Annotated in this window: 52 protein-coding genes (2 of these 52 cut by a window edge); 18 read left to right on the top strand and 34 right to left on the bottom strand. The window is 52.1% G+C overall.

The genetic code is table 11. The features are described 5' to 3' along the window. Positions 1-1,273: the 5' portion of a glutamine-hydrolyzing GMP synthase gene (guaA, locus tag CWI71_RS10220; protein ID WP_126755165.1), read on the bottom strand. The gene continues 302 nt to the left of window position 1, outside the view; only the first 1,273 of its 1,575 coding nucleotides appear in the window; the start codon lies at positions 1,271-1,273; its stop codon lies beyond the left edge, outside the window. A gap of 6 nt (positions 1,274-1,279) precedes the next feature. Next, positions 1,280-2,749, bottom strand: a complete 1,470-nt coding sequence (guaB, locus tag CWI71_RS10215) for an IMP dehydrogenase (RefSeq protein WP_126755164.1) — start codon at positions 2,747-2,749, stop codon at positions 1,280-1,282. Positions 2,750-2,847: 98 nt separating this feature from the next. Here guaB and xseA point away from each other — a divergent pair, with 98 nt between their 5' ends. Beyond that, on the top strand, positions 2,848-4,188 hold the full coding sequence (xseA, locus tag CWI71_RS10210) for an exodeoxyribonuclease VII large subunit (RefSeq protein WP_126755163.1): 1,341 nt from the start codon (positions 2,848-2,850) through the stop codon (positions 4,186-4,188). Here xseA and CWI71_RS10205 read toward each other — a convergent pair. The 11 genes from CWI71_RS10205 to CWI71_RS10155 form a co-directional block, all read right to left on the bottom strand. Next, a complete protein-coding gene (locus tag CWI71_RS10205; RefSeq protein ID WP_126755162.1) occupies positions 4,160-5,089 on the bottom strand; it encodes an AEC family transporter in 930 nt (309 codons plus the stop codon). The genes xseA and CWI71_RS10205 overlap by 29 nt on opposite strands. A gap of 66 nt (positions 5,090-5,155) precedes the next feature. Further along, positions 5,156-6,094, bottom strand: coding sequence for a porin (locus CWI71_RS10200; RefSeq protein WP_157981091.1), 939 nt, complete (start codon positions 6,092-6,094; stop codon positions 5,156-5,158). A gap of 141 nt (positions 6,095-6,235) precedes the next feature. Continuing rightward, positions 6,236-7,498, bottom strand: coding sequence for a tetratricopeptide repeat protein (locus tag CWI71_RS10195; RefSeq protein ID WP_126755160.1), 1,263 nt, complete (start codon positions 7,496-7,498; stop codon positions 6,236-6,238). 10 nt (positions 7,499-7,508) lie between these two features. Beyond that, entirely contained in the window at positions 7,509-8,114 is a 606-nt protein-coding gene (locus CWI71_RS10190; RefSeq protein WP_126755159.1) for an energy transducer TonB, read from the bottom strand. Between the two features lie 3 nt (positions 8,115-8,117). Then, positions 8,118-8,525 (bottom strand): ExbD/TolR family protein, encoded by a 408-nt coding sequence (locus CWI71_RS10185; protein ID WP_126755158.1) that lies wholly within the window; start codon positions 8,523-8,525, stop codon positions 8,118-8,120. Positions 8,526-8,536: 11 nt separating this feature from the next. Beyond that, the gene (locus tag CWI71_RS10180) at positions 8,537-9,067 is read right to left on the bottom strand and encodes a MotA/TolQ/ExbB proton channel family protein (protein WP_126755157.1); all 531 of its coding nucleotides are present in this window, start codon (positions 9,065-9,067) and stop codon (positions 8,537-8,539) included. Between the two features lie 2 nt (positions 9,068-9,069). Further along, positions 9,070-10,425 (bottom strand): MotA/TolQ/ExbB proton channel family protein, encoded by a 1,356-nt coding sequence (locus CWI71_RS10175; protein WP_126755156.1) that lies wholly within the window; start codon positions 10,423-10,425, stop codon positions 9,070-9,072. 3 nt (positions 10,426-10,428) lie between these two features. Next, the gene (locus CWI71_RS10170) at positions 10,429-11,145 is read right to left on the bottom strand and encodes a DUF3450 domain-containing protein (RefSeq protein WP_420849299.1); all 717 of its coding nucleotides are present in this window, start codon (positions 11,143-11,145) and stop codon (positions 10,429-10,431) included. Positions 11,146-11,308: 163 nt separating this feature from the next. After that, complete coding sequence (locus tag CWI71_RS10165; protein WP_126755154.1) at positions 11,309-12,583, bottom strand: mechanosensitive ion channel family protein; 1,275 nt, start codon at positions 12,581-12,583, stop codon at positions 11,309-11,311. Positions 12,584-12,807: 224 nt separating this feature from the next. Beyond that, positions 12,808-15,438, bottom strand: coding sequence for a TonB-dependent receptor domain-containing protein (locus CWI71_RS10160; RefSeq protein WP_126755153.1), 2,631 nt, complete (start codon positions 15,436-15,438; stop codon positions 12,808-12,810). A gap of 70 nt (positions 15,439-15,508) precedes the next feature. Continuing rightward, the gene (locus tag CWI71_RS10155) at positions 15,509-16,978 is read right to left on the bottom strand and encodes a hypothetical protein (protein ID WP_126755152.1); all 1,470 of its coding nucleotides are present in this window, start codon (positions 16,976-16,978) and stop codon (positions 15,509-15,511) included. Between the two features lie 164 nt (positions 16,979-17,142). Between CWI71_RS10155 and CWI71_RS10150 the strand changes: the two genes are divergently transcribed. From CWI71_RS10150 to CWI71_RS10140, 3 genes are read left to right on the top strand one after another with little or no spacing between them, the layout of a single operon-like run. Beyond that, positions 17,143-18,885 (top strand): sensor histidine kinase, encoded by a 1,743-nt coding sequence (locus CWI71_RS10150; protein WP_126755151.1) that lies wholly within the window; start codon positions 17,143-17,145, stop codon positions 18,883-18,885. 33 nt (positions 18,886-18,918) lie between these two features. Beyond that, positions 18,919-19,827, top strand: coding sequence for a recombination-associated protein RdgC (gene rdgC / locus CWI71_RS10145; RefSeq protein ID WP_126755150.1), 909 nt, complete (start codon positions 18,919-18,921; stop codon positions 19,825-19,827). A gap of 36 nt (positions 19,828-19,863) precedes the next feature. Continuing rightward, on the top strand, positions 19,864-21,543 hold the full coding sequence (locus CWI71_RS10140; RefSeq protein ID WP_126755149.1) for a dipeptidyl-peptidase 3 family protein: 1,680 nt from the start codon (positions 19,864-19,866) through the stop codon (positions 21,541-21,543). Here CWI71_RS10140 and CWI71_RS10135 read toward each other — a convergent pair. Beyond that, positions 21,529-22,251 (bottom strand): tRNA1(Val) (adenine(37)-N6)-methyltransferase, encoded by a 723-nt coding sequence (locus CWI71_RS10135; RefSeq protein WP_126755148.1) that lies wholly within the window; start codon positions 22,249-22,251, stop codon positions 21,529-21,531. The genes CWI71_RS10140 and CWI71_RS10135 overlap by 15 nt on opposite strands. A 47-nt stretch (positions 22,252-22,298) precedes the next feature. Between CWI71_RS10135 and srmB the strand changes: the two genes are divergently transcribed. Further along, a complete protein-coding gene (gene srmB / locus CWI71_RS10130) occupies positions 22,299-23,519 on the top strand; it encodes an ATP-dependent RNA helicase SrmB (protein ID WP_126755147.1) in 1,221 nt (406 codons plus the stop codon). Here the strand turns inward: srmB and CWI71_RS10125 are convergent. Together CWI71_RS10125 and thiI are read right to left on the bottom strand one after the other, a co-directional pair. Beyond that, the gene (locus tag CWI71_RS10125) at positions 23,497-23,871 is read right to left on the bottom strand and encodes a VanZ family protein (RefSeq protein WP_126755146.1); all 375 of its coding nucleotides are present in this window, start codon (positions 23,869-23,871) and stop codon (positions 23,497-23,499) included. The genes srmB and CWI71_RS10125 overlap by 23 nt on opposite strands. Positions 23,872-23,900: 29 nt before the next feature. Next, a complete protein-coding gene (thiI, locus tag CWI71_RS10120) occupies positions 23,901-25,391 on the bottom strand; it encodes a tRNA uracil 4-sulfurtransferase ThiI (protein WP_126755145.1) in 1,491 nt (496 codons plus the stop codon). A gap of 131 nt (positions 25,392-25,522) precedes the next feature. Between thiI and xseB the strand changes: the two genes are divergently transcribed. Genes xseB through dxs form a run of 3 tightly spaced genes read left to right on the top strand, consistent with a single transcriptional unit; the run spans position 25,523 to position 28,546 of the window. Next, positions 25,523-25,771, top strand: a complete 249-nt coding sequence (xseB, locus tag CWI71_RS10115; protein WP_126755144.1) for an exodeoxyribonuclease VII small subunit — start codon at positions 25,523-25,525, stop codon at positions 25,769-25,771. Continuing rightward, the gene (locus CWI71_RS10110; protein WP_241967710.1) at positions 25,768-26,655 is read left to right on the top strand and encodes a polyprenyl synthetase family protein; all 888 of its coding nucleotides are present in this window, start codon (positions 25,768-25,770) and stop codon (positions 26,653-26,655) included. Before xseB ends, CWI71_RS10110 begins: the two co-directional genes overlap by 4 nt. A gap of 4 nt (positions 26,656-26,659) precedes the next feature. Continuing rightward, a complete protein-coding gene (dxs, locus tag CWI71_RS10105) occupies positions 26,660-28,546 on the top strand; it encodes a 1-deoxy-D-xylulose-5-phosphate synthase (protein ID WP_126755143.1) in 1,887 nt (628 codons plus the stop codon). On the opposite strand, the gene CWI71_RS10100 is transcribed toward dxs, so the two are convergent. The 10 genes from CWI71_RS10100 to yajC are packed head-to-tail and all read right to left on the bottom strand — an operon-like array spanning position 28,508 to position 36,386. Further along, a complete protein-coding gene (locus tag CWI71_RS10100; RefSeq protein ID WP_126755142.1) occupies positions 28,508-29,014 on the bottom strand; it encodes a phosphatidylglycerophosphatase A family protein in 507 nt (168 codons plus the stop codon). The two genes, dxs and CWI71_RS10100, sit on opposite strands and share 39 nt — an antisense overlap. Continuing rightward, positions 28,998-29,966 (bottom strand): thiamine-phosphate kinase, encoded by a 969-nt coding sequence (gene thiL / locus CWI71_RS10095; RefSeq protein WP_126755177.1) that lies wholly within the window; start codon positions 29,964-29,966, stop codon positions 28,998-29,000. The genes CWI71_RS10100 and thiL overlap by 17 nt, the downstream gene beginning before the upstream one ends. 21 nt (positions 29,967-29,987) lie before the next feature. Further along, positions 29,988-30,407, bottom strand: coding sequence for a transcription antitermination factor NusB (gene nusB, locus CWI71_RS10090; RefSeq protein ID WP_126755141.1), 420 nt, complete (start codon positions 30,405-30,407; stop codon positions 29,988-29,990). Positions 30,408-30,418: 11 nt separating this feature from the next. After that, a complete protein-coding gene (ribH, locus tag CWI71_RS10085; protein ID WP_126755140.1) occupies positions 30,419-30,883 on the bottom strand; it encodes a 6,7-dimethyl-8-ribityllumazine synthase in 465 nt (154 codons plus the stop codon). A 44-nt stretch (positions 30,884-30,927) separates the two neighbouring features. Then, positions 30,928-31,527 (bottom strand): lysophospholipid acyltransferase family protein, encoded by a 600-nt coding sequence (locus CWI71_RS10080; protein ID WP_241967708.1) that lies wholly within the window; start codon positions 31,525-31,527, stop codon positions 30,928-30,930. A gap of 18 nt (positions 31,528-31,545) precedes the next feature. After that, the gene (locus CWI71_RS10075) at positions 31,546-32,412 is read right to left on the bottom strand and encodes a DUF3014 domain-containing protein (protein WP_126755139.1); all 867 of its coding nucleotides are present in this window, start codon (positions 32,410-32,412) and stop codon (positions 31,546-31,548) included. A gap of 15 nt (positions 32,413-32,427) precedes the next feature. Then, on the bottom strand, positions 32,428-33,210 hold the full coding sequence (yaaA, locus tag CWI71_RS10070; protein ID WP_420849298.1) for a peroxide stress protein YaaA: 783 nt from the start codon (positions 33,208-33,210) through the stop codon (positions 32,428-32,430). 18 nt (positions 33,211-33,228) lie between these two features. Beyond that, positions 33,229-34,176, bottom strand: coding sequence for a protein translocase subunit SecF (gene secF, locus CWI71_RS10065; protein WP_126755138.1), 948 nt, complete (start codon positions 34,174-34,176; stop codon positions 33,229-33,231). An 8-nt stretch (positions 34,177-34,184) separates the two neighbouring features. Next, a complete protein-coding gene (secD, locus tag CWI71_RS10060; protein WP_126755137.1) occupies positions 34,185-36,032 on the bottom strand; it encodes a protein translocase subunit SecD in 1,848 nt (615 codons plus the stop codon). An 18-nt stretch (positions 36,033-36,050) separates the two neighbouring features. After that, on the bottom strand, positions 36,051-36,386 hold the full coding sequence (gene yajC / locus CWI71_RS10055; protein WP_126755136.1) for a preprotein translocase subunit YajC: 336 nt from the start codon (positions 36,384-36,386) through the stop codon (positions 36,051-36,053). A gap of 214 nt (positions 36,387-36,600) precedes the next feature. Here yajC and CWI71_RS10050 point away from each other — a divergent pair, with 214 nt between their 5' ends. Further along, on the top strand, positions 36,601-37,218 hold the full coding sequence (locus CWI71_RS10050; protein WP_126755135.1) for a trimeric intracellular cation channel family protein: 618 nt from the start codon (positions 36,601-36,603) through the stop codon (positions 37,216-37,218). A gap of 2 nt (positions 37,219-37,220) precedes the next feature. Then, entirely contained in the window at positions 37,221-40,595 is a 3,375-nt protein-coding gene (locus tag CWI71_RS10045) for a hybrid sensor histidine kinase/response regulator (RefSeq protein WP_126755134.1), read from the top strand. Here CWI71_RS10045 and CWI71_RS10040 read toward each other — a convergent pair. Together CWI71_RS10040 and CWI71_RS10035 are read right to left on the bottom strand one after the other, a co-directional pair. Further along, a complete protein-coding gene (locus tag CWI71_RS10040; protein ID WP_126755133.1) occupies positions 40,584-41,249 on the bottom strand; it encodes a response regulator in 666 nt (221 codons plus the stop codon). The genes CWI71_RS10045 and CWI71_RS10040 overlap by 12 nt on opposite strands. Before the next feature lie 102 nt (positions 41,250-41,351). Next, positions 41,352-43,613: a TonB-dependent receptor gene (locus CWI71_RS10035; protein WP_126755132.1), complete on the bottom strand. Its 2,262-nt coding sequence runs from the start codon at positions 43,611-43,613 to the stop codon at positions 41,352-41,354. Between the two features lie 196 nt (positions 43,614-43,809). Here CWI71_RS10035 and CWI71_RS10030 point away from each other — a divergent pair, with 196 nt between their 5' ends. Genes CWI71_RS10030 through CWI71_RS10020 form a run of 3 tightly spaced genes read left to right on the top strand, consistent with a single transcriptional unit; the run spans position 43,810 to position 47,999 of the window. Continuing rightward, positions 43,810-45,105 carry a GntP family permease gene (locus CWI71_RS10030; RefSeq protein ID WP_126755131.1) on the top strand — a complete coding sequence of 432 codons (1,296 nt, stop codon included), beginning with the start codon at positions 43,810-43,812 and terminating at the stop codon, positions 45,103-45,105. A gap of 14 nt (positions 45,106-45,119) precedes the next feature. After that, entirely contained in the window at positions 45,120-46,793 is a 1,674-nt protein-coding gene (locus tag CWI71_RS10025; protein WP_241967706.1) for a long-chain fatty acid--CoA ligase, read from the top strand. A 12-nt stretch (positions 46,794-46,805) separates the two neighbouring features. Then, complete coding sequence (locus tag CWI71_RS10020; protein WP_126755130.1) at positions 46,806-47,999, top strand: E22 family MetX-like putative esterase; 1,194 nt, start codon at positions 46,806-46,808, stop codon at positions 47,997-47,999. Between the two features lie 40 nt (positions 48,000-48,039). On the opposite strand, the gene CWI71_RS10015 is transcribed toward CWI71_RS10020, so the two are convergent. Both CWI71_RS10015 and CWI71_RS10010 read right to left on the bottom strand, forming a co-directional pair. Further along, positions 48,040-49,809 carry a TIGR03545 family protein gene (locus tag CWI71_RS10015; protein WP_126755129.1) on the bottom strand — a complete coding sequence of 590 codons (1,770 nt, stop codon included), beginning with the start codon at positions 49,807-49,809 and terminating at the stop codon, positions 48,040-48,042. 4 nt (positions 49,810-49,813) lie between these two features. Further along, positions 49,814-50,320 (bottom strand): TIGR03546 family protein, encoded by a 507-nt coding sequence (locus CWI71_RS10010; protein WP_126755128.1) that lies wholly within the window; start codon positions 50,318-50,320, stop codon positions 49,814-49,816. A 151-nt stretch (positions 50,321-50,471) separates the two neighbouring features. Between CWI71_RS10010 and CWI71_RS10005 the strand changes: the two genes are divergently transcribed. Both CWI71_RS10005 and CWI71_RS10000 read left to right on the top strand, forming a co-directional pair. Then, positions 50,472-51,938, top strand: coding sequence for a RimK family protein (locus CWI71_RS10005; protein WP_126755127.1), 1,467 nt, complete (start codon positions 50,472-50,474; stop codon positions 51,936-51,938). Then, positions 51,938-52,408: a GNAT family N-acetyltransferase gene (locus CWI71_RS10000; RefSeq protein ID WP_126755126.1), complete on the top strand. Its 471-nt coding sequence runs from the start codon at positions 51,938-51,940 to the stop codon at positions 52,406-52,408. The genes CWI71_RS10005 and CWI71_RS10000 overlap by 1 nt, the downstream gene beginning before the upstream one ends. Here the strand turns inward: CWI71_RS10000 and CWI71_RS09995 are convergent. Together CWI71_RS09995 and rcsF are read right to left on the bottom strand one after the other, a co-directional pair. After that, positions 52,405-53,448, bottom strand: a complete 1,044-nt coding sequence (locus CWI71_RS09995; protein WP_126755125.1) for a cysteine synthase A — start codon at positions 53,446-53,448, stop codon at positions 52,405-52,407. The genes CWI71_RS10000 and CWI71_RS09995 overlap by 4 nt on opposite strands. Positions 53,449-53,478: 30 nt before the next feature. Continuing rightward, positions 53,479-53,844 carry an Rcs stress response system protein RcsF gene (gene rcsF / locus CWI71_RS09990; protein WP_126755124.1) on the bottom strand — a complete coding sequence of 122 codons (366 nt, stop codon included), beginning with the start codon at positions 53,842-53,844 and terminating at the stop codon, positions 53,479-53,481. Positions 53,845-53,992: 148 nt separating this feature from the next. On the opposite strand from rcsF, the gene cfa reads away from it, so the two are divergent. Next, positions 53,993-55,105 carry a cyclopropane fatty acyl phospholipid synthase gene (gene cfa / locus CWI71_RS09985; RefSeq protein WP_126755123.1) on the top strand — a complete coding sequence of 371 codons (1,113 nt, stop codon included), beginning with the start codon at positions 53,993-53,995 and terminating at the stop codon, positions 55,103-55,105. A 14-nt stretch (positions 55,106-55,119) separates the two neighbouring features. Here cfa and CWI71_RS09980 read toward each other — a convergent pair whose 3' ends face one another. Further along, the gene (locus CWI71_RS09980) at positions 55,120-56,166 is read right to left on the bottom strand and encodes an AI-2E family transporter (RefSeq protein ID WP_126755122.1); all 1,047 of its coding nucleotides are present in this window, start codon (positions 56,164-56,166) and stop codon (positions 55,120-55,122) included. An 82-nt stretch (positions 56,167-56,248) separates the two neighbouring features. On the opposite strand from CWI71_RS09980, the gene CWI71_RS09975 reads away from it, so the two are divergent. Beyond that, positions 56,249-56,749, top strand: coding sequence for an Mpo1 family 2-hydroxy fatty acid dioxygenase (locus CWI71_RS09975; RefSeq protein ID WP_126755121.1), 501 nt, complete (start codon positions 56,249-56,251; stop codon positions 56,747-56,749). Positions 56,750-56,785: 36 nt separating this feature from the next. On the opposite strand, the gene CWI71_RS09970 is transcribed toward CWI71_RS09975, so the two are convergent. After that, positions 56,786-57,118, bottom strand: a complete 333-nt coding sequence (locus CWI71_RS09970; RefSeq protein WP_241967704.1) for a hypothetical protein — start codon at positions 57,116-57,118, stop codon at positions 56,786-56,788. Between the two features lie 29 nt (positions 57,119-57,147). Between CWI71_RS09970 and CWI71_RS09965 the strand changes: the two genes are divergently transcribed. Further along, positions 57,148-57,671, top strand: partial view of an alpha/beta hydrolase family protein gene (locus tag CWI71_RS09965; RefSeq protein WP_126755120.1) — the 5' portion only. It continues 367 nt past the right edge of the window; 524 of the gene's 891 nt are visible here — the first part of the coding sequence; its start codon is at positions 57,148-57,150; its stop codon lies beyond the right edge, outside the window.

Genomic DNA, 57,671 nt, shown 5'->3' with positions numbered 1-57,671 from the left:
GACGTAGCAAATCACAGTACTCTTTTTTCACTTCCGCCAGTACCCGCACCCCAAGACCAGGGCCCGGGAACGGATGACGATACAACATGTCGTAAGGCAGACCTAATTCAAGGCCAATTTTACGCACTTCGTCTTTAAATAATTCGCGTAGCGGCTCGACCAGCTGCAATTTCATGTCCTCTGGTAAACCGCCAACATTATGGTGCGACTTAATGACATGCGCTTTCCCGGTTTTTGAGCCCGCAGACTCAATCACATCCGGGTAAATCGTACCCTGCGCCAGGAACGACACATCGGTAATTTTGCTCGCCTGTTCGTCGAAAATGTCAATAAATACACGACCGATGATTTTACGCTTGGCTTCCGGATCATTCTCACCCGCCAGGGCGTCAAGAAAGCGGTTTTCAGCGTCAACATGAACAATGTTCAGGCCGTAATGATCGCCAAACATTTCCATGACCTGTTCCGCTTCTTTCCAGCGCAATAAGCCGTTATCGACAAAGACACAGGTCAACTGATCGCCGATAGCGCGGTGTAATAGCATTGCGGTCACTGAGCTATCGACACCGCCTGACAAACCTAAAACGACTTTATTCTGACCGACCTGCTCACGAATACGCGCCACTGCGTCATCAATAATATGAGCCGCCGTCCAGTTGGTTTCACACTCACAAATCTCTACTACAAAGTGCTCAAGCATGCGCATACCCTGGCGGGTGTGCGTGACTTCGGGATGGAACTGAACGCCATAAAAATCGCGCTGATCATCAGCCATGGAGGCAATCGGACAAGTCGGGGTCTGGGCGACAATCGAAAAGCCTTCCGGCGCCTCGATGACCTTGTCACCGTGACTCATCCAGACATCCAGTAGAGGATTGCCATTTTCGTGTACGGCATCTTCAATATGATGGAACAGCGGACATGGCGCGATGCGCTCAACCTGCGCGTAACCAAACTCACGCTCCAGTGAACCCTGTACTTTACCACCCAGCTGTGCCGCCATGGTCTGCATGCCGTAGCAGACACCCAGCACCGGCACGCCAGCGTCAAATACGTATTGCGGCGCGCGTGGCGAGTTCGCTTCCGTTACCGACTCAGGTCCGCCAGACAAGATAATGCCGTTCGGATTGAAGTTCTTGATGTCTTCAGCGTCGACGTCCCACGCCCACAGTTCACAGTAAACACCGATTTCACGGATACGGCGTGCAATCAGTTGCGTATACTGAGAACCAAAATCTAAAATTAATATGCGATGCGCATGAATATCTTGCATGTCGACTTAACCCATTCGGTAGTTTGGAGCTTCTTTGGTGATTTGCACATCGTGCACGTGTGATTCGCCCATTCCGGCAGCAGTTACGCGAACAAACTGCGGCTTGGTACGCATTTCTTTAATGGTGGCCGAGCCAGTCAGCCCCATGGCCGAGCGCAGGCCACCCATTTGCTGATGAATAATGGCAGAAATTGGACCTTTATAAGCGATACGACCTTCAATGCCTTCAGGTACCAGCTTCTCAGCTTCATTCGAAGCCTGGAAGTAACGATCAGACGAGCCGTGACGCTGATTCATAGCGCCTAAGCTGCCCATACCGCGGTAAGATTTATAGTAGCGACCCTGATACAACTCAACTTCGCCCGGTGACTCTTCGGTACCCGCCAGCATACTGCCGACCATCACGCAGTCTGCACCAGCGGCAATCGCCTTGGCGATGTCACCGGAGAAGCGGATACCGCCGTCAGCGATGACCGGAATTCCGGTGCCTTTTAGGGCATCCACAGCATCACTAATGGCGGTTATTTGCGGTACACCACAACCCGTCACGATACGGGTAGTACAAATAGAACCTGGGCCAATACCTACTTTCACGGCATCAACGCCCGCATCGGCCAATGCTTTTGCACCTGCGCCGGTCGCTACGTTACCTGCGATCAGCTGCAACTGCGGATATTCTTTACGCACATAGGCAACCCGATCAATAACCCCTTGCGAGTGACCGTGAGAAGTATCAATCAATAAAACGTCGACGCCCGCCTCAACCAGTGCTGCAATGCGCTCTTCAGTACCCGGACCGACACCTACCGCGGCGCCCACGCGTAGACGACCCAGCTCATCTTTACAGGCGTTGGGTTTATTTTCGGCTTTGGTAAAATCTTTTAGGGTGATCATGCCGCGCAGATGAAAGGCATCATCGACCACCAGGATTTTCTCGATGCGATGTTTATGCATCAGACCCAGAATCTCATCGCTATCGGCGCTTTCTTTTACCGTGATAAGGTTCGGTTTCGGCGTCATGATGGTTTCGACGCGCTTACTATTGTCACTTTCAGCACGGGCATCACGACCGGTGATAATACCTACCAGTTCACCACTTTCTTCAACCACCGGAAATCCGTGAAAGCCATGCTCAACACTTAACGCGCGGATTTCGCCTAAGGTCGTGTCCGGTGTTACCGTGACTGGATCGGAGACCATGCCACTTTCGTACTTTTTCACTTTACGTACATGGGCAGCTTGCTCAGCAATAGTCATATTTTTATGGATGAAGCCGATACCGCCTTCCTGCGCCAGCGCAATCGCCAGTGCTGCTTCAGTAACCGTGTCCATAGCCGCTGAGACCATCGGGATATTCATTTCAATACCGCGCGTCAGACGCGTGCGCAGGTCGGCAGTATGAGGTAAAACAGTCGAGTGACCGGGGACGAGTAAAACGTCGTCAAAGGTAAGAGCTTCTTGAGCGATTCGTAGCATGGCAACATTCCACTAGCTGAGTTAATGTTGCGGGCAGATTTTACTCGTAATCGGCTTTTCAGTAAACTTATTTTTTCACTTTGTATAGGTTCAAGGACATGACCCAGGCCGCTATTTTTACCGTCGCCCAATTAAATGCCGAAGTACGGCAGGTACTTGAACGTGGCTTTGGCTCCATCTGGCTGATTGGTGAAATTTCGAACTTCGCCTCACCTGGCTCCGGCCACTGGTATTTCACCCTGAAAGATCAACACGCGCAGATTCGCGCGGCCATGTTCCGTAATGCCAATCAACGGGCCAAAGTGCGGCCGCAACATGGTATGCAAGTGCTGGTATGGGCAAAGCTAACGGTTTATGAACCGCGCGGTGATTATCAGTTGATTGTCGAGCATATGGAAGATGCCGGTGCTGGTCTGCTACAACAACGCTACGAGCAACTGAAGCACAAATTGCAAAGCGAAGGCCTTTTCGCCGAAGAACATAAGCAACCTTTACCCGCAGAAATTCGTCGGGTGGGCGTTATTACCTCGCCGACTGGCGCCGCTGTTCGCGATATTCTGGCCGTATTAAAGCGGCGCGACCCACGCGTTGAAGTCATTATTTATCCAAGTGCGGTGCAGGGGCAGGCGGCAGTAAATGACCTGCTGTTTGCGTTGCAACGCGCCATCGCCCGCAATGAAGTGGACGTTCTGATTATGGCCCGCGGCGGCGGTTCATTAGAAGATCTCTGGTGCTTTAACGATGAGCAGCTGGCCTACGCTATGCATAGCTGTCCGCTGCCACTTATTAGCGCTGTGGGGCACGAGGTCGACTTCACCATTGCCGATTATGTCGCCGACGTGCGCGCGCCCACGCCATCAGCTGCGGCGGAACTGGTCAGCCGCGATCAGCGTGAAACACTGCAACGTTTGCAACAGCTTGATCACCGCCTGCAACAGTACTGGCGCCGGCAGCGTAACTTTATCCAGCAAAGCCTGCAGCACTGGCAACACCGGCTGGAGCAGCAGCACCCACAGCGGCGCCTACAGCAGCATAGTCAGCGTATTGATGAGCTGATGGGCCGTGCCAACGGCGCCATTGTCCGCAATCACAAGCAAGCACAACAACGCCTGGCTTACCAGAGACAACGGCTACAGGTGCTGCATCCGCAACGTCAGCTTAAACCGCGGCAACAACAATTGAGTGAATTACAACGCCGCGCGGGGCTGGCAATACAGCAAACCCTGAAAGCCTGGCGGCAACGGCAACAAAACGCAGCGCAGAATCTGCACCTGGTGAGTCCATTACAGACCATCGCCCGTGGCTACGCGGTGGTGCGATCTGAACGTGGTGAGCTGATTCGCAGCCCCGAGCAACTGGCAACGGACGAACGCTTTTCCATACGTGTCGCGGAGGGTGAGTTCAGCGCCATTAAAGCCCCTGCAAAAACTGCAGAGTAAAGTACCAGAAAGGCAATGTCAGAAAGCATAAGATTACGCCATAGCCAACCACCGCCGCAGCGAGGGTCGGTGCCAACCCCGCCATAATCGCCAGCGCGCCGGCGGATATCATCGCCGGCATCGCTGCTTCCATGATGGTGACTTGTACCGCCAGCTCACTTAAATCGAATCCAGCCAGCATGACCAGCGCCAGCAGTGGCGTCAGGCCCAGCTTAAGCGCCAATGCCCATATCAGTGGCCCGCGATCTTCCTGGGGCAAGCGAAAACGTAACTGAAAGCCCACCGCCACCATGATCACCGGCACCAGCGTAACCGCCAGTGAGTCGACAAAATGTTGCATCACCTGTGGATATTCAATACCCCGTAACAGCAGTGCGGCGATCAGCGCGACAAAAGGCGGAAAGCGAATGATTTTCCAGGCAATGGTTCGCGCGTCCGGACGCTGCGCCTGCTCACCTTCGCTACGGCTGTATATCGCAGCGATGATAGTGGCATAAATAGACAATATGAAAAATGAGCCCAGCTGATCGTAAAGCAAGGCATAGGGGATACCCTCAGCGCCAAAAAAGGCTTCGATCATCGGAAAGCCCACGAACGACGTATTTCCCAAAGGAATGACAATAAGCATCGCGCCTGTTGTGGTCCGCGACCAGTTGCGCCAGCGCGCAATCCAAAGTACCAGCGGGACGGTAAGCAGAAGCAGTATCCAGGGCATTAATGCCGGGAATAGCAGCTCTTTACCGAATGTCAGTAGCGGGATTTTTTGAATAACCAGTGCAGGTAATGCCACGTAAATCACGTAAGCATTCAGAATCTGCCCGGTATTTTGCGGAAATTGCCGGCTACGACGCAGCAATAAGCCAATAATCAGATAGCCAGCAATATAAAGAAAGTTCGCCATCGTTCACGTTGTCAGAGAATGATGGCGATAGTTTACAAGTCTTTAGCGACAGAGAGAAATCAGACTTTAGAACTTATGCTCTAAGCCCACTGCAAAATAAGTTTGCTCTTCTGCCAAAGTGTCGAGATCGCGACCTGTGTACCAGGCGAAAACTTTCGTGCTTTTCGCCAGTTTGTAGTCCACGCCTAAGGCAATGGAGTCGTCTTCGCCATCAACAAAGTCCATCATCTGATACTGCGCTTTTACGCTGAAGCGGCCAAAAGGCTGCTGCACACTCGCCACAAAACCGTCTGCTTCGTTGCTGCCGTCAACTTCCTGCTGTTGTTGCCACATTAAGCCGAACATAGTATCTGCCACCTTGGTGTAACCAATCAGACGTTCAACATCATAACCATCGACATCTCGATCGATTGCAGCACCAAAGTAATACGGCGTACTGTCCAGCTCATCGTCACCATAGGTCAGCGCCAGTGAGTAGCCGTCGTCCTGAGTCTCTTCTTCGCTCAGTACGATCGAACCCGCAACACGGACGTCGGCAAAAGCAGGCGAGTAGTAAGAAAGCGTATTGCTGGTCCGGTTTTCGCCCTCAAACAAAGACTTGATATCAGCTTCGTAGTCGTTGAACTGATCAAGGTCGCCCTGCAACGTTTTCAGCACGGTATCACGTCGACCAACGGTGAACTCACCAAAGTTGCCGCGTAATCCCACATACTGGTTACGCGATTTTAAGTTATTGTCACCACCGAGGTCAGCCAGGTCAACTTCCCATTCCAATTGGTAAATAACTTCCAGTCCGTCATTCAGTTCGCTGCCGCCTTTTACACCAATGCGCGAAGCATTACTTTCCAATACGGTTTCGCTACCGCTTCCCTCATCATTGCTTTGTACAGAGAGGTTTGCTTTACCGTAAAAGTCAAAGCTTACCGACTGCTCATCCTGAGCAACAGCTGTACTCGTCGCTAAAGCCAACGGAAGCATCATTAAAATAGAAGTTTTTGCTGTCATAAACACCACCATTATTTACAGAATTCGTGCGGATGCCGGAACGCCCCGGCCACAAGTCGCACACAGGATATGGCACTTTTATGACAGTTTAATGACTATGTGTCAGTTTTTCTTCATTTCGATAAAACTTTTATGTCCTTTCTATGACGCACGCAGTTGCGCAAGCCTCTCTGCCTGCTCTTTTTCTGACGTCGCGTAGCGCTCCCACTGCACCGCAGCCTTACGAACATCGGCAAATGCCTTAGCCTGAGCAAAAGCCTGCAAAGCCGCATTAAAGTTTTCTTGCTCAAGCTCAGCCATGCCAATAACCAGATGCATATTCCCCGGCTGCTCAAGGTTACCTTTTTGCAAAGCAGTTTGTGCCGCGGCGATAGCCCCTGAGTAGCGTTGTGCGTTTAACAATACCTGAGCCCGCTGGGCATCCAGATCGCCATCGCTGCTAAGCTCGGCCGCCTGCTCTAAGGCCGCCACGGCACGATCGGTTTCACGTGCGGCAATCCAGCTTTGCGCAAGTAGTTTTAAATTACGTAAGTCCGCCTCCAGTTTGCCTTCAGCTAATGCCTGCTCCATCACCTTGCCAGCCTTATAAGGTACACCGGCAAAGAAATAGCTTTGCACCAGCATTTGCACGTCCTGACCTTTATCGAGAAAACCTTGCTGGTAGGCTGCTTCCAGCATCGCCAGTTGTTGTTCGTCCTGGCCTAACTGACCCAGTACGCCGGCCAACTGCACCCAGTATTCGGGCTTATTAAAATACTTAATCATCTTCTCCAGCACCGCCGCAACCGCTTCGGTCTGGCCTAGCTCATAATGGATCGCGCGCTGTAAAATGTACCAATTTTCCTCGCCCGCCTTACCCTCATGTTCAGCTGCTGCAATAGCACGTTGAATGGGTGCCAACGCAGCAGCAAAGTCGCCTTTTTGGTAGAGCGCCTGGGCCCGCAATACATCCGCCTTCACCGCGCTTTTTTCTCCAGCTACCTCCTGCCAGCGCGCCAGATAGTCCAGCGTTTGTTGATAATTGCCCTGCCCCAGAGACAGTTGCGCCAGGCTAAACAATGTCGTTTGCTTCAGCGCATCGGGGATGGGGTCTTCAGCCACTACTTTGGCGAAGTAGTCAATGGCCTGATCAATCCGGTCCTTCCCGTAATGCATGTAGCCGTAGAAATTCCAGAGCATCGCGCGCTCATAGCTGTTCATACTGCTTAGCTTTGACTCTACGTCGCGCAAGGCCTGCAACCCCGCATCAACATCGCCACTATCGGCAAGTTCCTGCGCCCTTGCCAGCTGCGAATAAACCTGCTCGCGCAAAGCTGGTACGCGTTTTGTTTCCTGCGCGACTGCAAGGTCTGCGACTAACTGCAGCATAATTGCAATGGCGGTTAACATGAAAAACTTACGCATGGCTGGTCTCCTAACCATCTATCTCAAAGGTAATACGGTTTTGCACCCCGTGTACTTCAACCGCTTCACCATTAACGACCCGTGGTTTGTATTTGAATTTGACCACCGCATCCAGCGCAGCTTGGTCGAAGATTTGTTCCGGCTCTGCTGCCACTACGCGCGGTTCCCGCACGGTACCTTGTTTAGTCACGGTAAACTCGACCACTACATAGCCTTCAATGCCGCGCTGTAGGGCACGACGCGGGTAGGCTGCCTGAACTTTAACAATAGGCAGATACTCGCCATCGCTGGCATCAAGATTCATGCCACCTGTGAGTCCGGTATCACTTTGCGCTACCGCAGAGAAATCGTAACTGCCCTCGCCCGGCTGCAAGTCGCTGCTGTCCATTTGCGGTTGCGGCAAGTCCTCAGGTGGCTGCTCCGGCTCCGGCGGTCGTTGCGGTTTGCGTTCCTTTTCCTGCACGACCTCTTCTGGCTTGACCCGCACAAAGTCGAGCACGCTGCCTCGCGGTGGTTCACTCATTGCCCCTTCGCCACCGGTGATAAACGACTGCATCAGGTAAAACAGCCCCAAAGTCACCACAGCGGCGGCGGCAAGTGCTGCTAAAAATCGCATGGGTTATTCATCCTGTGCCGCAATGGAAACATCAAAGACCCCGGCCGAACGCGCGGCGTCCATCACCTTAATAAGGGTTTCGGTAGTTGCTTGCTTGTCTGCCTGAATGACCACTGATCCTTGGGGGTTTTCGGCGTAAAGACGTTCAATGTTGGCTTGCACCGCACGAACATCAACCTGGCGTTTATTGATCCATATCTCGCTGGTGTCACTAATGGCCACCAGAATATTGGCGCGATCTTTTTGTACCGCTGTGGCCGCTTCAGGACGGTTCACGTCAATGCCCGCTTCTTTAACAAAGGTGGCGGTAACAATGAAGAAAATCAGCATAATGAACACCACATCCAGCATCGGCGTCATGTCGATTTGCGCTTCGTCTTCATCCAATAAATTGGCAAAATGTTGTTTCATAAATCAGTCCTCTAGTGATGTTCCATCAGCATGCGGTCTTCGAGTTTCATGCGCTCGCGTTTTGCTGTGCGTTGTAACCAGGTGGTGGCGAATACGCCCGACAGGGCTCCCACCATGCCTGCCATCGTGGGAATGGTTGCTTTTGAGACACCGGCGGCCATCGAACGGGCGTTACCGGTGCCAGAAATCGCCATAACATCGAATACTTCGATCATGCCGGTCACTGTCCCCATCAGCCCCAGCAGCGGACATAAGGCAACCAGAGCCTGTAATACCGGCAACTTGCCGCCTAATGCCAGCGATACCCGTGAAATCATTGCCTGACGAATCTGCTCGGCATGCCAGGATGACTTGTCACTACGCTGCTGCCATTTTTGCAGAACTCTGCGCTTTTCTTGCTGATGGCCGCGGGTGTAATAAAAAATGCGCTCCAGAATCATCAGCCACATCACGAAGATGAGGATGCCGATGACCAGCAAAACCTGGCCACCGGTTTCCACAAAGTCCTGAATCGCGCTGTAAAAGTCGATGAAGAACACCATAATTAATGGCTCCGCTCAGAGCGCTCCGCGATAATGCCAGAGGCCTGCTCTTGCAATACATGTACGATGTTTTTGCTGCGCGTATTTAAGGTGGCAAATAGCAAGGTCATTGGGATGGCCACGACCAGCCCCAGCACGGTGGTTACCAGCGCTTGTGAGATGCCACCCGCCATCAGTTTGGGATCACCGGTGCCGAATAAGGTAATGGCCTGGAAGGTATTGATCATACCCGTTACGGTACCTAGCAGACCCAGCAGCGGTGCCACCACAGAGATAATTTTGATGAAGGTCAGATTACGGGTAATCTTCGGAACCTCACGCAATATCGCTTCGCTTAGTTTCAGCTCAAGGGTTTCGGTATCTGCCTGCGGATACTTTTGCTGCACCGCCATCACTCGGCCCAGCGGGTTGTCCTGACTCGGCTGCTGTTGTTTCAATTGCCGCTTTACCTTACGTCCCATAAAAGTCAGCGTCATAAAGCGCTCCAGCCCAATGAGCAGGCCAATAGCACCTAACGCGAGAATGATATAACCAACCGTCGAACCCTGCTCGATACGCTCCATCGTGCCTGGCGCCTGCACCAGAAGGCCAAGGATAGAGCCGCCGGTCGGGTCGAGTCCGAAGCGCACCGGGTTTTCTTCGCCGCGCTCTAAGGCCTCAATCGTCGCGAGATAGCGACCGGCTGGCTGACGCACCAGCTCAGCCACGGCGTCAGTTCCTGGCACCAACTCCAGATACTTACCATCGGCGACCATATTGAATGTACCGACGCGAATCACGGGCTTCTCAACCTTTTCACCCTCAGCTAGGGTGACCGTGGTGGTAAACTCACTCACCTTGCCTGATTCAGTCATCTCTTGCTGCAAGGCAAACCAGACCGACTCAATTTCGTCAATGGTGGCCAGCTTTGCGCTTGAGCCCATTTTTTGTGCGAGATTACTGAGTGCTTCGCTACGGCCTGGAAATTCCACCGACACATATGAGTTTTGCAAGGTGCTGGCAGTATCACCCGCGACCTGTTGCAGTACGCCGAAAAGCTCCTTTAGCGAGCCCATACGCTGTGTTAGAGCATCTTCCAAAGCTGCCAAATCACGTTCGTTTTCTTCAAACTCGCTTTCGAGCCGGGCGCTCAGAGCCTCAAGCCGATCCCGCTCGGCAATGGCGTCGCGCAGCATCTGCTGTTGTTGTTCCGCCTGAGCGCGAAACCGTGCTTCACGCTCCTGGTTCGCTTGCGATTGCGCAAACTGGCCCTGCTTAAGTTGCTGCAGCAACTGATCAAGATTTACCGGCTCCTGCGCCGTAACAGGCATAGCAAACACGAGCACTGCAGTAGCGATAAGATGTTTGAGCTTTAACATGGATTATTCTCCTGCCTGCGGTTGCGGATGGAAGATGGGCAGCATCAACAGATCGGGTGCCAATTGCTTGCGGGCGATTCGCAAAGCTTCTTGCACGTCAGACGCATAACTGCTGTCAAGTGATTGCCATTCGCGCGCCTGCTGGTTCCATACACCCATCGCATCGCCATTACGGGTTTTATAAATCAGCACAGTGCGGCCCACACGCAGGAACTCAACTTCCTGAAGTTGGCCATCGATGGCTTTTTCACCGTGATAGGCTTCAATGGTGCGCCCGTATTCAGACTCGATCTGATAAGCTTCCATTACCCGACGAAACTTTTCGGACACATCCACATTGGCGCGATCCATCAATGCCTCGAGGCTGGCAATACGGTTGGCACGTTCGGCGGGAAGAAAAGGAACATCCAGCTCAACGAAGGTACGTAAGCTATCTATCATGCGTAACATCAGCGGTGTGATCTGACGCTCGACCACGCTGACTTCATCAATCGAAGCATTCAGATCAGCCTGCTCAGTTTCCTGCGATGCTATCTGCTTCTGTAGTTGTTGAACGTAGACCTCAAGTCCTTCGATTTGACGGCTGATCTGCTTGAACTGCTGCAGCCGTTCCTGGGTGGTATCGGCGATTTTATCAACGGTAAGCTGGGAAGAACGGGCCGACTGATTAATTTCATTGGCGGCGTCGACCACAGGCTCAAGCACCTGGTCCTGTGCCAACGTCTGAGAACTGGCAACGCTGAAGCTAACGATAAGACTCGCAGCCAACAGCGTGCGAGCGAAACATGGGTTCATGGAAACACCTTGCACACGTTGTGAATGATGGTGTGCAAGATACGTCAGTTCTGTGACAGCTTAGTGACCTCTAGGTGTCAGTTTTGTGTCAGGATGAAGCTTTTGTGCCACTTTCGTGTAGGTTTCGTGTCATTTCCCGCATATCAATACCACTTGGGTGCTGGAATACACGCAAGCCAAACTCGGGCAATATCGACAGCAGATGATCGAAAATATCCGATTGAATACCTTCGTATTCAGCCCACACGGTGGTATTGGTAAAACAGTAGATTTCCAGCGGCAGGCCGTCAGAGGTTGGGTTCAGCTGTCGCACCATGAGCGTCATCTCCCGATGAACTTTCGGATGGCTTTCCAGGTAGTTTTTAACGTAGGCACGGAAAGTGCCTATGTTGGTAATACGCCGGGTATTGACCGGCTCTCTACCTTCATCTTTTAGCTGCTGATTCCACTCATCAATTTCCTGCTGCTTTTCTTTTAAATAGTCCTTCAGCAGGCGAAAGCGCTTGACCGCTTTCATTTCGTCGTCAGTAATAAAATGCAGGCTTTGCTGATCAAGCACTAAGCTGCGTTTGATACGACGCCCGCCCGACTCCTGCATACCACGCCAGTTCTTAAAAGGATCTGAAATGAACCGCCGGGTAGGAATAAAGGTAATGGTTTTATCCCAGTTCTGAACTTTCACCTGGTGCAAGGCAATATCAGTGACCTCACCGTCAGCATTGAGGTTCGGCATCTCAACCCAGTCACCCACGCGAATAATATCATTCGAGGTGATTTGTACGCTGGCCACCAGACTCAATAAGGTATCCTGAAATACCAGCATGAGCACCGCAGCCATGGCACCCAGACCTGAAAGCAAGATAACCGGCGACTTGTCAATCAGTACCGCCACCATAAGAATGGTCGCGACCGCATAGATAACAATTTTGGCGACCTGAATGTAGCCCTTAATCGGCCGCTCATACGCCTCGGGCTGGCGCTCATATAAGGTGTTGACGATGGTCAAAGTGCCGCTGATTGCCCGCGCGATGGTAATCACCACAAAGGCGTAACAGACATTGGTAACGACAATCGTGAGCTCTTCGGCAAGATTCGGCACCGAGGTGATACCAAAGGCAATCACAACGGCGGGCACGACATTAGCAATACGCGCCACAATATTACGCTCTATCGCCTGCCGATCTTTACCCGCCGGCGTGTAGGTTAAGATCCGCAATAACCCGCGCAGCAGTATTTTCTTCACCACGAAGTTGGCGATCCAGGCTGCCACCAACAGTAACGTTAGCTTGGTCAGCGTATCCATGTCGGGTCGTTCAACCAGCCATTGTTCCGCGGTTTCGAGTTTTTCCTGTATATCTTGCATGAAAGGCTTCAGTTATTGGTTAGTGGATATTGGATATTCGTTAAACATTAAACACTAAACACTGGGGTTTTTAAACAATCTTCAAAGAACCAACTCCAGTATCCAGTATCCAGTATCCAGTAACTAATACCCCGATAACCAATATCCAATAACTAATATCGCTTTTGCCTTGAAAAAACGGGAGCCGAAGCTCCCATTTTATTGCATCCTCATGCGTTGCCACATCAGAACGCATAGCTGTACTCAAGAGTGAAGCTTGTTCCCACACTACGACTTTGAATTAAACGTCCGTTTTGTTCAATTTCAACATCTTCGCCGAGCATGTTCTGTACCTTGAATTTTACCTTCGAGTTGAAGTCAGGATAAAAGGTATAGACCAGATCCAGGCTGTGGAAAGGTTGTTCGAAAGCATCGTCGATGCCCAGCTCACCTTGTTTTACTCCGGCAAAGGCAATGCGTTCACCGGCTACGTTGTAGATAAGTGAGGCACTGTGTTCGCCATTCAGCGAATCATAACCTAACTGCAAGTTAGTGACGTATTTTGAGTGTCCGGTCATGCGTCGGGTATTGTTGGTGAGTTCAACGTTACCGGTATTGGCAATGCTGATTTCAGAATCTGAAAGGGTCAGGTTACCTGAAACAAACAGGCCGTCGGTAAGTGCTGTCAGATCTTTCAGAAACTCAAACTCAACGCCATAAACTTCGCCTGACTGCCCGTTCAGGAAGGTAATGACGCGGTCCGAATCGGTACCTTTGGCCTCAACAGCTTCAATCGGATTGGCCAGATCTTTATAAAACATCGCCACCGAGTAATTTTCGCCGGATGGCAGGTACCATTCCCAACGTACATCGAAGTTATCGATATCTGTGGTCACCAGATCACTGTTGCCTCGAACTTTGAAGTCGGTTAACGGGTCGACGAAAATGACCTCAGTCAATTCGCGCAGATCAGGCCGTACCACGGTGCTGCCGTAACCAAAGCGCAACTGCATTTCATCATTCAGCGCATAGGTAACTGCCAGCGAACCGTACAAATCGTCCTCGACGCGTCCTGCTTCCTTAATATCACCAATCATTGTCATGCTACGGATATCAAGTTGCGCAGCGACCTGAGTATATTGCTCCCAGCGCACACCACCGCTGATACGCCAGTCAGAATTCAACTGCACATCGGCCATACCATAGCCAGCTTCAATTTGTTGTGCCGCCAGATAGTTCGGATCGGTTGAAGTGGGAGCACCGTACAGGGCTAAACCGAAGTCGTCGTCCAGGATATTGGCGTCACTGAACAAGTCGTTGTAATCTACGCCAACCAGTTCCTCGTTGGCAACTTGTTCAGCGCTTAACGCATAGCGCCGTGAGAACGATGAACGCGCTTTTTTGGAGACCTGGCCGCCGCCTTTTAATAGTACCTCCATGTCGCCCACATACCAGGGTAACTCGCCATCAACACGCCAGTCCTGCGCATCATCTTTCAGCGTCTGATACTGCAAAGTAGTTGCTGTGCGCGTCTGTTGGAAAGCAAGTTCACCAATGCCTTCGCCTAAATCACGATTGTTAATCTGGCGGTAGAAGATTTCACCCGGAGCATCACGGCTGGCACGCGAATCAGCGTACTGCCAGTCAAGCGCAAAACCAGCCAACTGCGGAAAGTAATGCGAACCACGTATCTGATTTGTGAGTAACTCGCGCTGCTCATAGCGGATATCGGTGTCGTAGTAGCTCAAATCGGTTTCATCGATTGAGTTAGGTGTCTCGATGCCGCCCTGTTCGACCCGATCTGCAGTATTACGCAGGAAAATCGTCGAGGCTTCCAGGCGATGATAATCGCCAACCTTAATGCCGAAGTTAAGAATACCGCTCAGCTCCACATCCTGTGTCGTGACCCGCGTCTCGCTGCGCTGATTGACCACGGTCTCGCCGTTGGCAATGCCAAGTACTTCTTCAGTTTCTTCGTTATTGGTCCAACTGTTATCGTAGTCCACCCCGGCGAGAAAGCCGAAGGTGACGTCATGACCGGTGTCATAGCTGTTGCCATAGGTTAACGAGCCCTTTATATCGGGACTTAACGACTTACTGTAAACCTCATTTTGGGTATTGAGAGAGGCGCCTAACTGACGATTGATTGCCGCTGCTTCAGCAAACGAGATCCCCTCATAACTGGCAATACTTGCGGTGTTAATGGACTCCTGATAACGCGCCAGCGCATCACGCATCGCCTGAGGCAGCGCGCGGGTGCCATCGTCTTTTCCGAGCCAGTCGTCATCACCGCCAGCATAAGTAAGACCGTCGTCGGAAAAGTTAGTGTTCCAGCCGGTGCCGACCGATACTTCGAAGGTTTCCTCGGTGGGAATGGAAATCGTGCGGATATCCACGTTACCGCCGCCGAAGTTCGCCGGCATGTCGGGCGAATAAGATTTTTGTACCGCCATGCTTTCGATGATGCTCGCCGGGAACATATCCAGCGGAATCACATTACGCGTTGGGTCAGGTGAAGGTACCGAGGCACCGTTCAGTTGTGTGCTTGAATAGCGCTCACCTAAGCCGCGCACGTAAATAAACTTACCGTCAACCAGCGTTAAACCGGTGACCCGGCGCAAAGCTGCCGCCGCATCGCTGTCACCCGTGCGGGAAATCTGTTCAGCACCAAGAATGTCGGCAACGAAGGCTTGTGCCTTACGCTCTTCGACCACCGCGGCCGCAGAACCTTGCAAACGCGCGCCAGTGGTGACGACTTCTTCAATAGCGGTGTCCGACGTTTGTTCTTGTTGCTGCGCATAAGCAAATGGTCCGGCAAGCGCCAGCGCGATGGCGAGCCCCAGCTTACTTTGCGTTAAAATAGCCTGCTTTTTCATTGGAAACTCCGTATGCGTGACTGAGAAATTACGAGGAGAAGGTGCACATCCTTGTGCCGCAATTCCTTGATTAGTCGCGCAGGCCTACTGTCCAGCCATTGGTCCAGTCGTTGTCTTCACTGACCGCACCAATAAAGTCGACATCGTCAAAGAACGGGTCGATGGTGCTTAGGTCAGTCTTAGGATTCACTGTGACCGGGGTGCCGGAAGCGTCGGTGATGTCACTCGCAGTCACATAGCCTGAGGTCAATACCGTCGCCATTTCATCCAGGGTGACGTTGGTTGCGTCTGCCTGATACCAGTCTTGAGTCTCGGTATCTTTGAAGTTTTCGCTACATGCGATTGCTGAGTTGGCAATGGTTAACTCGCCAGCGTTGGCATTCGCCAAAGTGGCGGTATTGTCGATTTCCAGACACTCACCACGCGCTTCCGTGATCAGGAAGTTATAAAGTGCGCCGCGGGTACCTTCACGTAACAACACGCCTTCAGATTCATCAGAACCGTCCGTCGCAGTCAGTGAGCCAATTGAAGTGAAGTTGGCAATGATTGGGTCAGAGTAGGGTGTCGCATCGTTATTGCCGCTGTTACCGTCGGCTTCAATTGCGCGGTTAGCACGATCGTCCGCATGTTTTACCAGAATGTACTGAATCTTGCCTTGCCAGCCGTCAGCCCAGTCCAGTGAGTCATCGTCATTGCCGGTTAATACCACATTTTTAACATTGGCCGCGCCACCAAAAAACTCGATACCGTCGTCAAGGTTGTTATGCACCTGGATGTATTCCAGGGTGGTGCCTGAACCTACTGCGTTGAAAGTGATACCGTTGAGTTCGTTATCAAGCGAAACTTCGTAGCCTGCGTATTTAACCAGCACATAGCGCATGATGCCCGAGTCGTCAGCATTGTCGTCGCCGCCATAGAAGCCTGCACCGCCCTCGCCTTGCAATACGCAGTTTGCCAGATCGTTTTGGTCACACTTATTGGAGATGCCAAAACCATTAACGACGACACCACCCCATAAGCCACGTGCGTTGTCTGCAATATCAAAACCTTCCACTTCCTGAACTGAAGTAAAGGTGATCGGCGCATTGCGGTTACCATCGGCAACAATGTTGGCGCCACGGGCGATACGCACGAATGAGTCACCGTCTTCAAACGCCAGGGTGACACCCGCGTCAATCGTCAGCGTCGGGCCATCGCGTTCCACTTCTGCAGTTGCTTCGGTATTTTCACCAATGTACAGGCCGTTCGGGAATACATGCGCGCCACCTGGCAATTCGACCAGGCGAATATCAGCGGTAATCGGACTTTCTGGCGTTGAGAAGCTACGTGGATACACACAGTCGGCGCCGATTTTCTCGCCGCGCACCGTGGTGCCTGATGATTCATAAGAAGCACAGTTGTTGGTATCTGCGTTTCCGCCACCGGGGTTGTTGGTTGAGTTATCGATGGACGTCGGGGTCAGGTTAATGTCACCACCACAACCGACCAGCATCATTGATGCAGTGATTGCTGACAGAGCAAAAGCTTTCGTGCGATTCATGTTGATCTCCGTAAATGTGAAGCCGAAAATGATTTTCGTGAACGCACTTTAGGGCTCCTTCGTGACACTCCGGTGACATCAGTGTGAAGACTTAGTGACAATCGCAACGGTTGCGCTTCTATCCGGTTCGGATAAACTGAGCAGACAAAAAAATAGGCGAATCGATGTCGACGACCACCAATATTTCCAAATCACTGCTGACCAACGTGCTATCAGTCTACTTTGTGTTGACGCTGATCGTGACGTGTGTGCAGGTCATGGGGGAATACTTCGACACCAAAAGCCAACTGGTGCAAGAATTACAAAACCAGCAAAGCACCTTTAGCAACTCCGTTGCCCGCTCGCTGTGGGAATACAATAATCCCCAAATTGAGGCCATTGCCGAGGGCCTGATCAATATTCCGGCTATTGCCGGTATTGTGATTCGCGATGAAGCCGGCGATGTCATCGTTAAGCTTGGCCTGACTGAGAATATTAACGCGCTAGCGCTCGCGCCAGAGGTCGAAGACTTTGTTATTGAAGAGCATAACGGGCTATTCGGTTATTACTCGTCGATCATTTTTGAATTTGCCGGCACCTCAAACCGGGTCGGCGATGTCACCCTTTTCTCGACCCGCGATATCGCGCTTGAACGGATCAAATTCAGCCTCTACTTCATCTTTGGCAATGCCATTATTAAAAGTACCTTTTTGATTGTGCTGTTCATGCTGGCGTTTAACCGCATGCTGAACCGCCCGATGAACATGTTGACCCAGCAAATTCGTAACTTCCGGCTCGATGACCTCGAACACTCGCGCATTAATCTGAAAAATAACCGTCACGCTGAGTTTAAGATGCTTGAGCAGGCATATAACCAGCTTCTGGATAACCTTGAGGATTATCAGGACGATTTGAAGCGCACGCAGCAGCAGTTGTTGCAGGCCAACCGTCAACTTGATGATCAAAACGCCATGCTGGAACAGGAAGTGGCCCGCAAGACGTCAAGTTTAAGCCAGGTACTAACCGACCTGGAGCGGCGTAAAGATGAGCTTGAGCGACGCCAGGAAAAGCTCGAACGGGAAATACGGCAACGCAAAATTATTGAAGAAGATCTGCGCGAAACGAACCAGCAGTTGCAGACTTCCGTGACCGCCTCTGAACGCTTACAGGACCAGCTGATCGAAGCTGAAAAACTGGCGGCATTAGGACGCCTGGTTGGCGGCATAACCCATGATGTCGGCACACCGCTGGGCATTGGCGTCACCGCAGCCAGTGTACTGAACGAAAAACTCGATGCCATGCAGCAGGCACTTGAATCGAAGCAACTGACCGAGAGTCAGCTGCGTGATTTCCTGAGTGCCGGTAAAGAAAGTGCCGACCTGCTAGAGGGTAACCTCAATCGTGCCTCTGAACTTTTGGCCAGCTTCAAACAGGTTGCGGTGGATCAGACTTCCGACGCGGTTCGGGTGATCAACGTGAAAGACTATCTGGAAAGTGTCATTCAGGCACTGCGTCCGCGCTTTAAAAACACGCCGCATCAACTTGAGCTGGACTGTCCTGAGCAGCTGAATGTCCGCTGTAATGCCGGTGCGCTGGCACAAATCGTGGCGAATTTAATTCTGAACTCCGTTATTCATGCCTTCGATGACAATCAGCAGGGGCACATGCGCCTTCGGGTCACACGTCAGGGCGATGTCTTGCGCCTGCAGTATGATGACGACGGTAAAGGCCTCACCGAAGCCCAGCAAGCACAACTATTTAATCCGTTCTTTACCACCCGTCGTGAACGTGGCGGCAGTGGCTTAGGAACGCATATTATTCATAATCTGGTGGTGCAAAGCTTTAACGGTAAAATTTCGGTCAAGGCAGCACCGGGTGAAGGTCTTGCCTATACCATTGAACTGCCTATTCAATTTATGGATGCTTAATTCCATCCCCAAACACCCAGCAAGGAACGATAGATGTGGTTTCGTAATTTGCGTATTTATACGTTAGCAGATGACTTTCAACTTACCGATGATCTGGAAGCAGCGCTCTCGGAGCAGCAATTTAAACCCTGTGGCCGCACTGAACTGGCGAGTTTTGGCTGGTCATCGCCGTTTGGTTCACGCAGCGAGGTACTGTTCCATAAAATTGGTGACAGCTACCTGTTCTGCGCGCGCAAAGAAGAGAAAGTGCTGCCCGCCAGTGTCGTGAATGCCCAACTGGAAGAGCAAATTGAAGCGGTTGAGGCGGAGCAGGGTCGCCGCGTAGTCGGTAAAGAAAAGCAGTCGCTGAAAGAGGATCTGGTGCATCGCTTACTACCGCAGGCATTCACGCGCTTTAAGCTGACCTGGGGTATGCTCGACATGCAACACCGTATTGTCGTCGTCGATGCTTCTGCCAGTAATCAGGCCGAGGACTTTCTGGGCTTATTACGCGGCAGCCTCGGCTCGCTGCCGGTCAAGCCATGGTTTAGCGATAACCCGACTGAGCTGTATTTTACTAAATGGCTAAAAGATGGCGCGCTTCCGGGAGACTTTGAGTTTGGTGAAGAAGCCGAACTCCGTGATTTGGATCAGGAAGGCGGCATTATCCGTTGTAAAAATCATGAACTGACCAGTCCAGAGATTCTTGCTCACCTTGAACATGGCAAGCAAATTACGAAGCTTGCACTCATCTGGTCCGAACGACTCAGTATGGTGATGGAACAGGACATGGCGATGAAGCGCTTTAAACCAACCGACAGATTGCTGGATGAGCAGGATAAGCTGGTCGACGCAAGCGCTGAGGAGAAAATTGATGCTGACTTCGCACTGCTCAGTGGTGAACTGCGTGAGCTCTATCCACAGTTGGTGAGTTTATTTAATGAACAAATCAGCGTAGATTAATAACTTCGTGATCCGCAACGAATTAAAAGGTGAATTATGACGACCAAGCGTTTTTCCCTGACAGCCCTGGCTGCAGCAATGCTGCTCTCTGCCTGTGGTCAACAGAGCCCATCTCCAGTGGTGGAGCAACAGGCCGGTGTTGAAGGTGCCAGTCATCAACTGGTGGAAGGTGCCGCAGCGCGCCTTGATATCTATGAGGCGGTCAATCTTACTGCTGATCTGAGTCATCTGAGTGATGACCAGCAACAGATGATTGGCTTGCTGATTGATGCCTCAAAAATCATGGATGACTTATTCTGGCAGCAAGCCTATCCGGGTGATAGAGACGAGCTGTTGGCTGCAGTCGAAGATCCTGAAGTGCGTAAGTTCGTTGAAATTAATTACGGCCCCTGGGATCGTCTCAATAATAATGAGCCGTTTCTGACCGGCTTTGGCCCGAAGCCTGAAGGCGCCAACTTTTATCCGACGGACATGACCAAGGCTGAATTCGAAGCCGCGGAGTTTGCCGGCAAAATTGATCTCTATACTCTGGTACGCCGCAATAAGAATGGCCAGCTTTATGCAATTCCTTATAGCACGGCATACACTGAGGAGCTGCAAGCTGCCGCGGCGTTGCTCCGTAAGGCCGCCGAGCTGGCAGAAAGCGAGTCTTTTGCTAATTACCTGAAGCTTCGCGCCGATGCCTTTTTAAGTAACAGCTATCAGGCCTCTGACTTTGCCTGGATGGATATGACGGATAACGCCATTGATATCGTCATGGGTCCCATTGAAACCTATGAAGATAAGCTATATGGCTATCGGGCAGGTTTTGAGTCCTATGTTTTACTGAAAGATATGGAATGGAGTCAGCGCCTCGAGAAATATGCGCAGTATCTGCCAGAACTCCAGCGTGGACTACCCGTGCCAGCGGAGTATAAAGCTGAAATGCCAGGCTCAGGCGCACAGCTCAACGCTTATGATGTGGTCTACTACGCGGGTCACTCGAATGCGGGCAGCAAAACCATTGCTATTAACCTGCCTAACGATGAAGAGGTGCAGCTCGAAAAAGGCACTCGTCGCCTGCAGTTGAAAAACGCAATGCGCGCCAAGTTCGACGAAATTCTGGTGCCGATTGCCAATGAGTTGATTGTACCAGGGCAGCGCGAGCATATTACTTTCGATGCCTTTTTCGCTAATACCATGTTCCATGAAGTCGCCCATGGCTTAGGCATCAAGAACACCATTGATGGCAGCAGCACCGTGCGGCAGGCACTGAAGGAGCATGCTTCCGCCCTGGAAGAAGGTAAAGCCGATATTCTTGGCCTTTATATGGTGACCCAGTTACTGGAGCAAGGGGTCATTAGCGAAGGTCAGCTGGAAGACTATTACACGACCTTCCTGGCGGGTATTTTCCGTTCGGTGCGGTTTGGTGCTTCAAGCGCGCACGGCAAAGCAAATATGATTCGCTTTAATTATTTCGCCGATGCCGGCGCCTTTACCCGCAACGACCTGGGTCAGTACGCGGTCGATATGGACGCGATGCGGGCGGCCATGAATAGCTTGTCAGAGAAGATTCTGATACTGCAGGGTGATGGCGACTACGAAGGTGTGGACCAGTTATTTGCCGAAATGGGCAATGTCAGCCCGCAGTTGCAAAGCGACCTGGAGCGCTTATCAGCGGCTAATATTCCGGTTGATATTACGTTTAACCAAGGCAAAGCCCTACTGGGCCTTTAACGACGAGCCAGTGCCGGCGAGGTAAAACTCGCCGGTCAGTTGGCGGTAAGCACTGCTATAACTTCCATCTGTCGCATGAATCAACATCTCTTCTTTTTTTACCGTCGCACATGGCTGCCATTGCCAGCCCTGCACCACTAGCTTCATCGGTTTGCGCTGAGTAGTCCTGATTGCCAATTGCTCACTCAGACATAGGCCCACGGCCTGTGCCTCGCGCTGCCATACCTCAGCCTGCGAATAGGGTAGTATCCAGTAACAAAGCCCCTGCTCGTGCAGATTACGCGCAATACATTGCAGCCACTGTTGCGGTGTCGCCTGTCCTTGCCGCGCCTGTTGTCGTGCGACTGATTCGCTGGCCGGATGACCGCTAAAATAAGGCGGATTACAGACGATCAGATCATAGTTGCGCACGCCGTGCCAGGTTTCCACCCACCCTTGCTGCACATTGACGCGCCCTGGCCAGGGACTGGCTGCGACATTGCTTGCTGCCTGCGCCACGGCAGCTGCATCACAGTCAAAAGCATCCACCTGTAACTGTGGTTGCCGTTGGGCCAGCATCAGTGCCAGTAAGCCACTGCCAGTACCCATATCGAGCGCATAGCGAGCTTCGTTCACACCAGCATAGCTACCTAAAATAAGACTATCGGTGCTGACTTTCATCGCACATTGATCGTCTTTGATATAAAATTGCTGGCATTGAAAACCCATTTTCTGACTCCAACCACAGCGTGATGCTGCAACGAAAGGATGACACCATGACCCCTGACTGGGATCAACTCGAACTCGACGATGACCTGATCGACGTTTTATTGGCGGCGGAAATTAACAAACCTGCCAAAGTTCAACAAGCGGTGATTCCTGCTGCACTCGCGGGTCAGGATCTATTGGTCAATTCGCCGACCGGTACCGGTAAAACATTAGCCTTTTTGCTGCCTGCACTCCAGCACCTGCTTGACTTTCCACGCCAACAGCCGGGCAGTGCCAGGGTGCTGATTCTGGCACCGACCCGTGAGTTGGCGCAACAAATTGCCGAGCAGGCTGATGCTTTTGGCGAAACCACCGGCTTCCGCAGCGTGTTAATCACCGGTGGTGTTAATTATGGCAGTCAACACCAGCTGTTAGAACAACCTCATGACATTCTGGTCGCGACCCCGGGACGCCTGCTGGACCTGCTCAATGCTGAGCAATATGAGCTTGAACACATTGAGTGGCTGATTATTGACGAAGCCGATCGCATGTTAGATATGGGCTTTGCCACCTCGGTTCAGATGATTGCTCAGTCGGCCTTGCACCTGAAGCAAACCCTGCTGTTTTCGGCAACGCTTGAAAGCAGCGGCGTACTGAAATTCTCGGCGGCTATTCAGAAAGAGCCTGAGCATATTGTGGTGCAGCCGCCGAAGCGGGAAAAAGGAAAGATCCTGCAGCGCTGGTATCAGGCCGATACCGCAGAGCATAAACTACAGCTCTTACTGCGGCTGTTACCTGACTATCCCGGTCGTCGGATCATCTTCGTACGCACCCGCGAAAAAGTTGAGGAATTGTCCGCCAAGCTCTGGAGTCAGGGCATTAAAAACATGACCCTGCGCGGCGATATGCCTCAGGATGAGCGCCAGAAAGTTATCGCCCGCATGGAGAACTTTGCCGATGCGACCCTCATTGCCACCGATGTCGCGGCTCGTGGTATTGATATCGAGGCGGTGGAGCTGGTGGTTAACTATGATATGCCACGCCAGGCAGATATTTATCTGCACCGTATAGGCCGTACCGGCCGGGCGGGTAAGACTGGCGTCGCAGTGTCGCTGGTGGAAGCGCATGATGCGGACCTATTGGGCCGTGTCGAGCGCTACCAGGGCAGTAAAATTGAACGGCGCGTATTTGCTGAGCTTAAACCGCAGTATAAGTTTCCCGACGCGCGTAAAAAAGCGAAGAAGAAAAAGAAGAAAGCCGGGGCAACTAAGTCGAAGAAGAAGTCTTAGCCTTACGCTTGCGGTGGCGCATAAAGCGCCACCAGGCAAGCAAGTAAAAACTACCCGCACCGGCAGCATCTGCCACCAGATCCCCCCAGCTCGAGGTACGATACGGCAGCAGTTCCTGCACGTACTCAATAAGCAAGCCATAACCGGTAAGAACCAGTAAGGCTAACCAGATGGGGATCGGAAACGCATGATAAAATGCCCAGGCGAGCACAAAAAAAGCGCCGAAGTGTACCAGCTTGTCAAAATGCTCAAAGCGCGGCAGCGCACCGCTTGAGACCTGCAGCAAAAAGGCTGCGGTCACCGCAACTAACAACACTAAAAAAATTACTCTCGCCCAGTTTTTCGAACTCATGTGTCATCCTTGTAGTGACTGCGTCAGCCTTAGCGCGGTGGCTGATAAACACCTACGTTAGTATACCCTTGATCCTGCAGATAAAGCGCCTGCAATTTACTCATCACCCCTTTCTCGCAGTACAGTAGATAATGTTTGTCCGGATCAAGTTCCGCGAACGCTGTACCAAGTTTAAAAAATGGAATGTGCTCGACCGGAATCTCCGCGTTATCCAGCACCAGCGGCTTCGCTTCCTGCTCATCACTGCTGCGAATATCAACGATAACATCGTCTTGTGTTGCGCTTACCGAAGCCACTACGTGCGCCTTCTCATCTGTCACTTCGCCGATATGTTTTACTTCTTCTACCTGCGCTGCACGTACCACCTGATACAGCAGCTCCGGATCAAGCCGTGACTCGGCTGCAAGTACCGCATCGCGCTGCGCTTTCACCGTGGGCTTTACCGAAATCACACCGCAATACTCGGGCATACTGCGGGAGATATCTGCGGTGCCAATCTGCTCAGCAATATTAATAATTTCCTGCTTATCCATGGTGATCAACGGGCGTAAGACCAGGCTGTCGATCGCTTCATCAATCACACTCAGGTTACTGAGTGTCTGACTGGATACCTGTCCCAGAGCCTCGCCGGTAACCAGCGCGCTGGCATTAATACGGCGCGCGACAATTTGCGCGGTACGCAGCATTTGTCGCTTTAATACAACGCCCATCAGGCCATTATCAACATGGGTCAGAATTTCTTCCACCACCGGGGCAAAATCAATACTGATAAATTTTAGTGGGTGCGAACTGGCATAGTTTTGCCACAGGTAATACGCGGTCTGACGCACACCGGTTTCATGGCGGTCACCACCTAAATTGAAGAAACAAAAATGCGTCCGCGCGCCTCTTCGAATCAACTGAAAGCTCGCCACGCTGGAGTCAAAGCCACCCGACAGCAGACTGACGACAGTTTCCTGGGTTGGCAACGGAAAGCCACCGAGCCCGGCCTGTTTGTCGCCAAAGACCCGCACCGTTTCATTGTCAATTTCGATGCGCAGCTCCACCTCAGGTTGCTTCAGGCTCACCCGCGTTTGCGGCACGCGCTGTAACACGCCGCCGCCGATGTAACGCTCTAAGTCCAGTGACGAAAAGCCATGTTGCCCCTTGCGCTTGACCCGTACCGCAAAGTTACGGCCGGCCAGGCGTTCACTCCAGGTCGCCAGAACCTGTTCAAGAATCGGTGCAAAATCGGCATTCTGGCAATCGTCCAGCGTCAACTCATGGGATTGACTGAACCAGGCGATGCCAGGAATACGTTGCAATTCTTCCTGGATTTGTGTCGCCACTTGCGGATTCTGCGAGTCGACTTTGACCTCAATACGATCCCAGCACCAAAGCACTTTGAGCGGTGTACTTTCTGGTAAGTCCACACGCTTTAGGATGTTTTTCAGGTTATTAACCAGGACTTTGCCGTAACGCTTGCGTACACCTTTACTTTTAATGGTGATTTCGGCATGTAAACGAATAACAAATTTCATCGACGGACTACTTATCGGGTGCTCAAAACGCGCTAGTATAACCGATTTGACGGTCCATCGGAATCAGGGTAACTTGTGCCCGACATTCCTTCGTTGGTCAGCGTTGCGGCGCAAACAGATTAGGTAACACTATGAGTGATAAATCACTGGAACAAGCCATTGCCGAATTAGAGCAGATCGTGGTCAAGCTGGAGCAAGGCGAATTACCACTTGAGCAAGCGTTGGAAGAGTTCGAAAAGGCCGTACGGCTATCACGTCTGAGCCAGGAAAAACTACAGCAGGCCGAGCAGAAGGTTAGTCAGCTACTGCAGCAGCAAAGCGGTGAGGCGCTGGCTCCTTTTAACGAAGAAGAGAGCGCCGATGGAGCCCAGCGTTCGTGAGTCTGGAACAGTTAATGGCCCGGCAACGTGACACTATTAACCGCGTGCTGGAGCAACATTTACAAAATTATCACTCCCCGGCCCCGCAATTGCAGCAGGCAATGCGTTACGCGCTGGTGCTGGGCGGTAAACGCGTACGGCCGTTTCTGACCTACAGCGTGGGTGAGATCTGTGGCGCCTCGGCGCAGGTTCTTGATCACGCCGCCGCGGCAGTCGAGTGCATTCATGCCTATTCGCTGATACATGATGACCTGCCGGCAATGGACGATGATGATCTGCGTCGTGGTCAGGCGACCTGCCACCGGGCCTTCGATGAGGCAACCGCGATCCTTGCCGGCGACGCTTTGCAAACCCTGGCGTTTGAACTGTTAACCGCCATTGAGCTGCAACTTGACCCACAACGGCAAGTACAAATGCTGCGCGCTCTTAGTCAGGCCAGCGGCAGCCGCGGCATGTGTGGCGGCCAGGCGCTCGACCTCGCCGCAACCGCGCGGCAGTTGACTGAGGCCGAACTGGAGCAAGTGCACCAATTAAAGACCGGAGCACTCATCAATGCCGCGGTGCAGCTCGGGGTATTGAGCGGCAGCGAAGAAGCGCAGCAATATCTGGACGACTTCAGTCAGTTTGCTGCACTACTTGGCCTGGCGTTTCAGGTGCAGGACGATATTCTTGATGTTACCAGCTCAACAGAAATGCTAGGTAAGACAAAAGGTAAAGATGAAGCAGCGCAGAAATCCACCTATGTCACGCTGCTTGGCTTAGAGGCCGCTCAGGTGAAGCTTACGCAATTACACCAGAAAGCGCTTCAAGCACTGCAAAGAATCCCCTACAATACACAGTTACTGGAAAATTTTGCAGAACAGTTGTTAACTCGGGATTATTAATCGCATGTCATCATCATCTCGCTCAGCACAAGGCTCGTACGCGCTGCTCGACGCTATCGATTCGCCGGCAGATTTACGCACTTTAAACGAACGCCAGTTACCGCAGCTATGCGCGGAAGTGCGCGAGTTCCTGTTGAACTCGGTGAGCCAAAGCAGTGGTCATTTAGCGTCCGGTCTGGGCACCGTGGAGCTGACCGTGGCGTTACATTATGTCTATGCGACCCCCTATGATCAGCTGGTTTGGGATGTCGGCCATCAGGCCTATCCGCATAAAATTCTGACTGGCCGCAAAGACCAGTTGCACACCATCCGCCAAAAAGATGGCTTGCACCCTTTCCCGTGGCGCCCTGAAAGCGAATACGACACCCTCAGTGTCGGTCATTCGAGTACTTCCATCAGTGCAGCTCTGGGTATGGCGATTGCCGCCGAACGCGAGCGTACCGAACAGAAGGTCGTCGCTATTATTGGCGACGGTGCCATGACGGCGGGTATGGCGTTTGAAGCGCTGAATCATGCCGGCGGCATTGAGCCAAATATGCTCGTTATTCTGAACGACAACGACATGTCTATTTCCGAAAACGTCGGTGCGCTGAATAATCACCTGGCGCGGGTACTTTCTGGCAAGTTTTATAACTCGGTGCGCGAAGGCAGCAAAAAGCTACTGCAGGGAATGCCGGGCATTCACCATTTGGCCAGTCGCGCCGAAGAACATATGAAAGGTATGGTGGCACCGGGCACCATTTTTGAAGAACTCGGTTTTAATTACATCGGGCCGATTGATGGTCATGACGTCAATTTGCTGGTCTCAACCTTACGTAATATGCGTAGCCTGAAAGGCCCGCAGTTTTTACATATAGTGACCCGCAAAGGCAAAGGCTACGAGCCGGCTGAGAAAGATCCGATTGGCTATCACGGTGTGCCTAAGTTCGACCCGAACGGCACCTCGCTGCCAAGTAAAAAGGCTGCAACGCCTTCTTATTCTCAGGTATTTGGCGACTGGCTTTGTGAGATGGCAGCACGCGATCCGAAGCTGATGGCTGTCACCCCCGCCATGCGCGAAGGCTCAGGCATGGTCAAATTTTCACAGCAGTACCCGAAGCAGTACTTCGATGTTGCCATTGCTGAACAGCACGCCGTGACCTTTGGCGCTGGCCTTGCTATTGGTGGCTATCATCCGGTCGTCGCTATTTACTCGACCTTTCTGCAGCGTGGTTACGACCAGCTGATTCATGATGTCGCGCTGCAGAATCTGCCGGTGCTGTTCGCGATTGATCGCGCCGGTATCGTTGGCGCCGACGGCCCAACCCATCAGGGGGCATTTGATCTCAGCTACTTACGTTGTATTCCGAATATGGTGGTCATGGCCCCAAGCGACGAAAACGAATGCCGCAACATGCTTTACACCGGCCACGTGCTCGATCAACCTGCAGCGGTGCGCTATCCCCGCGGTAACGGTACCGGCTGTGAAGTCGATGCTGAGCTGCAGCAATTAAGCATCGGTAAAGGCCGTATGGTGCGCCAGTCGGACAACGCGAAAGTGGCTATTCTGAGCTTTGGTACGGTACTGAATGACGTTCTGCCATGTGCCAGCGAACTCGACGCCAGCGTTGCGGATATGCGCTTTGTGAAGCCGCTTGACGAGAGCCTGATTGCGGAACTAGCAGCCAGCCATGACTTATTGGTTACGGTCGAAGACAACGTAGTCGCCGGCGGTGCAGGCAGTGCGGTAGGTGAGTTCCTGCTGCGCGAAGGGCTGTCGACCCCACTGCTACAATTAGGCTTACCTGATCAGTTTATTAAGCATGGCGGACAAGACGAAGTGCGTGCCGAGCTTGGACTTGACGCGAAAAGTTTAGAGCAACGTATTCGCGAGCGTATGGCCAAGATGTAACACAGCCGCACTGGCAAGGCCGGCGAGTACATCGTCGGCCATAATTCCCAGGCCACCATGTAAATTCCTGTCACACCAGCCCAGCGGTCCGGGCTTTACGATATCGAAGAAGCGAAATAAGGCAAAAGCCGCGATCAGGTTAAACCAGGTGACCGGTAAAAAACTCATTGCCAGTAAATAACCGGCTATCTCGTCCCAGACAATGGCTGGATGATCATGCACACCTAAGCGCAACGCAGTCGCCCGACATAGCCACACCCCCACAATCGCCGCGACCAGCGCGAGCACAAAATAATTCACGGCACTTAAATGCTGTAGCAGGAGTACCAGCGGTACCGCCGCCAGCGTGCCGAAAGTTCCCGGTGCCTTGGGTGCCAGACCGCTACCGAAGCCCAGTGACAACAGATGCACCGGATGCAGTAACAGGCGTGCTGAAACAGATGTTGTGAGCTTAACCGAAGTGGTCATAGCCGTGCTGCTTGTCGAGTCCCTGCCATGGCTCGCCTTCGCGCTCAAGCCGCAGCTTTTCGGGCTGATTGGTAATACGGCCAATACAGGTGGGTTTTGCCGGATGTCGCGCCATAACGGTATCAAAAACGCCGCGCTTGCTTTCCGGAACGGTAAAACACAGCTCATAATCGTCGCCACTGGTCAGGGCAAAATTAATTGCGGTGTCCGCGTCAACTGACTCGGTCAGGGCCAGACTCAGTGGCAACTCGTCCACATCGATCCGCGCGCCCACTTGTGAGGATTTGAGAATATGCCCCAGATCAGAATACAAACCATCGGAGAGATCAATGGCACTTGATGCCACATCACGCAGGTTCTGCCCCAGAGCAATCCGTGGTGAGGGAAAGTAAAGACGTTCGAGTACGCGCCGGTAATGACTGTCTGAGATACTTTGTTGATGTTGCTGGCAGGCGAGCGCCAGACCAGCATCGCCCAAAGTGCCGCTGACATAGACCCAGTCGCCAGGCTTCGCACCGTCGCGACGCAGTACCTGCCCTCTGGGAACCAGACCATGCGCGGTTAGCGTAAGGGTCAACGGACCTTTGGTGGTATCACCACCAATCAGTTGGCAATCGTAGTATTCACAAATTTCACGCAGGCCATGACTGAAGCTGGTTAACCATTCCTCATCCACCTCAGGTAGCGTCAGAGCCAACGACAGCCAGGTCGGCTCGGCACCCATCGCGGCAAGATCGCTCAGGTTCACCGCCGCTATCTTATGGCCTACCGCGCGGGCGGGGGTCTGCTCATCAAAATGCACGCCGGATACCATGGTATCCGTGGCGATCACTAACTGGGAATCAGACGGAACATTGAGCACCGCCGCATCGTCGCCCACACCCAACGCGACATCGTCGCGAGCCGGCCAACGATGCGTAAAAAAAGTGTCAATGAGATCAAATTCGCCCAGTGCCATAGTCGCTTTTCTTCGTTACTTGCGGGCCGGACGCAAGCTGTCGATAGCTTTATCCAGTACACCATTAACGAAACGGTGACTCTCATCAGCGCCAAACGACTTGGCCAGCTCAATGGCCTCGTTTATGGCCACTTTGTAGGGTACATCATGACGTTCGCGCAGCTCGAAGGCTGCCAGACGTAACACCGCGCGCTCGACCTGATCGAGTTCATTCAGCGGACGATCCAAAAACGGCGATAAGGCCTCGTCCAGGGTTTTGACCTGGCCGGCCACACCGCGAACCAACGCCAAAAAGTAATCTACATCAATTTTGCTGGTGTCATTGTCAGTGAGAAACTGAGCTTCGATGTCGCTCATGCTGTTTTCACTTAACTGCCATGAATAAATGGCCTGAACCGCTAATTTACGCGCCTTACGACGTGCAGCAGGTTTCATTGTTAATCCTCTTAAAGCTGTTCGAGCACGTTCACCATTTCCAAAGCACTTAAGGCTGCTTCAGAGCCTTTATTACCGGCTTTGGTACCGCTACGTTCAATGGCTTGCTCAATAGTATCAGTGGTGATCACGCCGTTGGCTACAGGTAGGTTGAATTCATGCATGACGCGGCTCAGACCGCTGTTGCACTCACCCGCAACGAAGTCAAAGTGAGGTGTACCGCCGCGAATCACCGCACCAATGGCGATAATAGCGTCGTAGTTGCCGCTCGCGGCCAGCTTCTGTGCCGCTAACGGCAACTCATAAGCGCCGGGTACTTTGACCACTGTGATGGCATCGTCACTGACCTGACCGTAATGCTTTAAGGTCTGTACCGCACCGTCAAGTAAGCTGTCGACAACAAAATGGTTAAAACGCGAGACCACCAGGGCAAACTTTTTACCCGGTGCCGCGATGCCAGCTTCAATAACCTTCATGATTGCATCCTTTTAAAGAAATCGGCGCGATGATAGCACAAATTTTAATTTCCGGCATGCTGAGGATTTTTCCCTTCAGCATGGGCAACCGCGTGTTTGACGCGTTGCAACTCTTCGTCGATGTCACCGGTAATCATCATTGGCGGACGAATATCAATCACCCTACGGGAAAAATCCATCCCTACCGGAATAACGGGTACCTCAGCCCTACGCGCCATGTGCAAAAAGCCTTTTTTCCACTCACTGACTTTTTTCCGGGTACCCTCGGGCGCCAGAGCCAGAATAAGCTCATCCCGCTGTTCGAACTGTTCTACCATTTGCCCGACGACACCCTGCGCCGCGCGGCGATCCACCGGAATACCGCCAAGCCAGCGCAGCAGGCCGTTTACCGGAAAGCGAAAGATGGTGTGTTTGCCAAGAAAGGAAAGTTTCAGACCCAGCGCCAGCATTACGAATACGCCGACGAAAAAGTCCCAGTTCGAGGTATGCGGCGCGACCGGGATAATGGCTTGCCGGGTCTGCGGCAATTCGCCTTCAATGCGCCAGCCGCCTAATAGCCGCATCCCCACTCTGCCGATCCAGCGGCTGAAACGGTTGCCACGCGTTGGCAACGGTGCCCGCAGGTGCTGTGGAATCCTATCCATACTCGTCAGGCCGCCTGGTTAGGGGTTACGCATCGCCTCGCGAATGCTCTCAAGTTTTAATTTTACCCGACGCATGTTGTCCGGCCCCAGGCGCAACATCTGTTTTTGCGCTTCCGGAAGAGCTTCCAGCGCCGGGTCAGCGTAACGGTACATAACCGTCTCATCTGTCAGTTCAATTACTGTACCAACCGACGGCGTTTGCATTAGCATGTCGATAGCATCGAAGATAACTGTTTCAGGCGCGGTATCAGGATAGCCAATCTCAGTTAAAGCCTGCTGGACCAGAGGTTCATAATCGTCCAGCATGCTTACTACTACGTCGGTATCAAGACTGACAAACCAGTCAACCACCGTGTTATAACGATCGTAGGAGCGTGGGTCTATGTAGATTTTACCGTCCTGCTCCAGCACCCGGAAGCGCGCTTTCGGGCCACTGACGATGGCGGCATCTTTGACCACGACACCGTTACGTAGATTATCCACAAACACCACGGCGTCACGAATCAACTGTTCACTTTGTATCGGTTCGACTGGCTGTCCCGCTGCTTTTAACTGCTCCAACACTGGCTCGGTGCTTTGCGCTAGCGGCGGCAGTTCCGGTTCCGGTTCCTGCTGCTCAGTGGTTACCTCTGGCTCAGCCTCCGGCTCCCCCAATTCAACTGTATCTGCAGGTTCCTCGACCAACTCGGTTTCGGCTTCAGTGACTACAGGCACCTCAGGTTCTACCACCTCAACAGGCTGTTCAATGACGTGCCGTGGTGGTTGCTGGTCCTGCGAAACATACCAGATAATGGCGACAGCGATGGCAATCACAACCAGGGATGCAAGCATTAGCTTACCTCTGGCTGGTGTCGTCTTCTGACTACTAAATTCTGTGTCACTCATCACCTTCTCCTCAGTCTATTGATCGCGCTCAGCACGCTGGAATACCAGTTCGCTTTCACTCGATTGCTCGGCATTAAACCGGTAACCGTTGGCATTAAACTTTTTCAGTTCCGCGACGCTGCTAACCTTTTCGTTCATTATATAACGAGCCATGGCACCGCGCGCTTTCTTCGCCCAGAAACTAATTACTTTGTACTGGCCGTTCTTCTCGTCCTTAAAGACCGGAGTTACGATATCCGCCCGTAAATGTTTCGGGTCAACACTCGAAAAGTATTCATTCGAAGCCAGGTTGACCAGCAGATCGCTATCAATGGCCTTCAGGTCTTCATTCAGCGTGTCAGTAATGACATCGCCCCAAAATTCATAAAGGTTTTTGCCCCGTGCGGTATCTAACTTAGTGCCCATCTCTAACCGATAGGGCTGCATTAGATCAAGCGGGCGTAATACTCCATATAGACCCGACAAGATGCGTAAATGTTCCTGCGCAAAAGCAATTGTTTCGTCAGACATTTTTTCTGCCTGCAAACCGCTGTACACGTCGCCGTCAAAAGCGAACACAGCGGGCCGCGCATTCTCGGGAGTAAACGGCTGATGCCAGTCGGCAAAGCGCGCGGCGTTGAGTCCCGCCAGCTTGTCGCTGATCTTCATCAACGAGCCTAGCTCCTGCGGCGACAAGGACTGGCAACGATCGACCAATTCCTGCGCATACTCAAGTAAACGTGGCTGACTGTACTCGTCAGTCGGCAACGGGCTTTCGTAGTCCAGGTTTTTTGCGGGTGACAATACCACTAGCATCATCCGTTCTCCTTTCACTGCTTAAGGCATGGGCTCGAGATCTTCGCCCTCTTTCTCTACTTCCGGCGGCATCAGATCTTCGCGGCTGACACCCAGCGCCAATGCCAGTGAACTGGCAATGTAAATAGACGAGTACGTACCAATAAAGACACCGAACAGCAATGCCGTTGCAAAACCGTGAATAAGTGCGCCACCTAAGAAGAACAGCGCCAGCAATACCAGCACCGTCGTCAATGAGGTAATTACCGTACGGCTCATGGTATCCGTCAGGGCGCCATCGATAATTTCCTCTGATTCGCCTTTACGGTACTTACGGAAGTTTTCCCGGATCCGATCGCACACTACCACGGTATCGTTAATGGAGTAACCAATCACCGCCAGCAATGCCGCCAGCACCGTTAGGTCGAACTCAAGACCCAGTACGGAAAACAAACCCAAAGTAATGATAACGTCATGCGCAAGCGCGCCCACCGCACCTAAGGCCAAACGCCATTCAAAGCGAAACGCGATATAGGCCAGAATACAGATCAGCGCGGTCAGCATGGCCAGACCGCCCTGCTCCGTCAACTGCTCGCCGACGTTCGGGCCGACAAACTCGATACGGCGCATGGTGACTTCTTCAGTGCTCGCCTCGCGCAGTAAACTTAAGACTTGATCACCTACCTGTTGCGCCTTCACACCCTCTTGTGGCTCAAGGCGAATCAGTACGTCCTGCTGGGTACCAAAGTTCTGCACCACGGCACCGGAGAAGCCATTGGCATCAAGCGTGGCACGAATGTCACTCAGGTTTGCTTCGCGTTCGTAGCCAACCTCAATCACCGTACCGCCGGTGAAATCAAGGCCCCAGTTCAACTGATTAATCGCAAGTGAAGCAATCGAAGCAATCATTAAGAGACCACTGAAAATCCATGCGCCTATCCGCAGGCGCATGAAAGGAATGGTTTTATCCGTTTTAATTAGTTCGCGCATGTGGCCTCCTAAACCGATAGCTTATCAATGCGTTTGCCACCCCAGATGGCATTGATAACGGCACGTGTACCCACGATAGCCGTAAACATTGAGGTCACAATACCGATTGCCAGGGTCACCGCGAAGCCTTTAATTGGTCCGGTACCAATAGCAAACAAAATAATTGCCGCTATCAACGTGGTTACGTTGGCATCAGCAATGGTTGACAGCGCACTGTCATAACCGTGGTGAATGGCCTGCTGCGGACTACGCTTGGCTTTAATTTCCTCGCGTATGCGCTCAAATATCAGCACATTCGCATCAACCGCCATACCTACGGTCAGAACAATACCGGCCATACCCGGTAAAGTAAGTGTAGCACCCGGAATCATCGACATCACACCGACAATCAGCACCAGGTTCGTAGCCAGGGCAAGATTGGCAACCATACCAAACTTCTTGTAATACATAACCATAAAGGCCAGTACCAGAACGAAGCCCCAGATGATCGCCTGCATACCCATATCAATGTTTTCCTGACCCAGGCTTGGTCCAACGGTACGCTCTTCAACGATTTGAATCGGTGCAATTAACGCACCGGCGCGTAGCAACAAGGCCAGATTCTGTGCTTCCTGCACGGAGTCCAGCCCGGTAATACGGAAGCTGCTACCAAGTCGTGCCTGAATGGTAGCCACGTTGATAACTTCTTCTTTGCGCTCGAAGATAATATTACCTTCGGCGTTACGCTCCCCGGTGGCCTTAAACTCGATGAACAAGGTTGCCATCGGCTTGCCAATCGCATCGCGAGTTGCCAGTGACATTTTGTCACCGCCAGCGCCGTCCAGCGTAATGCTTACCTGAGGACGCTGATTTTCATCAAAACCTGAGGTCGCATTGACAATATGATCGCCGGTCAGAATGACATCTTCTTTTAGCAGTACGTTCCCGCCATTGCGATTTGGATAGAGCTCCGAACCAAAAGGTACCCGACCCATCTCGGCATCGCGAATGCTATTTTCGTCGTCCACCATACGGAACTCGAGGGTGGCCGTAGCACCGAGAATTTCTTTAGCGCGAGCGGTGTCCTGTACGCCTGGCAGCTGCACCACAATGCGATCCGCGCCCTGGCGCTGAACGAGCGGCTCGGCCACACCCAGCTCATTGACCCGGTTACGTAAAATCGTCACGTTCTGTGAAATCGCGTAATCCTGCGTTTCTTTCAGCTTCGCCTCGGTCATACGCAAGGTAAGTTGCTGCGCGGCTTCGTCGTCAATCAGGGTGTAACCGTCATAAGCTCCGTCCAGATAGCGCATTGCGGCCTGAAAATCGTCGGCAGTACGCAGGCGAATCTGCAAACCGTTACCGTCGCGCTCGACGCTGGTGTAACGAATACGCTCTTCACGCAAATCCGCGCGCACTGTGTCGCGCATCTGGCCGAGAATTTTGCGCATGGCTTCGTTCATGTCCACTTCCATCAGAAAATGGACACCGCCACGTAGATCAAGGCCGAGCTTCATCGGCGACGCGCCAAGCGCCTCCAGCCAATCTGGTGTGGCCGGCGCTAAATTCAGAGCGACGACATAATCGGTACCTAACTCTTGCAACAGTGCCTCACGCGCACGCAACTGTTCACTATCTGAGTTTAAACGCACCAGTAGCTGGCCATCTTCGAGCACCACCGACTTCGGTTCGATATTGATCTCTTGCAGCCGGTCTTCGACACGGCCCAGGACCTGGGTATCCACCGTCGTGGTACGCGTTGCGGAAACCTGAACGGCAAAGTCTTCACCGTACAGGTTGGGCAAAGCGTACACTGCGGCCACCGCAACAATGACGATGACCATCAGGTTTTTCCAGAGCGGAAACTTGTTTAACACGTTACATCCTTATCTCTGTTACAGAGATTTCATGGTTCCTTTTGGCAGAACCGCTGTTACCGCCGACTTCTGCACGGTCACTTCTACACCCTCTGCCAGAGCGATGACCATAAAATCTTTATCTTCACTGATTTTGGTAATGCGACCTACCATGCCGCCGTTCATGAGTACTTCGTCACCTTTGCTGACGCTGGCAATCAGTTCTTTATGTTGCTTGACACGTTTTGCCTGTGGACGATAAATCATGAAATAGAAAATCAAGCCGAACATCACCAGCATGAAAATCAATTCCATACCACCACCTTGCTGTGCTGCGCCGTCTTGTGCGTATGCGGTACCGATTAAAAAGTCCATAGTTTCCTCATTCTTATCGAGTTAAGTAGAATCATATTGAGATGGGGCTGTTCCTTTACTAAACAACCCTCAGCCGCAATTTTTGTCAAAATTGTTCCGCATTCTAACGAATTTATCGCCTGTTGGGGAGAGATCTTGGTAACTCACCGCTAGGCATCTGTAACAATCCATGCGAAACTGACTTTTTTAGTCCAAAAATCAGTCGACAACAGCAATGGAAATCTTCTTTTACTGGTTTGATCATCTGGGCGTCGCGGTGTTTGCCATTTCTGGTACCTTGTTGGCGTTCCGCAAGAATATGGACGGCTTTGGCGTCATCGTGCTGGCCGGTGCGACCGCTATCGGCGGTGGCACCATTCGCGATCTTATTCTCGACCTGCCAGTATTCTGGGCCCATGACCCTACCTACCTGTATACCATTATTGCAGCAGCGGTACTGACCATTTTCTGGTTACGTCTGCGCGATTATATCCATCAAAAAACCTTGCTGATTGCGGATGCTATCGGGGTGGCCTTTTTTACGGTTATGGGCGCCCAAAAAGCGTTGATGGCCGACTTCCCGGCGATTATCTGTGTTACTATGGGCACCATTACCGCCTGTTTCGGTGGCATGATCCGTGACGTGTTAGCGCGTGATGTGCCGATGGTGCTGAAAAGTGAGCTTTATGCCACCACCTGCATTGTGGGAGCAAGTGTGTATGTGCTTTTGGCCGCATTCAATCCGTTACTGGCCCTGTTTATCGGAGGCCTGACCACCTTGCTGCTACGCCTGGCGGCCATTCGCTGGCAGTGGCATCTTCCGGTATTTCAGGAACACAGTGATTCGCGTTAATTATGCTGCCCATTGCGCTCACGGTTATTCTTGCCACACTTTATATCGCGCTACTTTATAGCATCGCGTACCGTGGTGAGCGCAAGCCGCCGAATCAGGTGAAACCCTATCGCTATGCGCTGGCGCAAGGTATTCACTGCACCACCTGGGCATTTTACGGAACTATCACCCAGTCGGCCTATTACGGCTGGTCAATGGCGCCAACTTATGTGGGCGCCATGGCTGTTTTTCTGTTTGCGCATCGTATTCAGATGCGCCTGCTACATGTCTGTAAACAGAAAAACCTGACGTCCATTGCCGATGTTATCAGTCATCGCTACGGCAAGTCGTCCGGACTTGCGCTGGTGGTAGCTTTACTAGCCTTGTTTGGTATTGTGCCCTATATTGCGCTGCAACTGCGGGCAGTTACCGGCAGTTTTGCAGTGGTAACCGGGCTTGCTGACGCGCCTTTACCCTGGTTTGGCGATGTTGCCGCGCTGGTCGCCCTGGCGATGATGGGTTTCGCTATTTTATTCGGTACGCGCCGCCTATCGCTGGCGGAACAACATTCCGGATTAATGGACGCCGTTGCCTTCGAATCTGTGATCAAACTCGGCGCTTTTCTGGTGGTTGGGTTATTTATCAGTTACACCATGTTTGATGGCGTTGCCGATCTCATCACGCAGGCCGCGCAACAGCCGCAAGTAGTCGAGGTTTTACAGGGCAAACCCGAAGGCGCCTTTATCTATGTCACGCATATTCTGCTGGGCGCCATTTCCATGTTCTGCCTGCCGCGGCAATTCCATGTTTGTTACATTGAGAATACCGACCCGGAAGAACTGCGTACCGCACGCTGGGCTTTTCCCCTTTATCTGTTCGCGATTAATCTGTTTATCTTACCCATCGCGTTAGCCGGCCTGATGCTGGTGCCTGAAGCAGCCACGCAAGACACCTTTATGCTGCAGTTGCTGTTGCTTGCCGAGCAGCCCGCCATTACTGCGGTCGCGTTTATTGGCGGTCTGGCCTCGGCAACCAGCATGGTGATTATTGCTACGCTGGCACTGAGTATCATGATGTCCAATGATGTGATTATGCCGATGTGGCTGCAACTAACGCAGCGGCGACTGCGAAAACTTACCTTCACCCCCAATCGTATTCTCACCATCCGGCGTACCACCATCGTCACCATAATCGCGCTGGCTTTTGGTTTTCATAAACTGACCGAAGCCAACCTGCCGCTGGTAAATGCCGGTTTACTCTCGCTTGCACTTTTGGCACAGCTGGCGCCCGCACTGTTGGGCGGCTTGGTCTGGCGGCGCGGCAATTACACCGGCGTGGTCGCGGGCCTGGTGGTGGGTACCCTGCTTTGGGCCTGGTTCTTATTGTGGCCTTCACTAGCCAATGATCAGCAGTTACTGGATATCGATCTGGCCCGTGGTGTTGTCCTTAGCCTTGGCTGTAACCTCGCGCTGTATCTGCTCGGATCGTGGCTAAGTACGGCACGTACCGACCCCGGGCAACGCCGCGACTGGAGCAACCCAACCGAGCAGCATCAGGAACTGTATCAACATCAGCCAATAAGTTGGGGCCGCCTGCGACAGGTGCTGGCACGCTTTTTTGACTCGGTTGAGATTGAGCGTCTGCAACAGCGCGCGCAGCTTGATTTGACGAGCGCCAGCAATGATGACTGGGTGCCGACACCGATCCTGGCACGCGTTGAGCGAGAACTTGCCGCTGTCATCGGTAGTGCCGCTAGTCGTATTTTATTAGAGGCTGTCACGCAACAACCCGGTATGCCAATTGCGCAGGTAGTGAACTGGGCAACGCAAGCATCACAGCTGTATAAATTTAACCGTGAATTATTACAGGCCTCGGTCGAGAATATCCCGCAGGGTATCAGTGTGGTCGATCAGGATCTGCGGCTGGTCGCCTGGAACCAGCGCTACGAAGAAATTTTTGGCTACCCTAAGGGCTATCTTACCGCCGGCATGCCGGTAGCCGAGTTGCTGCGCTATAACGCCGAGCGGGGTCTGTTAGGCAACGGTCGGCCCAACCAATTTGATGCAGAGATCGATAAGCGCCTGAACTACCTGCGTTCGGGCAGTGCCTATCGCTATCAGCGGCAACAAGGGAACTTTCATATTGAACTGCAGGGCGCACCTATGCCCGGCGGTGGCTTTGTCACCACCTATACCGACATTACCGAGTTGGTAGTAGCGCAACAGCAGTTGGAAGAAATTAACCGCGAGCTTGAGCATCGGGTCGCTGATCGCACCCAGCAATTGCTCGCCGCCAAGCAGGCGGAAGAACGTGCGCACCAGAGTAAGAGCCGTTTCTTTGCCGCCGTGAGCCATGATCTCATGCAGCCCTTTAACGCGGCAACGCTGTTCTGCGACATGTTACGCCAACGCTTAGAGGGCGAGCACGGTGTACTGGCCCGTCAGATTCAGCAATCACTGCAAAATGCCGAAGAACTACTCACCATGTTACTTGATATGACCCGTCTTGAGGCCGGCAACCTGCCGGTCAACAAGCAATTGGTGACCCTGCATGAGGTGATTACCCCGGTACTCGAGGCGCAGCGTGTCATTGCCGCGGAAAAAGGCCTGCGAATTGACTATGTGCGCTGCTCGGCACAGGTTTATACCGACCGCAAGTTACTTAGTCGCATGTTGCAAAACCTGCTTTCTAACGCGGTCCGCTACACCAGTAGCGGACGCATTCTGATAGGTTGCAGGCGCGCAGGCCAGGGCGTAAGGCTGCAGGTCATCGATACTGGCCAGGGCATTCCGCCAGACCAGCTACAGGCGATTTTTCGCGAGTTCCACCAGGTAGAGCCGCAAGGCGATAACCCCGGTATTGGACTGGGTCTGGCCATTGTCGATCGTCTTAGTAAACTGCTGGAGATTCCTCTCGAAGTGCATTCACAGGTCGGTCAGGGAACACGTTTTTCGATTGCGCTGCCGGTTGCGCGCTGGGGCGTACAAAGCGGCGCGCCGGTGACCGCCACGGCGAGTTTCAGCGAGAGCTTTCTGGCCGGTATCACTATCTGGTTGGTGGACAATGATCAGCGCATGCTGATGGCGGTGCAGCAATTGCTGCAAAGCTGGGGCGCCAGCGTTAACAGTGCCACCTCAATGGACGGTCTAAACACTGAGGCAGCAGTACCGCATCTGGCGATTGTTGACTACCATCTGGATGACAATATTACCGGAATTGAGGTGCTGAGCACGCTGCGCGGGCAGCTCGCGCTGTCCGATTTACCCGCAATTGTGATTTCGGCGGATCCCGATGAAGTGCTACGCGAACAAGCCATTGCCGCGCGTGCCGGCTTTATTCCCAAACCACTGAAGCCCGCCGCCTTACGACGGTTACTGAAGCGTTACTTAGAGCTCTGAGCCTGGCAAAGATGACTCTGGTACGTTCAGCATTTGCTTGAAAACAATACCTGCCTGAGTGCGGTTTGTCACTTCCAGTTTGCGTAAAATGGCCGAGACATGCTGTTTAATGGTGGTTTCCTGCACGTTCAGCTCATAAGCGATTTGCTTATTCAGTAAGCCATCGGCAAGGCACTCGAGTACGCGATATTGCTGTGGCGTTAACAGCTCAAGACGCTCGGCAAAGTCGATTTCCTGTGCCACTTCAGCGGCGTCAACGGCGTCACGCAAATGCGCTGGCAGCCAGGTGTCGCCCGCTAACACACAATGTATTGCCGCCTGCAGTTCAGCCAACGGCATCGACTTCGGAATATAAGCGCTGGCACCAAAAGCCATGGCCTGACGGATGACCGACAGCTGTTCATTTGCCGAGACGACCACCACCAACACATCGGGAAAGCGACTCCGTAGTGAGGTAATCGCCGATAAGCCTTTGTTACCGGGCATGGTCAAATCAAGCAGCACCAATTCTAATTGGGGTTGTTGTTCCAATACCTCAAGCAACTGCTGAAAATTCGCGGCCTCAGCGATATCTGTTGAAAGGGTTTCCGTCAACGCCTGTTTCAGCGCGGCGCGGAATAAAGGATGATCATCAGCTATTACTGCACGAGCCATAGTAGTGGTTGATTGGTGTAAACTGATGACCATGCTAGCGCGTCCAGGAAGAAAAGTCAGTGGTTACCCACAGAATGTGAGTAACCACTTATTACAGGGAGCTTAAAACTTATACCCCACTGACAGCGAAACCGTACGTGGGTCGCCGTAGTAGGAAACGACCGCGTCATCGCCAAAGGTAGGACCAAAGTTATAACCACCGACACGATATTCTTCGTCGGTCAGGTTTTTACCATGCAGACCTACACTCCACTGACCGCCGTTCGAGTACCAGACAACACTGGTGTTGACCAGACCATAAGCGTCCTGATCAAGAGGTGATGGAGCCTCGAACATTTGCGTGTCATCGCGATAAGCATAGTTACCTGACCAGACGATTTGGCCATTACTAAACTCAAAGGTCTTATCAAAAGCGATGTTGTAAGTCAGTTCCGGCGTATTCTGGAACGACCAGGCATCGGTGACATCCGTCGTCTCGCCAGTCGCTGGCTCGGTGTAGACCACAGAGTCAAACTCAGCATCGATATAACCTAACATCGCGGTGAAGTTCAGGCTTTCAGTCGCAGCAAAGACGGTCTCAACTTCAAAACCTTTCACTGTTGATTCACCGGCGTTCAGCACCTGAGATGAGATACCCGCAGGTACGACACGTTGTACGGTCACCTGCATGTCCTGGTAATCAGAGTAGAAAATGGCACTGTTCAAACGCATGCGTCCGTCGAGCAATTCTGATTTCATACCAAACTCGAAGGTATCAACGATTTCCGGATCGTAAGGCTCGTCGATGGTCGGGTTCAGTGACTTGTCGCCACGCATATCAACACCACCGGACTTAAAGCCGTTGCTGTAGCTACCGTAGAACATTACGTCATCATTGGCCTGATAGTTCAGTGCCACATGTGGTGAGAAACGACTCCAGTCACCGCCACTCGTGAAGTCAGAGTTAACTGAGAACGGCTGACCAAACTCATTGAGTACCTGGTCCGGATCATAAGGGGTTTCCAGCCCGGCTTGATTTATATAGTGCACGCCAAGATAGGTAAAGCGGAAAACATTGGCTTCTTTCTCGTCACGGGTGTAGCGCCCGCCCAGGGTCAGACTCCAATCATCGTTGAGCTGGTAGCTTCCCTGACCATAAACAGCGACGCTGTCAGTCTGCACGCAGCCACCGTTGTCGACGGTTACACCACCAAATGCTGCCAGGTACATCGGCAACACCGTACCAAATACACCGCAGGCTTCGCCGTCGTAGTAGTAAAGGCCACCGACAAAGTCGAAGTTGCTGTTATTGGTGTAAGTAACCTGGAACTCCTGGGTAAACTGCTCATCTTCATAGATAGCAGGTACCATGAAGATCGGCTCGCCCGTGGCGTTAAAGTCGATGTTAGTGTCGGTATAACCTTCGCGGCCCGCTGTAACTGACTTAAAGCCCCAGTTCGCATCTATATCCCAGTTGTAAACGACTGACCAGCCTTCTGTTTCAACCAGGTTATCAACTGGCATAGCGGTATTGGAGTCATATACATCTTCGTAGGGTTCCTGACCGGTGACCAGACTGGTCTGTAAGCGGTGCGCACCTTTTGAGTTCGACTCATCTTCAGTTTTGTCGTACGAGAATTTCAGATCCATATCGCGATTAATCAGCCACCTGGCTGAAACACGATAGGTCAGCAGATCTTTATTATAGTTCTCTTGACCAGTATTCACGTATTCACCGAAACCGTCGCGTTGCAATGACGCAACGGCAGCGCCTACGTAAAAGTTATCGCTTAAAGCGGTTTGGCCAGAGATTTTCAGGTCACGCTGGTTATAGCTACCAACCGTACCTTGCACCGATAGCTCATCGTAGCCGGTGAGCTCTTTGGTGACATATTTTAACGCACCACCGATAGTGTTTTTACCATAGAGCGTACCTTGCGGCCCACGCAGAACCTCAATACGCTCGAGGTCAAAAACTTCCAGTACCGCGCCTTGCGGCCGGGCAATGTAGACATCATCAATATAAACACCCACGCCCGGCTCGAAACCCCATAACGGGTCTTGCTGACCGACACCACGAATGTAGGCTGTCAGCGTTGAGTTGGTACCGCGGCTGACCTGAATGGTAGCGTTCGGAATACGTTGTTGCAGCTCAGTAATATCTTCAACACCGACTTCTTCAAGGTCGCTGGCACTGAATGACGACACCGCTACAGGTACGTCTTGCAGACTTTCGGTTTTACGCCGCGCGGTGACTTCAATCCGCTCTAACGCCGTGGCTTCATTCTCGTCGGCCTGCTCTTGTTGCTGCGCGTAAGCAGGTAAGCTCACCACTGACGCGACGGCCAGCGCAAGCAAGGAATGTCGGAACTTGGGTTGACTCATGATGTCATTCTCCCGGTAACTGTTATTGTTGTACTTTTATTGTTTATTGTTACGTGCTGTCGTAGCACAATTTTCGTTATGGCATGGTTACCCTAGCGCAAAGAATCTGATTTGTATTCTGTACGTTAGTACTATGTAAAATCATCAAGCTCTCACGCATCATGTTGCCATCAGAATAATAAGAAAGAGGTAATGCATGTTAAGCATGATTGGATTGGTCGGTGGTTTGGTACTGTTGATTGTACTGACTCTACGCGGCATGAACCTGTTTATAAGCGCACCCTTGTGTGCCGTCATTGTCGCCCTTACCAGTGGTGTGCCCTTATTTCAGGGCGACGTTAATTTTGTCAGTGCCTATATGGACGGCTTCGCCAGCTTCGTCGCGGCATGGTTCTTCATGTTCTTACTCGGCTCGTTATTCGGTAAGTTCATGGAGGACACCGGCGCTGCTGACAGCGTTGCGCACTGGATTATTGGTAAACTGGGCAAGAAGCAGGCGGTCTTAGCTGTGGTACTGGCCTGTGCCATTTTAACCTACGGTGGTGTCAGCGTCTTTGTCGTCGCCTTCTCAGTTTATCCGATGGCGCTGGCGCTGTTTAAGGACGCCAACCTGCCGCGGCGTTTTATTCCGGCCGCGCTGGCATTCGGTTCCGTTACTTTCACTATGACCTCGGCGGGGTCACCGGAAATTCAGAACTGGATTCCGATTCAATACCTGGGCACGTCACCTTACGCTGCATGGGAAGTCTCGTTGGTGGTTGCCGTCATTATGTTCGTGATCGGTTACTGGTGGCTGACGAAAATGATTAAAGCTGCGGTGCATCGCGGTGAAAGCTTTGAACAACGGGCCAATGACCCATTGTTGGTGGAGCGCCAGCTGCCGTCGCCCATCAGCGGCCTGGTCCCCTTGATTGTGGTACTGACGCTCAGCTTTTTGTTTCATGAGGAACTTAAGCAAAATGCTCTGATCATTGCCCTTAGTGGCGGCGTTCTGGCCATTGCTATTATTAATGCGAAGTACTTCCAGAATATCTCCAAAGCCATCGGTGAAGCTTCAACCGGCGCACTGATTGCCATTGGTAACACCTCGGCAGTGGTGGGTTTTGGTAGTATCGCTAAAGTGACGCCGGCGTTTGCTGATGCGGTGACTTTTATGACCAGCCTGCCCGGTAATGAGTTAGTCGGCGCCGCGGTCGCGGTAAGTGTTATTGCGGGTCTTACCGGCTCTGCCTCTGGCGGTCAGGCGATTGCGCTACCGGAAATTGGCCCCCACTACCTGGAACAGGGCGTTAACCCTGATCAGCTTCACCGGATCGTGGCCATCTCGTCCGGCGCGCTGGACTCATTACCGCATAATGGCTACGTGGTAACGACCATCCGCGCCATCTGTAACGAAACGCATCAGGCTGCTTACTGGCCGGTTGCGGCGGTGACCGTGGTAGTACCGTTTATCGGACTAAGTATTGCGATTGCTCTCTTTAATATGTTTTAAGCGAAGGCGGTAATATGTTTGAAACGACTGAACAACGCGCTCCGGCCTACCCCGGAGCCATGCAACCAAGCCAGTTGCTGATCATTGACCTGTTACGTCACGGCGCGCGCCGTCATCCCCGACAAGAGGTGGTCAGCCGCCGCATTGAAGGTGATATTCATCGCTACACCTATGCCGACTGTTACGCCCGCACGTGCCAACTGGCTCACGCTTTGCAAGCGTTCGAAATTGCACCTGGTGATCGTATTGCAACACTGGCGTGGAATACTTATCGTCACCTTGAGCTTTACTATGCCGTCAGCGGCATTGGTGCCGTATTACATACGGTGAATCCGCGTCTCTTGGCCGAACAAATCGCCTGGATCATGAAAGACGCCGGGGCAAGCTGGCTGTTTGTCGACGCCTGTTTCGCTGAACTTGCCGCCGAAGTGGTAAAAGACCTACCGCAGCTCAAAGGTATCGTGGTGCTTGCCGACCATGTGCAGCAGCCCGAACTGACACAGGTAACGCAACCCCTCTTCGCCTACGAGCAGTTACTGACAGAGCAGCCTACAAAGTATGATTGGCCGGCCTTGCACGAAGATAGCGCGGCCTTGCTCTGTTATACGTCAGGTACTACCGGCAATCCTAAAGGCGTATTAAGTTCGCATCGTGCCATGGTATTGCACGCGCAGGCGACTGCCAGTGCTGAACTGCTGGATCTGCGCGGCGACACCGTTTTGATGCCGATGGTTGCCATGTATCACGCTGGCGCCTGGGGCGCACCTTACGCCGCACCATTGGCCGGTAGCAAGCTGGTATTACCGGGCAGTGGCATGAGCGGCGGCGCCATGCACGAGCTGATTACGCAAGAGAAGGTAAGCGTGGGCCTGGGCGTGCCAACCATCTGGTTGACACTGCACAATTACTTAAACGAAACACAAGCACAAGTGCCGTCTCTGCAACGGGTTTGTGTCGGTGGGGCAGCGTCACCGCTGGGCTTAGTAAAGACCTTTGACGAAAATTACGACGTATTCTGGCAGCCTATCTGGGGAATGACCGAAACCGGTCCATTGGCCAGCTCGGCGCCACCTGAACCCAGTCTGATGGAGCTACCTAAAAAGCAACGCTATCGCATTCAGACCACCGCAGGTCGCGCCTGCTTTGGCGTTGAAATGCAAATTGTTGACGCCGATGGTCAGGCGCTTGCGCACGATGGTGAAACCAGCGGTGAGTTGCGGGTGCGCGGGCCATGGATTGCCAGCAGCTACTTTCAGCGTAGCGACCCTGATACTTTTTCTGACGGCTGGCTGGCAACCGGTGACATCGCGGTCATTGATCCAGACGGCTACATGAAAGTAGTGGATCGAAAAAAAGATGTCATTAAAAGTGGCGGCGAGTGGATCAGTTCGCTCGATATTGAGAATATCTGCAGCCAGCATCCTGCCGTAAATGAAAGCTGCGTCATTGGCGTTAAACACCCGAAATGGGATGAGCGGCCACTGCTACTGGTCGTTGCCAACAAGGGCAAACAGCTGGATAAAGCCATGCTGTATGAATTTATGCAGGGTAAAATTGCCAAATGGTGGACACCCGATGACATTATTATCGTCGACGCATTGCCCCATACCGGCACTGGAAAATTAGTGAAAAATGAGCTACGTAAGAAGTATGCTAACTATCTCATCGAACAGTCTTCCGACACTTAACAGGAACCCATTATGAAACGTCTGACTTGCTTTGTGGCGCTGCTTTTTTCATTGATTGTCAGTGCTGGCTCTGCTGCGCAAGATGCGTCAGAGCCGTTACTGGTCGAAAAACAAAGCTTCAGCTTTGAAAATTTTGAAACGCTCGGCGGTGAGGTTATTCCTGAAGTCACCATTGGCTGGGAAAGTTACGGTGAGCTGAACGAAGCCAAAGATAATGTAATTCTGATCACGCACTTTTTCTCGGGGAACAGTCATGCTGCCGGCAAATACAATGGTGACGATGCCCTGCCGGGGTACTGGGACAGCATTATTGGGCCCGGCAAAGCCATCGATACCAATAAATATTTCGTGATCAGCTCAGATACCCTGGTCAATGCTTTCCCTCATGATCCGAACGTCATCACTACCGGCCCTGCGTCTATTAATCCTGAAACCGGTAAGCCTTACGGACTGGACTTCCCGGTCGTCACCATTCGTGACTTTGTCAACGTGCAACACCGCTTATTGACCAGTCTGGGGATTGAGCAACTGCATGCCGTGATCGGCGCATCAATGGGCTCATTGCAGGCGCTCGAGTGGTCGATTGCCTACCCGGACATGGTTGAGCGCATGGTATCGGTGATCGGTGCCGGCGCCATGGACGCCTGGACCATTATGACGTTGGAACATTGGGCGCGTCCGATTAAAAACGACCCGAATTTTAACAATGGTGACTACTACGATGCCGAGGCGCCACTGACCGGTATTACCAGCACACTGGCAATGATTACCCAGCAGGCCATGCACCCGGTGAGCATGAATATGCGTGCACCTAAGCCAGAAGTCCTGCCTGAACCTGCGCTTGAGAGTGTGCTCAACAGTACTCCGGTACTTGATTTCCTATTTGCCAACGCGGCGCAGCGGGCGCCTCTCGCCGATGGTAACCACTTACTTTACCTGGTACGAGCCAATCAGCTATTTATTGCCGGTCATGAAGGTGACCTTGCGTCGGGTCTTGCCAAGGTGAAAGCCAAAACCTTGTTTTTACCGGCCAAAAGAGATCTGCTGTTACAGCCTTATTTGGCACAGCAAGCAGTTAGCCTGCTTGAACAACAAGGTAAAACACCGGGCTATGACGAAATTGACGGGGTCTGGGGACATCTTGATGGTCTGTTTAGTATTCAGAGTAAAGCAAGTCGCATCGAAGCCTTTCTGGAAACAGAGTAGCCAATCAGCTAACGAACAAGGGGCGCTGCGGCGCCCCATTTTAATCAATAAGGTCTTTCAGCCGTCCTTTTAACTTGTTCTCCAGTTGCTCCTGTAACTTGGTTTCAAGCAGCCGTTGCAAACGTTCTTCACGATTTTCTGCACTGCTTAGCATGCCAGCAATCTCGCTGAGCTCGTCCTGATACTCACTGACAAAACCGCTGGATTGAGAATTAAGTCGTTGACGTAAATCCGTTAACTCATTGCTTGCGGCATCCATCGCGGCTGATTTCAGCGCCTGCCCTAACTGGCGATCCAAATCCGAGCTAAGTTTAAAATCAGGTGACATGAGCGCACCTTTGATATCAGCATTGATATCAAGCCGCTTTAAACTTTCCAGCGCTTTGGCGATCACCTGCGTCCACTGGTTTTCAGCGTCTGCCTCAATGGTCATATTTGCCAGCCGTAGAATTGCCTGGCCATCAAACTGACTATCGCGCAGGGCAATATTGCCTTCGCTATCCAGTAAGGCCGATAAAATGGTCGCCGCCAATTCACTGCGTTCGCTAAGCGCGGTGCGAGCAAGGTTTACCCCCTGTACCTTCCATTGTTGTCGTGCATCGAATCCTTCTGGTGTAAGGGCTAATTCGCCATTGAGTTGCAGCAGTGACCACAACGCAGTGTTTTCGCCACGCGCATGGAACACGGTCGGCTGCCCCAATTGCTGATGCTGATGGGTAATATTTTCCCAGTTGACGTCTAACACGGTTGGGCCAACAGCAAACTCGGTGCGCGCTTTTTTGATCAGGAAATCCGGCGGCGCGTCAGTGTCGGTAAATGAGAACCAGATACCCTCGCCTCTTGGCGGTTGGAGTGCGGTTTCATCAGCTGACCTTTGCAGCATGGGCGCCAGTTGCTCATATGCAAGCAGCATATAGTCCGCCCAGCGTCGTGCCTGCTCACCAAATAATACCGCGGTGATTTCGCTCAGACCCTGACTGTTCAACTGCACTAGCTCACTGACCCGTTGCAAATCAAGTTGTGGGGCATCTTTGACTTTTTGCATTTGCGCTTTCAGCTCAACCACCGCGCTGGTGGCCACCTCTTTAAACGCAATAATGGCTTCACGATCAGCGTTGAACTGTTCTTTTAACTCGGCAAATTTCTCCCGGCGCTGCTGTAATTGCTGCGGGGTTGAGATATCGCCTTCCGTCAGTTGCTTTACCTGCGCTTCATAATCGGCCAATTGCTCCTTGCTCGGCAGTTGCTCCAGCACTGCTTCAATACGTTGCTTTTCGGTTTCAAAACTTGCTTTGGCCTCGCTGATCGCATCCGGCGTGCGTAAATTGACGCGTTCCATTACCTCGTCAACAGAAGGCATCGATAGTTGCAACGACTCCATGCCCTGACCGAACCAATCCTGCATTTGTGACTTATCGGGTAACTGATAAACCTCGCCGGCAGTCTCACGTGGCGTATGTACCCGAATGCCGGTGCTAACCACCTCTTCAAAATGAAAACGGCCAAGCAAAAGCTGTTCCCAGCTCAGCTCACCGGAAACATCAGCGGCGGCCACGCGGTTGTAGTCAGGTTGCGCCGGATCAGTAAACTGAATATCTGTCATGCGGACTTTCAGCGGTACCCACTGATGCTCTACCTGCGCAATGTTTACCTCGGCACCATTAAGGGTTCCAAGCGTACGCTCCAGTGACCACTTCAATAGGGTATCGAGTAACAGCCACGAGAACGCTGCAATCACCACAACAATGATCAAGAATGCCACCAGACCTGGCCACCGGAAGGCACTGCGTCGAACGGTATGCTGTTCCATAAAATTAGCCTCTTAAGTCAGAATAGATGGCCCAAAACCGGTTGGCTTTCAGCGCCTGCACCAAGCGTAGACGATTAAACCAAGCCTGAATGCGCTTACGATACTGACTGATAACCCAGTAACTCATCACCGCCAGTACCGGGGCAAAGGCCAGACTTACTACCAAACTGCCTAATGTGATAGTGTGGTGAAACTGAACGACGCGCCAGAACGCCGAGCTATACATGCTTTGCCATACTGGCTGCCAGCTCTCCGCCGAAAGGATGGCAAAGCCCACCTGATGAAACAGCGGATCGAGCAGATAGGCAAGCCCTGAGCAAATCACAAAACTCAAAATAAAACCTGAAAGATTTACCCGAAACAGCAAGGCAATCAGTAAGATAACGAGGTTATGTACTCGCCATAACGGGGTAAAGCCCATGATCATGCCCAGCACAAACGCAATGGCCAATGCCCAGGGGCCGGTTTCAGAGTTTAAGGCGCGCAGTAAGCGTGCCAACAGAGTGAGCATTCAGGTTCTCCTTACCTTAATTTTGTTAGTTTAAAGAATAGCGTACTCGATTTTATCTGCTAACCTTTTTTGTAAAGTCTGACTGAAGATTTTACTTGTATTTTCCCGAATTTAGCCGTAAATATGCGCGCAATCTTAGTGCGGAGTTTTTATGCAAAATACAGCTTTGATCATCCTTGATGATATTACCGATTGGCAGCCCTACTACCCTAGCCAGTCCATTGTCACCGCGAGCGAATACTTGCTTCAGCAAAATGCGAATACGCGGGCGCAGATTTTAAATTTGTGTGGCGACTTAAGTTATTTATCAACGGGTTACTACGTCAGCCTGTTGGCCGAAGCCCGTGGCCAGCGTGCCTTGCCTTCAGTCTCAACGATTAATGACCTGGCCAATTTTTCGCATTATCAGTTAGTACTACCGGCCAATACCGATAAACAGATCAGCAAATATCTGAGTCAACAGGAAACCGGCGCTACACAACGGGTGCTTATTTGCTTTGGTCAGACCGAACAGCAACAACTAAGCGGTTTCGCGCGGCAGATTTTTGATCGTTATCCGTGCCCGATTCTCTGGGTTGAATTCAGTCATCAGGGCCACTGGTTTATTACCAATATTGTTGCCGGTCATTTGGCTGAGCTTGATGACGCCGAACAAACGTTTTTCGGTAACGCACTGGATAGTTTCAGTAAGCGGGTCTGGCGCAAGGCCCGGGCACCGAAAGAATATCGTTATGACCTGGCGATCTTGCATGATCCGGATGAGCCAATTCCGACCAGTGACAAAAAAGCGCTGCAGAAATTTATCAAAGCGGCGAAAGAAGCTGACATTGAGGCGGAACTGATCACTGCTGATGATTACAACCGCTTGCTTGAGTTTGACGCACTGTTCATTCGTGAAACCACGCGGATTAATCACTACACCTATCACTTTGCAAAAAAAGCAGAAGCCAACGGTATGGTGGTGATTGATGCACCGCATTCTATTTTGCAGTGTGCGAATAAGGTCTTTTTGAAGGAATTGCTCGATAAACATAAAATTCCGACGCCGCGCACCGAGCTGCTGTTGAGCCAGCAAAGCATTGATTATCATGCCATCGGTGAGCGTCTTGGCTATCCGGTGGTGTTGAAGATTCCTGACGGTTCATTCTCGATTGGTGTCGAGAAAGCAGAAAATATCGATGAGCTGAAGTCGATCGCCGCCGAGCTGTTCAAAAAATCGACCATTTTGCTGGCGCAGGAATTTGTTCGCACTGAGTTTGACTGGCGCATCGGCGTACTGAATAACCGGCCAATTTATGCCTGTCGTTATTTTATGGCGCGTAACCACTGGCAAATATACAACCACGCCAGCTCGACCAGTCGTAGCAAATCGGGCGGCTTTGAGACTGTTGGCGTGCATCAGGTACCAAAAGATGTGGTGAAAACCGCCCTGCAGGCGACTCGCCTTATTGGTGATGGCCTGTACGGGGTCGATATGAAGCTAACCAACAAAGGTGCGGTGATTATCGAGATTAACGATAACCCATCGATTGATGCCGGCGTCGAAGATCAGCTGTTAGGTGATGAGTTATACCACATTATCATGCGTGACTTTGCCCGTCGCCTGGACGAGAAGTAATGGCACAGCAGTTAACCGCCGCCAGCTTGAGTGATCTAGATGATCTGGTGGCGTTAGAAGCGGCAACGTTCAGCTACAGTCAACTGGGCCGTCGCAGTTTTCGTCGCTTTCTCACCAGCGCCAGTACGCATCTGTTCGTCATGCGCGACACCGATAACGCGCAACTGGTAGGTTATAGCCTGTTGCTGACCCGCAAAAACAGTCGTATTTGGCGACTGTACTCGATTGCCGTGGCGGCCGCGGCGCGTGGTACCGGAGTCGGCCGCAAGTTGCTTGAACATGCGCTCAACTACGCTCGCGAGCAAGGCGCTGAGGCTGTATCGCTGGAAGTTAAAGTGGATAATAAAGCGGCGATAGACCTCTATCGCCGTTATGATTTTGAAGTGACTGAGCTACTGCCCGATTACTATCCCGGTCATGCCGATGGCTATCGTATGCGACTCAGCTTTGCGCAAAGCAGCGAAGCTTAATCCTGCTTGTACCAGACGCTGTCGCCTTGTTCGCGATAGCGCGCGTACATGTCAAAAATAGGCTCCAGCTCCAGGTTCAGGCCACGCTCGCGCAGGTACTTCTCATTGTAAAGTTTGCTCGCCGAGCGTTCGCCTAAATCACAGGCAAAGGTTACGATGGTTTTACCCGGCCCGTGCAACGCCGCGGCTTGTAGAGCTCCGGCCAGATTCAGTGCCGAACTGCTACCAAGGACAATCGCGTCCTGCTCACGGACAAAGCGCGATAATGCCAGCAAGTCCTGATCCGGCAGATTCACAGCCGCATCCACTTCGGCCTGTCTGAAGTTATCAACCAGGCGCATAATGCCAATGCCTTCGGTAAAAGAGCCACCCTGGGCAATGTACTCGCCCTGCTTAAGATAACTGTAAATACCTGAACCGTCCGGGTCAGTTAACCAGACTTGCACGTCAGGATTGCGCTCTTTTAAGTACATGGAATTGCCGGCGATGGTGCCGCCGGTGCCCGCCACTGACACCAGAATATCGATAGCGCCATCGGTCTGCTGCCAAATTTCAGGGCCGGTGGTCAGGTAATGGGCACGGGCATTGCTGGTGTTTTCAAACTGGTTCGCCCACCAGTAGTCATCGCGGCTTTCGGCGAGTCTGCGCGCGGTATGGTAAAAATGGTTTTCGTTACGAAATGGGACTGGATCGACGGTTTTTAACTCAGCTCCATGCAAACTGATCATGCGCTCTTTTTCCGGCGACTGATCGTTCGGCATCACCGCTAACATATTCAAGCCAAAGGAGCGGGCAACGATGGCCAGCCCAATGCCAGTGTTCCCGGCAGTGCCCTCGACGACGGTCATGCCCGGTTCCAGTTCCCCGCTCGCCAGAGCGTCCTGAATCATTTGCAGCGCGGCACGATCTTTAATGGAGCCACCGGGGTTCTGCGACTCCAGCTTTAACCAGATATCACAACCGGTAAGCTCAGACAAAGAACGCACCCGAATCATGTCGGTGTGTCCGATCAACTCGGTCGGACGTTGTGCTAAACGCATTGACTACTCCTTCGTTACTGCAATGGACGGTTACTGCAATGGACGCGCCTGATAGGCCTCACCGGTACAACGCCAGCGCACGCTGCAATTACCTTTTTGATCCTGCTGGCAGCTTTTTAAAATAATCCGGTTGGCTTGCTTGTCAGCAGCTGCAATTTTCATCGCAATCATGGCCTCTTCCTGCGATGCATGTCCGTCAAGTAAAAGCCGTTCACACGATTCACCATACACTTCGCCCATACTGATAAATTCAACATCGGTACGCGACAATTCATAAGACCGCATAAATTCAACGCTACTACTACGCGTCAGATCACTTGCGGGGAAACGTTCGACGGGCGTAGAGCAGCCGGCCAGCAACAGACCGCACAACAGAATTATCATGGTAAAGCGCATGGGTTACCTCGCTTGATTCGGAGCCAAAACATTACGTTTTGACAGCTTAAAAGTCTAGAACGAATACAACTAAGCTAGAATTTTAGAGCACTTAGCTGCGTTTTTTTAAAGCTTAGCTACAATTAGTGCAAAAAACTACGGAGAGTGTATGCATACAGAAAGCTATGTCGCTCAATTGCTGCAACGCGCTGATATCCAAATCAATGGCTCGCGCCCCTGGGACATGCAAGTGCACCGTCACGAGGTACTGAACGATGCGCTGGCGCGCGGTAATCTGGGGCTCGGCGAAGGCTATATGCGTGGTGACTGGGACTGCGAGCAGTTAGACGAGTTTTTTCACCGTATTTTAAGGGCGAAGCTTGGTCACGAGATACGTCCGGCCAAACTACTCTGGCAGCACCTGAAGGCGCGTTTTTTGAACCTCCAGAGCCGGCGCCGGGCGTTTCAGGTGGGTGAGTACCATTATGATCTTGGCAACACGCTGTATCAGGCCATGCTTGACTCCCGTATGGTCTACACCTGCGGCTACTGGCAGCGCGCCGACAATCTCGAGGACGCTCAGCGCGACAAGCTTGAATTGGTGTGTCGCAAGTTGCAATTGAAAGCCGGTATGCGGGTACTTGATATCGGTTGCGGCTGGGGCAGCTTTATGAAATACGCCGCCGAAAATTACGGAGTGCGCTGCGTCGGGCTCACTGTGTCAAAAGAGCAGGTTGAGCTGGGTAAGCAGCTTTGCCGGGACCTGCCGGTTGAATTTCGTTTACAAGATTACCGCGAGGTTAATGAGCCCTTCGACGCGGTGGTCAGCATCGGCATGTTCGAGCATGTAGGTCAGAAAAACTATCGCGACTTTATGCAAGTGGCCGCGCGTTGCCTTCGCGACGATGGTTTGTTTTTATTACATACCATTGGCCGCAACCGCGATGTGCGGGGCACCGACCCCTGGATCAGTCGCTATATTTTTCCCAACGGCGAACTGCCCTGCCTGGCGCATATTGATAGTGCCTCGCGCAATCATTTCTGCGCTGAGGACGTAGACAACATCGGTGCCGACTACGATCCTACCCTGATGGCGTGGTGCGCCAACTTTGAAAAGCATTGGCCTGAGTTAGAACAGCACTACAATGCGACTTTCTTCCGCATGTGGCGGTATTACTTACTCTCTTGTGCAGGCGCTTTCCGCGCACGTGACCTCCAGGTCTGGCAGTGGTTATTCAGTAAGCAAGGACTTACCAACGGCTACCGGCGCCCACAGCTATAAAATGGTAGCGAGCCTTACGGCTCGCCGCTAAAGTCTTTCATAAAGATTTGCCAGGTCGCCATAAACAGCGCCGCCACCAGCGGGCCAATAACGAAGCCATTAATACCGAATAAGGCAATACCGCCAATGGTTGAGAACAGCACGACATAATCGGGTAACTTGGTATCACGCCCGACCAGAATGGGTCGTAACAGGTTATCTGCAAGACCGATTACAATCGCGCCATAAGCAATTAATACGGTCGCACTTATCCAGTCACCGGTGGCAAACAAATAAAGACTGACCGGGAACCAGATAATCGCCGCGCCCACTGCCGGTATCAGTGACAGAAAGGCCATGATGACTCCCCATAACAGTGGACCGGGTATTGCCAGTATCCAGAAAATAATGCCCCCCAGGGCGCCCTGCACGATCGCCACCACCAGGTTACCCTTGACGGTGGCACGGGTCACTTCTGCAAACTTATTGAATAAGGCCTTCTCGCGCTCATCTCCCAACGGCAGGGCCTGAATAATGAGCTTAATTAAGGCATTGCCATCGCGTAATAAAAAGAACGTCAGGTACAGCATCAGTGCCAGGCTGATAAGAAAGCTAAAGGTATTTTGGCCTATAGTGAGGGTTTCTCTGGCGAGGAACTGACTGGCACTGACCAGCGCCTGGGAAATACGTTCACGCAGATTACTGGTATCAACACCTAGCTCTACCAGCAGTTGATCAAACCAGGGGAAAGCATCGCGCAAGCGTTGCACAATAGCACGGGGATCGATCTCACCTGCTTCTACACGCTGATAAAACTGAACACCCTCACTGACAAAAGCTGAAGTCAGCAAAATAACCGGTATCACCACAATAGCCAGCAGAATAAATAAGGTGAGTAGCGCTGCTATATTGGGCCGGTCACCAATTTTTGTCAGCATCCAGCGTTGCAGAGGTGAGAAAATAACGGTCACCGCACAGGCCCAGAAAATCGCGCCCCAGAACGGTTCAAGAATGAAGCCAAAGGCGATACTTACCGCAATGAGTAACAAGATAAATGAGCGACGTTCCAGTTTATCGCGCATAGCCTTTCCTTTATTTTTGTTTTGTCTTTATAGTAGATGGCAAACGTCCATAGTGACAGCAGAATTCTACGGGAGCAAGCTTATGAAAACTATCACAGATCATCTGGCAGAGTATGCCGCCTACCATCGCGACCAGCGTAATATTCTAACGCATCTGGCAGGCATACCCATGATTGTTATTGCTATTCAGATTTTGCTTTCCCGACCTTACTGGACGTTTGACGGCTGGTTTATCACACCAGCAGTGGTCGTAGCCGTGCTGGCATCGTTATTTTATCTGAAACTGGATCTCACCATGGGTGTGCTCATGGCGGTGCTACTGGCGCTAACCGTGCTGCTGGGTAATGAAGTTGCCAGTCTGACCACTGCCGCCTGGCTGAGCTGGGGTATCGGGCTGTTCGTAGTGGGCTGGATTTTTCAGTTTATCGGACATTACTTTGAAGGTCGCAAGCCTGCCTTCGTTGACGATCTGATGGGGCTTGCCATCGGGCCGTTATTTGTCGTTGCCGAAGTGGTCTTCAAACTAGGCGGAAAAAAAGAATTGCACCGCGCCATCGAAGCACGGTTCGAAGAAAAAGCGTGACGTCCGTGTCACGGCTCATGGGCGAGTCGCGGCTTATTACGGCTGCTCGCCCTCAGTTTTGGTCACTACATACTTGGTAGGTGGGTTTACCCAGTATATTTTTGCCGGGGTTATCGAGCGTTTTGAGGCGGCTTCCACAGCTGCCATATACTCTCTGTCTACCACCAGTCGTTGCTCATAACTTGCCGTTTGCGTGCTAGAACATCCACTGATCATCACAACGCTCAAAAGGCCAAGTGTTAATGCCATGGTACGCATAATCACCTCCTGAGGTGTCTGTTGCCAATCTAAGTATAGACCTCTTTTTGTTTTTTTTCGCAACTTCAATTGTTTCGGCGAACGACTACTTGTATGCTTCTGATTCATCATAAAAAAGCACCCCGAGGACAACTTGTACAATGTTGCTAGCAAACTTGTTTCCAGGACGTTTTGCGCTTTTTAGCTTAATTTTTCTTAGCACGCCGGTTTTATCACAACAAAGTCAGTATGTTGACGCCAATGTCAGCTTTGCCGCAGTAACTGAACTAAGTCACGCCCAGCCCGATGCGCGCTTTGCCTACGGTGAGCACAGTGCTCAGTTTGCTGAGCTTTGGCAGCCTGCGGGCACGCTGGCCTCCGCTGAGGCACCTATTGTCATCGCCATTCATGGCGGCTGTTGGCTGAATGCTTATAACGTGGAACATACCTATGCACTGAATACCGCCCTGCAAGAGGCAGGATTCATGGTCTGGTCGCTGGAATACCGGCGCCTGGGTGACGAAGGCGGTGGTTGGCCCGGCTCCTGGCATGATGTTCAGGCCGGTATCCTTGCGCTACAAAATTACCTGGGTGACACCGAAAAGCTCCAGGCGCGCGACATTACTTTGTTGGGACATAGTGCCGGTGGACATCTGGCCTTGCTCGCAGGCCACGCTTTCGGCGC

It is taken from the genome of Pseudidiomarina insulisalsae (assembly GCF_003987065.1).
Classification (GTDB): domain Bacteria; phylum Pseudomonadota; class Gammaproteobacteria; order Enterobacterales; family Alteromonadaceae; genus Pseudidiomarina; species Pseudidiomarina insulisalsae.
The sequence above is the reverse complement of the archived record's forward strand: the minus strand, read 5'-3'. Positions and strand labels throughout refer to the sequence as shown.

Bases quoted from the DNA above. Each gene is read 5' to 3' on its own strand.
- guaB (WP_126755164.1), bottom strand. From the start codon at position 2,749: ATGCTACGAATCGCTCAAGAAGCTCTTACCTTTGACGACGTTTTACTC.
- xseA (WP_126755163.1), top strand. From the start codon at position 2,848: ATGACCCAGGCCGCTATTTTTACCGTCGCCCAATTAAATGCCGAAGTA.
- CWI71_RS10205 (WP_126755162.1), bottom strand. From the start codon at position 5,089: ATGGCGAACTTTCTTTATATTGCTGGCTATCTGATTATTGGCTTATTG.
- CWI71_RS10200 (WP_157981091.1), bottom strand. From the start codon at position 6,094: ATGACAGCAAAAACTTCTATTTTAATGATGCTTCCGTTGGCTTTAGCG.
- CWI71_RS10195 (WP_126755160.1), bottom strand. From the start codon at position 7,498: ATGCGTAAGTTTTTCATGTTAACCGCCATTGCAATTATGCTGCAGTTA.
- CWI71_RS10190 (WP_126755159.1), bottom strand. From the start codon at position 8,114: ATGCGATTTTTAGCAGCACTTGCCGCCGCCGCTGTGGTGACTTTGGGG.
- CWI71_RS10185 (WP_126755158.1), bottom strand. From the start codon at position 8,525: ATGAAACAACATTTTGCCAATTTATTGGATGAAGACGAAGCGCAAATC.
- CWI71_RS10180 (WP_126755157.1), bottom strand. From the start codon at position 9,067: ATGGTGTTCTTCATCGACTTTTACAGCGCGATTCAGGACTTTGTGGAA.
- CWI71_RS10175 (WP_126755156.1), bottom strand. From the start codon at position 10,425: ATGTTAAAGCTCAAACATCTTATCGCTACTGCAGTGCTCGTGTTTGCT.
- CWI71_RS10165 (WP_126755154.1), bottom strand. From the start codon at position 12,583: ATGCAAGATATACAGGAAAAACTCGAAACCGCGGAACAATGGCTGGTT.
- CWI71_RS10160 (WP_126755153.1), bottom strand. From the start codon at position 15,438: ATGAAAAAGCAGGCTATTTTAACGCAAAGTAAGCTGGGGCTCGCCATC.
- CWI71_RS10155 (WP_126755152.1), bottom strand. From the start codon at position 16,978: ATGAATCGCACGAAAGCTTTTGCTCTGTCAGCAATCACTGCATCAATG.
- CWI71_RS10150 (WP_126755151.1), top strand. From the start codon at position 17,143: ATGTCGACGACCACCAATATTTCCAAATCACTGCTGACCAACGTGCTA.
- rdgC (WP_126755150.1), top strand. From the start codon at position 18,919: ATGTGGTTTCGTAATTTGCGTATTTATACGTTAGCAGATGACTTTCAA.
- CWI71_RS10140 (WP_126755149.1), top strand. From the start codon at position 19,864: ATGACGACCAAGCGTTTTTCCCTGACAGCCCTGGCTGCAGCAATGCTG.
- CWI71_RS10135 (WP_126755148.1), bottom strand. From the start codon at position 22,251: ATGGGTTTTCAATGCCAGCAATTTTATATCAAAGACGATCAATGTGCG.
- srmB (WP_126755147.1), top strand. From the start codon at position 22,299: ATGACCCCTGACTGGGATCAACTCGAACTCGACGATGACCTGATCGAC.
- CWI71_RS10125 (WP_126755146.1), bottom strand. From the start codon at position 23,871: ATGAGTTCGAAAAACTGGGCGAGAGTAATTTTTTTAGTGTTGTTAGTT.
- thiI (WP_126755145.1), bottom strand. From the start codon at position 25,391: ATGAAATTTGTTATTCGTTTACATGCCGAAATCACCATTAAAAGTAAA.
- xseB (WP_126755144.1), top strand. From the start codon at position 25,523: ATGAGTGATAAATCACTGGAACAAGCCATTGCCGAATTAGAGCAGATC.
- dxs (WP_126755143.1), top strand. From the start codon at position 26,660: ATGTCATCATCATCTCGCTCAGCACAAGGCTCGTACGCGCTGCTCGAC.
- CWI71_RS10100 (WP_126755142.1), bottom strand. From the start codon at position 29,014: ATGACCACTTCGGTTAAGCTCACAACATCTGTTTCAGCACGCCTGTTA.
- nusB (WP_126755141.1), bottom strand. From the start codon at position 30,407: ATGAAACCTGCTGCACGTCGTAAGGCGCGTAAATTAGCGGTTCAGGCC.
- ribH (WP_126755140.1), bottom strand. From the start codon at position 30,883: ATGAAGGTTATTGAAGCTGGCATCGCGGCACCGGGTAAAAAGTTTGCC.
- CWI71_RS10080 (WP_241967708.1), bottom strand. From the start codon at position 31,527: ATGGATAGGATTCCACAGCACCTGCGGGCACCGTTGCCAACGCGTGGC.
- CWI71_RS10075 (WP_126755139.1), bottom strand. From the start codon at position 32,412: ATGAGTGACACAGAATTTAGTAGTCAGAAGACGACACCAGCCAGAGGT.
- yaaA (WP_420849298.1), bottom strand. From the start codon at position 33,210: ATGATGCTAGTGGTATTGTCACCCGCAAAAAACCTGGACTACGAAAGC.
- secF (WP_126755138.1), bottom strand. From the start codon at position 34,176: ATGCGCGAACTAATTAAAACGGATAAAACCATTCCTTTCATGCGCCTG.
- yajC (WP_126755136.1), bottom strand. From the start codon at position 36,386: ATGGACTTTTTAATCGGTACCGCATACGCACAAGACGGCGCAGCACAG.
- CWI71_RS10050 (WP_126755135.1), top strand. From the start codon at position 36,601: ATGGAAATCTTCTTTTACTGGTTTGATCATCTGGGCGTCGCGGTGTTT.
- CWI71_RS10045 (WP_126755134.1), top strand. From the start codon at position 37,221: ATGCTGCCCATTGCGCTCACGGTTATTCTTGCCACACTTTATATCGCG.
- CWI71_RS10040 (WP_126755133.1), bottom strand. From the start codon at position 41,249: ATGGCTCGTGCAGTAATAGCTGATGATCATCCTTTATTCCGCGCCGCG.
- CWI71_RS10035 (WP_126755132.1), bottom strand. From the start codon at position 43,613: ATGAGTCAACCCAAGTTCCGACATTCCTTGCTTGCGCTGGCCGTCGCG.
- CWI71_RS10030 (WP_126755131.1), top strand. From the start codon at position 43,810: ATGTTAAGCATGATTGGATTGGTCGGTGGTTTGGTACTGTTGATTGTA.
- CWI71_RS10025 (WP_241967706.1), top strand. From the start codon at position 45,120: ATGTTTGAAACGACTGAACAACGCGCTCCGGCCTACCCCGGAGCCATG.
- CWI71_RS10020 (WP_126755130.1), top strand. From the start codon at position 46,806: ATGAAACGTCTGACTTGCTTTGTGGCGCTGCTTTTTTCATTGATTGTC.
- CWI71_RS10015 (WP_126755129.1), bottom strand. From the start codon at position 49,809: ATGGAACAGCATACCGTTCGACGCAGTGCCTTCCGGTGGCCAGGTCTG.
- CWI71_RS10010 (WP_126755128.1), bottom strand. From the start codon at position 50,320: ATGCTCACTCTGTTGGCACGCTTACTGCGCGCCTTAAACTCTGAAACC.
- CWI71_RS10005 (WP_126755127.1), top strand. From the start codon at position 50,472: ATGCAAAATACAGCTTTGATCATCCTTGATGATATTACCGATTGGCAG.
- CWI71_RS10000 (WP_126755126.1), top strand. From the start codon at position 51,938: ATGGCACAGCAGTTAACCGCCGCCAGCTTGAGTGATCTAGATGATCTG.
- CWI71_RS09995 (WP_126755125.1), bottom strand. From the start codon at position 53,448: ATGCGTTTAGCACAACGTCCGACCGAGTTGATCGGACACACCGACATG.
- rcsF (WP_126755124.1), bottom strand. From the start codon at position 53,844: ATGCGCTTTACCATGATAATTCTGTTGTGCGGTCTGTTGCTGGCCGGC.
- cfa (WP_126755123.1), top strand. From the start codon at position 53,993: ATGCATACAGAAAGCTATGTCGCTCAATTGCTGCAACGCGCTGATATC.
- CWI71_RS09980 (WP_126755122.1), bottom strand. From the start codon at position 56,166: ATGCGCGATAAACTGGAACGTCGCTCATTTATCTTGTTACTCATTGCG.
- CWI71_RS09975 (WP_126755121.1), top strand. From the start codon at position 56,249: ATGAAAACTATCACAGATCATCTGGCAGAGTATGCCGCCTACCATCGC.
- CWI71_RS09970 (WP_241967704.1), bottom strand. From the start codon at position 57,118: ATGATGAATCAGAAGCATACAAGTAGTCGTTCGCCGAAACAATTGAAG.